The organism is Alphaproteobacteria bacterium (assembly GCA_024244705.1).
Lineage (GTDB): Bacteria > Pseudomonadota > Alphaproteobacteria > JAAEOK01 > JAAEOK01 > JAAEOK01.
Map to the genome: position 1 here is coordinate 1 of JAAEOK010000103.1, position 56782 is coordinate 56782.

General features: G+C 24.9%; 64 protein-coding genes, 18 tRNA genes, 1 rRNA gene and 1 pseudogene. 61 read left to right on the plus strand and 23 right to left on the minus strand.

What is annotated here, in order from left to right; translation table 11 throughout:
- Positions 1 to 381, minus strand: a 16S ribosomal RNA gene (locus tag GY791_19065); the annotation flags it as partial.
- 487 nt (positions 382 to 868) lie between these two features.
- Between GY791_19065 and rpmG the strand changes: the two genes are divergently transcribed.
- From rpmG to tatC, 5 genes are all read left to right on the plus strand, one after another.
- Entirely contained in the window at positions 869 to 1063 is a 195-nt protein-coding gene (gene rpmG, locus GY791_19070) for a 50S ribosomal protein L33 (GenBank protein MCP4330528.1), read from the plus strand.
- The gene (gene rpsR / locus GY791_19075) at positions 1063 to 1278 is read left to right on the plus strand and encodes a 30S ribosomal protein S18 (GenBank protein ID MCP4330529.1); all 216 of its coding nucleotides are present in this window, start codon (positions 1063 to 1065) and stop codon (positions 1276 to 1278) included. The genes rpmG and rpsR overlap by 1 nt, the downstream gene beginning before the upstream one ends.
- A gap of 153 nt (positions 1279 to 1431) precedes the next feature.
- Positions 1432 to 2868, plus strand: coding sequence for a F0F1 ATP synthase subunit beta (gene atpD, locus GY791_19080; protein ID MCP4330530.1), 1437 nt, complete (start codon positions 1432 to 1434; stop codon positions 2866 to 2868).
- Between the two features lie 20 nt (positions 2869 to 2888).
- Positions 2889 to 3338, plus strand: coding sequence for a hypothetical protein (locus GY791_19085; protein ID MCP4330531.1), 450 nt, complete (start codon positions 2889 to 2891; stop codon positions 3336 to 3338).
- 147 nt (positions 3339 to 3485) lie between these two features.
- Entirely contained in the window at positions 3486 to 4244 is a 759-nt protein-coding gene (tatC, locus tag GY791_19090) for a twin-arginine translocase subunit TatC (GenBank protein ID MCP4330532.1), read from the plus strand.
- 85 nt (positions 4245 to 4329) lie between these two features.
- Here the strand turns inward: tatC and GY791_19095 are convergent.
- From GY791_19095 to GY791_19115, 5 genes are all read right to left on the minus strand, one after another.
- Positions 4330 to 4402: transfer RNA gene (locus GY791_19095), tRNA-Phe, on the minus strand.
- 47 nt (positions 4403 to 4449) lie between these two features.
- Positions 4450 to 4522 (minus strand) — tRNA-Arg (locus GY791_19100).
- Positions 4523 to 4591: 69 nt separating this feature from the next.
- A tRNA-Val gene (locus GY791_19105) sits at positions 4592 to 4663 on the minus strand.
- Positions 4664 to 4859: 196 nt separating this feature from the next.
- Positions 4860 to 4931, minus strand: a tRNA-Gln gene (locus tag GY791_19110).
- 65 nt (positions 4932 to 4996) lie between these two features.
- Positions 4997 to 5070: transfer RNA gene (locus GY791_19115), tRNA-Arg, on the minus strand.
- A gap of 92 nt (positions 5071 to 5162) precedes the next feature.
- On the opposite strand from GY791_19115, the gene rpsD reads away from it, so the two are divergent.
- The gene (rpsD, locus tag GY791_19120; GenBank protein MCP4330533.1) at positions 5163 to 5783 is read left to right on the plus strand and encodes a 30S ribosomal protein S4; all 621 of its coding nucleotides are present in this window, start codon (positions 5163 to 5165) and stop codon (positions 5781 to 5783) included.
- Between the two features lie 27 nt (positions 5784 to 5810).
- Here the strand turns inward: rpsD and dnaK are convergent, their stop codons facing one another.
- The gene (gene dnaK, locus GY791_19125; GenBank protein MCP4330534.1) at positions 5811 to 7649 is read right to left on the minus strand and encodes a molecular chaperone DnaK; all 1839 of its coding nucleotides are present in this window, start codon (positions 7647 to 7649) and stop codon (positions 5811 to 5813) included.
- A gap of 250 nt (positions 7650 to 7899) precedes the next feature.
- Between dnaK and rplC the strand changes: the two are divergent.
- From rplC to rpsJ, 29 genes and pseudogenes are all read left to right on the plus strand, one after another.
- Positions 7900 to 8505: pseudogene (gene rplC / locus GY791_19130) on the plus strand (50S ribosomal protein L3).
- Positions 8506 to 8552: 47 nt separating this feature from the next.
- Complete coding sequence (gene rplD, locus GY791_19135; GenBank protein ID MCP4330535.1) at positions 8553 to 9197, plus strand: 50S ribosomal protein L4; 645 nt, start codon at positions 8553 to 8555, stop codon at positions 9195 to 9197.
- A 26-nt stretch (positions 9198 to 9223) separates the two neighbouring features.
- Complete coding sequence (rplW, locus tag GY791_19140; GenBank protein MCP4330536.1) at positions 9224 to 9514, plus strand: 50S ribosomal protein L23; 291 nt, start codon at positions 9224 to 9226, stop codon at positions 9512 to 9514.
- A gap of 51 nt (positions 9515 to 9565) precedes the next feature.
- Positions 9566 to 10393 (plus strand): 50S ribosomal protein L2, encoded by an 828-nt coding sequence (gene rplB, locus GY791_19145; protein ID MCP4330537.1) that lies wholly within the window; start codon positions 9566 to 9568, stop codon positions 10391 to 10393.
- A gap of 42 nt (positions 10394 to 10435) precedes the next feature.
- On the plus strand, positions 10436 to 10714 hold the full coding sequence (rpsS, locus tag GY791_19150; GenBank protein MCP4330538.1) for a 30S ribosomal protein S19: 279 nt from the start codon (positions 10436 to 10438) through the stop codon (positions 10712 to 10714).
- 26 nt (positions 10715 to 10740) lie between these two features.
- Complete coding sequence (gene rplV, locus GY791_19155; protein MCP4330539.1) at positions 10741 to 11091, plus strand: 50S ribosomal protein L22; 351 nt, start codon at positions 10741 to 10743, stop codon at positions 11089 to 11091.
- Positions 11092 to 11137: 46 nt separating this feature from the next.
- Positions 11138 to 11815, plus strand: a complete 678-nt coding sequence (gene rpsC, locus GY791_19160; GenBank protein MCP4330540.1) for a 30S ribosomal protein S3 — start codon at positions 11138 to 11140, stop codon at positions 11813 to 11815.
- Between the two features lie 41 nt (positions 11816 to 11856).
- A complete protein-coding gene (rplP, locus tag GY791_19165) occupies positions 11857 to 12261 on the plus strand; it encodes a 50S ribosomal protein L16 (GenBank protein MCP4330541.1) in 405 nt (134 codons plus the stop codon).
- 20 nt (positions 12262 to 12281) lie between these two features.
- Positions 12282 to 12485 carry a 50S ribosomal protein L29 gene (rpmC, locus tag GY791_19170; protein MCP4330542.1) on the plus strand — a complete coding sequence of 68 codons (204 nt, stop codon included), beginning with the start codon at positions 12282 to 12284 and terminating at the stop codon, positions 12483 to 12485.
- A 40-nt stretch (positions 12486 to 12525) separates the two neighbouring features.
- Positions 12526 to 12768, plus strand: coding sequence for a 30S ribosomal protein S17 (gene rpsQ, locus GY791_19175; protein ID MCP4330543.1), 243 nt, complete (start codon positions 12526 to 12528; stop codon positions 12766 to 12768).
- A gap of 22 nt (positions 12769 to 12790) precedes the next feature.
- Positions 12791 to 13156 (plus strand): 50S ribosomal protein L14, encoded by a 366-nt coding sequence (rplN, locus tag GY791_19180; protein MCP4330544.1) that lies wholly within the window; start codon positions 12791 to 12793, stop codon positions 13154 to 13156.
- 48 nt (positions 13157 to 13204) lie between these two features.
- Positions 13205 to 13453 carry a 50S ribosomal protein L24 gene (gene rplX, locus GY791_19185; GenBank protein ID MCP4330545.1) on the plus strand — a complete coding sequence of 83 codons (249 nt, stop codon included), beginning with the start codon at positions 13205 to 13207 and terminating at the stop codon, positions 13451 to 13453.
- A gap of 15 nt (positions 13454 to 13468) precedes the next feature.
- Positions 13469 to 14017 (plus strand): 50S ribosomal protein L5, encoded by a 549-nt coding sequence (gene rplE / locus GY791_19190; protein MCP4330546.1) that lies wholly within the window; start codon positions 13469 to 13471, stop codon positions 14015 to 14017.
- Positions 14018 to 14029: 12 nt separating this feature from the next.
- Positions 14030 to 14422: a 30S ribosomal protein S8 gene (gene rpsH, locus GY791_19195; GenBank protein MCP4330547.1), complete on the plus strand. Its 393-nt coding sequence runs from the start codon at positions 14030 to 14032 to the stop codon at positions 14420 to 14422.
- A gap of 19 nt (positions 14423 to 14441) precedes the next feature.
- The gene (gene rplF / locus GY791_19200; protein ID MCP4330548.1) at positions 14442 to 14978 is read left to right on the plus strand and encodes a 50S ribosomal protein L6; all 537 of its coding nucleotides are present in this window, start codon (positions 14442 to 14444) and stop codon (positions 14976 to 14978) included.
- 12 nt (positions 14979 to 14990) lie between these two features.
- On the plus strand, positions 14991 to 15317 hold the full coding sequence (locus GY791_19205; protein ID MCP4330549.1) for a 50S ribosomal protein L18: 327 nt from the start codon (positions 14991 to 14993) through the stop codon (positions 15315 to 15317).
- Between the two features lie 18 nt (positions 15318 to 15335).
- On the plus strand, positions 15336 to 15884 hold the full coding sequence (gene rpsE, locus GY791_19210; protein ID MCP4330550.1) for a 30S ribosomal protein S5: 549 nt from the start codon (positions 15336 to 15338) through the stop codon (positions 15882 to 15884).
- Between the two features lie 48 nt (positions 15885 to 15932).
- Positions 15933 to 17201, plus strand: coding sequence for a preprotein translocase subunit SecY (gene secY / locus GY791_19215; GenBank protein MCP4330551.1), 1269 nt, complete (start codon positions 15933 to 15935; stop codon positions 17199 to 17201).
- Positions 17202 to 17332: 131 nt separating this feature from the next.
- Positions 17333 to 17446: a 50S ribosomal protein L36 gene (rpmJ, locus tag GY791_19220; GenBank protein ID MCP4330552.1), complete on the plus strand. Its 114-nt coding sequence runs from the start codon at positions 17333 to 17335 to the stop codon at positions 17444 to 17446.
- Between the two features lie 49 nt (positions 17447 to 17495).
- On the plus strand, positions 17496 to 17879 hold the full coding sequence (gene rpsM, locus GY791_19225) for a 30S ribosomal protein S13 (protein MCP4330553.1): 384 nt from the start codon (positions 17496 to 17498) through the stop codon (positions 17877 to 17879).
- Between the two features lie 32 nt (positions 17880 to 17911).
- A complete protein-coding gene (gene rpsK / locus GY791_19230) occupies positions 17912 to 18292 on the plus strand; it encodes a 30S ribosomal protein S11 (protein MCP4330554.1) in 381 nt (126 codons plus the stop codon).
- Between the two features lie 57 nt (positions 18293 to 18349).
- Positions 18350 to 19060, plus strand: a complete 711-nt coding sequence (locus GY791_19235; GenBank protein MCP4330555.1) for a DNA-directed RNA polymerase subunit alpha — start codon at positions 18350 to 18352, stop codon at positions 19058 to 19060.
- A gap of 41 nt (positions 19061 to 19101) precedes the next feature.
- On the plus strand, positions 19102 to 19533 hold the full coding sequence (gene rplM / locus GY791_19240) for a 50S ribosomal protein L13 (GenBank protein MCP4330556.1): 432 nt from the start codon (positions 19102 to 19104) through the stop codon (positions 19531 to 19533).
- Positions 19534 to 19555: 22 nt separating this feature from the next.
- Positions 19556 to 19972: a 30S ribosomal protein S9 gene (rpsI, locus tag GY791_19245; GenBank protein MCP4330557.1), complete on the plus strand. Its 417-nt coding sequence runs from the start codon at positions 19556 to 19558 to the stop codon at positions 19970 to 19972.
- Between the two features lie 15 nt (positions 19973 to 19987).
- Positions 19988 to 20206, plus strand: coding sequence for a 50S ribosomal protein L31 (rpmE, locus tag GY791_19250; protein ID MCP4330558.1), 219 nt, complete (start codon positions 19988 to 19990; stop codon positions 20204 to 20206).
- A 33-nt stretch (positions 20207 to 20239) separates the two neighbouring features.
- Positions 20240 to 20614, plus strand: a complete 375-nt coding sequence (locus GY791_19255; protein ID MCP4330559.1) for a 30S ribosomal protein S12 — start codon at positions 20240 to 20242, stop codon at positions 20612 to 20614.
- A 35-nt stretch (positions 20615 to 20649) separates the two neighbouring features.
- Complete coding sequence (rpsG, locus tag GY791_19260) at positions 20650 to 21132, plus strand: 30S ribosomal protein S7 (protein MCP4330560.1); 483 nt, start codon at positions 20650 to 20652, stop codon at positions 21130 to 21132.
- 77 nt (positions 21133 to 21209) lie between these two features.
- Entirely contained in the window at positions 21210 to 22442 is a 1233-nt protein-coding gene (gene tuf / locus GY791_19265; protein MCP4330561.1) for an elongation factor Tu, read from the plus strand.
- 32 nt (positions 22443 to 22474) lie between these two features.
- Positions 22475 to 22792, plus strand: a complete 318-nt coding sequence (gene rpsJ / locus GY791_19270) for a 30S ribosomal protein S10 (GenBank protein MCP4330562.1) — start codon at positions 22475 to 22477, stop codon at positions 22790 to 22792.
- A 21-nt stretch (positions 22793 to 22813) separates the two neighbouring features.
- Here rpsJ and GY791_19275 read toward each other — a convergent pair whose 3' ends face one another.
- Complete coding sequence (locus GY791_19275; protein ID MCP4330563.1) at positions 22814 to 23113, minus strand: 2Fe-2S iron-sulfur cluster binding domain-containing protein; 300 nt, start codon at positions 23111 to 23113, stop codon at positions 22814 to 22816.
- Between the two features lie 293 nt (positions 23114 to 23406).
- Here GY791_19275 and dnaB point away from each other — a divergent pair, with 293 nt between their 5' ends.
- From dnaB to rplL, 5 genes are all read left to right on the plus strand, one after another.
- The gene (gene dnaB, locus GY791_19280) at positions 23407 to 24741 is read left to right on the plus strand and encodes a replicative DNA helicase (protein ID MCP4330564.1); all 1335 of its coding nucleotides are present in this window, start codon (positions 23407 to 23409) and stop codon (positions 24739 to 24741) included.
- 79 nt (positions 24742 to 24820) lie between these two features.
- Positions 24821 to 24893: transfer RNA gene (locus GY791_19285), tRNA-Trp, on the plus strand.
- Positions 24894 to 25024: 131 nt separating this feature from the next.
- Complete coding sequence (gene rplK / locus GY791_19290; GenBank protein ID MCP4330565.1) at positions 25025 to 25453, plus strand: 50S ribosomal protein L11; 429 nt, start codon at positions 25025 to 25027, stop codon at positions 25451 to 25453.
- 45 nt (positions 25454 to 25498) lie between these two features.
- Positions 25499 to 26200 (plus strand): 50S ribosomal protein L1, encoded by a 702-nt coding sequence (rplA, locus tag GY791_19295; GenBank protein MCP4330566.1) that lies wholly within the window; start codon positions 25499 to 25501, stop codon positions 26198 to 26200.
- Between the two features lie 126 nt (positions 26201 to 26326).
- Entirely contained in the window at positions 26327 to 26719 is a 393-nt protein-coding gene (gene rplL, locus GY791_19300; GenBank protein MCP4330567.1) for a 50S ribosomal protein L7/L12, read from the plus strand.
- Positions 26720 to 26737: 18 nt separating this feature from the next.
- Here rplL and GY791_19305 read toward each other — a convergent pair whose 3' ends face one another.
- A complete protein-coding gene (locus GY791_19305; protein MCP4330568.1) occupies positions 26738 to 28633 on the minus strand; it encodes a hypothetical protein in 1896 nt (631 codons plus the stop codon).
- A gap of 216 nt (positions 28634 to 28849) precedes the next feature.
- Between GY791_19305 and rpsT the strand changes: the two genes are divergently transcribed.
- The 6 genes from rpsT (at position 28850) to GY791_19335 (ending at position 40213) form a co-directional block, all read left to right on the plus strand.
- Positions 28850 to 29137, plus strand: a complete 288-nt coding sequence (gene rpsT, locus GY791_19310) for a 30S ribosomal protein S20 (GenBank protein MCP4330569.1) — start codon at positions 28850 to 28852, stop codon at positions 29135 to 29137.
- Positions 29138 to 29290: 153 nt separating this feature from the next.
- Positions 29291 to 32563 carry a DNA-directed RNA polymerase subunit beta gene (locus tag GY791_19315; GenBank protein ID MCP4330570.1) on the plus strand — a complete coding sequence of 1091 codons (3273 nt, stop codon included), beginning with the start codon at positions 29291 to 29293 and terminating at the stop codon, positions 32561 to 32563.
- 60 nt (positions 32564 to 32623) lie between these two features.
- Complete coding sequence (locus tag GY791_19320) at positions 32624 to 34579, plus strand: DNA-directed RNA polymerase subunit beta' (GenBank protein ID MCP4330571.1); 1956 nt, start codon at positions 32624 to 32626, stop codon at positions 34577 to 34579.
- A gap of 1 nt (position 34580) precedes the next feature.
- Positions 34581 to 38387 carry a DNA-directed RNA polymerase subunit beta'' gene (locus GY791_19325; protein MCP4330572.1) on the plus strand — a complete coding sequence of 1269 codons (3807 nt, stop codon included), beginning with the start codon at positions 34581 to 34583 and terminating at the stop codon, positions 38385 to 38387.
- Between the two features lie 95 nt (positions 38388 to 38482).
- Positions 38483 to 39172, plus strand: coding sequence for a 30S ribosomal protein S2 (gene rpsB / locus GY791_19330; GenBank protein ID MCP4330573.1), 690 nt, complete (start codon positions 38483 to 38485; stop codon positions 39170 to 39172).
- A gap of 968 nt (positions 39173 to 40140) precedes the next feature.
- Positions 40141 to 40213, plus strand: a tRNA-His gene (locus GY791_19335).
- 42 nt (positions 40214 to 40255) lie between these two features.
- On the opposite strand, the gene GY791_19340 is transcribed toward GY791_19335, so the two are convergent.
- Positions 40256 to 42286: an acetolactate synthase large subunit gene (locus tag GY791_19340; GenBank protein MCP4330574.1), complete on the minus strand. Its 2031-nt coding sequence runs from the start codon at positions 42284 to 42286 to the stop codon at positions 40256 to 40258.
- 762 nt (positions 42287 to 43048) lie between these two features.
- On the opposite strand from GY791_19340, the gene hflB reads away from it, so the two are divergent.
- The 8 genes from hflB to atpA all read left to right on the plus strand — a co-directional run bounded on the left by hflB (position 43049) and on the right by atpA (position 50027).
- Positions 43049 to 44758, plus strand: coding sequence for an ATP-dependent zinc metalloprotease FtsH (gene hflB, locus GY791_19345; protein MCP4330575.1), 1710 nt, complete (start codon positions 43049 to 43051; stop codon positions 44756 to 44758).
- Between the two features lie 93 nt (positions 44759 to 44851).
- Positions 44852 to 45478: an elongation factor Ts gene (locus GY791_19350; GenBank protein MCP4330576.1), complete on the plus strand. Its 627-nt coding sequence runs from the start codon at positions 44852 to 44854 to the stop codon at positions 45476 to 45478.
- A gap of 101 nt (positions 45479 to 45579) precedes the next feature.
- The gene (locus tag GY791_19355; GenBank protein MCP4330577.1) at positions 45580 to 46296 is read left to right on the plus strand and encodes a F0F1 ATP synthase subunit A; all 717 of its coding nucleotides are present in this window, start codon (positions 45580 to 45582) and stop codon (positions 46294 to 46296) included.
- Positions 46297 to 46395: 99 nt separating this feature from the next.
- Positions 46396 to 46644 carry an ATP synthase F0 subunit C gene (atpE, locus tag GY791_19360; protein ID MCP4330578.1) on the plus strand — a complete coding sequence of 83 codons (249 nt, stop codon included), beginning with the start codon at positions 46396 to 46398 and terminating at the stop codon, positions 46642 to 46644.
- A gap of 101 nt (positions 46645 to 46745) precedes the next feature.
- Positions 46746 to 47213: a hypothetical protein gene (locus GY791_19365; protein ID MCP4330579.1), complete on the plus strand. Its 468-nt coding sequence runs from the start codon at positions 46746 to 46748 to the stop codon at positions 47211 to 47213.
- A 36-nt stretch (positions 47214 to 47249) separates the two neighbouring features.
- Complete coding sequence (locus GY791_19370) at positions 47250 to 47777, plus strand: hypothetical protein (protein MCP4330580.1); 528 nt, start codon at positions 47250 to 47252, stop codon at positions 47775 to 47777.
- A complete protein-coding gene (locus GY791_19375; protein MCP4330581.1) occupies positions 47774 to 48457 on the plus strand; it encodes a hypothetical protein in 684 nt (227 codons plus the stop codon). Before GY791_19370 ends, GY791_19375 begins: the two co-directional genes overlap by 4 nt.
- A gap of 49 nt (positions 48458 to 48506) precedes the next feature.
- Positions 48507 to 50027: a F0F1 ATP synthase subunit alpha gene (atpA, locus tag GY791_19380; GenBank protein MCP4330582.1), complete on the plus strand. Its 1521-nt coding sequence runs from the start codon at positions 48507 to 48509 to the stop codon at positions 50025 to 50027.
- Between the two features lie 58 nt (positions 50028 to 50085).
- Here atpA and GY791_19385 read toward each other — a convergent pair.
- Positions 50086 to 50157 (minus strand) — tRNA-Thr (locus GY791_19385).
- A 42-nt stretch (positions 50158 to 50199) separates the two neighbouring features.
- Here GY791_19385 and rpsP point away from each other — a divergent pair.
- The 3 genes from rpsP (at position 50200) to GY791_19400 (ending at position 50886) form a co-directional block, all read left to right on the plus strand.
- Positions 50200 to 50436: a 30S ribosomal protein S16 gene (gene rpsP / locus GY791_19390; protein MCP4330583.1), complete on the plus strand. Its 237-nt coding sequence runs from the start codon at positions 50200 to 50202 to the stop codon at positions 50434 to 50436.
- 83 nt (positions 50437 to 50519) lie between these two features.
- Positions 50520 to 50591 (plus strand) — tRNA-Asn (locus tag GY791_19395).
- A gap of 213 nt (positions 50592 to 50804) precedes the next feature.
- Positions 50805 to 50886, plus strand: a tRNA-Tyr gene (locus GY791_19400).
- Between the two features lie 152 nt (positions 50887 to 51038).
- On the opposite strand, the gene acpP is transcribed toward GY791_19400, so the two are convergent.
- Positions 51039 to 51290: an acyl carrier protein gene (gene acpP / locus GY791_19405; protein MCP4330584.1), complete on the minus strand. Its 252-nt coding sequence runs from the start codon at positions 51288 to 51290 to the stop codon at positions 51039 to 51041.
- 236 nt (positions 51291 to 51526) lie between these two features.
- Between acpP and rplS the strand changes: the two genes are divergently transcribed.
- On the plus strand, positions 51527 to 51892 hold the full coding sequence (rplS, locus tag GY791_19410; GenBank protein MCP4330585.1) for a 50S ribosomal protein L19: 366 nt from the start codon (positions 51527 to 51529) through the stop codon (positions 51890 to 51892).
- A gap of 31 nt (positions 51893 to 51923) precedes the next feature.
- Here rplS and GY791_19415 read toward each other — a convergent pair.
- Together GY791_19415 and rpmF are read right to left on the minus strand one after the other, a co-directional pair.
- Positions 51924 to 52008: transfer RNA gene (locus tag GY791_19415), tRNA-Met, on the minus strand.
- Between the two features lie 193 nt (positions 52009 to 52201).
- A complete protein-coding gene (rpmF, locus tag GY791_19420) occupies positions 52202 to 52330 on the minus strand; it encodes a 50S ribosomal protein L32 (GenBank protein ID MCP4330586.1) in 129 nt (42 codons plus the stop codon).
- A gap of 86 nt (positions 52331 to 52416) precedes the next feature.
- On the opposite strand from rpmF, the gene GY791_19425 reads away from it, so the two are divergent.
- Positions 52417 to 52491, plus strand: a tRNA-Cys gene (locus GY791_19425).
- A 381-nt stretch (positions 52492 to 52872) separates the two neighbouring features.
- Here GY791_19425 and ilvN read toward each other — a convergent pair.
- From ilvN to GY791_19450, 5 genes are all read right to left on the minus strand, one after another.
- Positions 52873 to 53619, minus strand: coding sequence for an acetolactate synthase small subunit (ilvN, locus tag GY791_19430; GenBank protein MCP4330587.1), 747 nt, complete (start codon positions 53617 to 53619; stop codon positions 52873 to 52875).
- A 45-nt stretch (positions 53620 to 53664) separates the two neighbouring features.
- Positions 53665 to 54018: a 50S ribosomal protein L20 gene (rplT, locus tag GY791_19435; protein MCP4330588.1), complete on the minus strand. Its 354-nt coding sequence runs from the start codon at positions 54016 to 54018 to the stop codon at positions 53665 to 53667.
- A 61-nt stretch (positions 54019 to 54079) separates the two neighbouring features.
- Complete coding sequence (gene rpmI, locus GY791_19440; protein ID MCP4330589.1) at positions 54080 to 54280, minus strand: 50S ribosomal protein L35; 201 nt, start codon at positions 54278 to 54280, stop codon at positions 54080 to 54082.
- A gap of 128 nt (positions 54281 to 54408) precedes the next feature.
- A tRNA-Ser gene (locus GY791_19445) sits at positions 54409 to 54495 on the minus strand.
- Positions 54496 to 54617: 122 nt separating this feature from the next.
- Positions 54618 to 54690: transfer RNA gene (locus tag GY791_19450), tRNA-Met, on the minus strand.
- Between the two features lie 152 nt (positions 54691 to 54842).
- On the opposite strand from GY791_19450, the gene rpsN reads away from it, so the two are divergent.
- Positions 54843 to 55145: a 30S ribosomal protein S14 gene (rpsN, locus tag GY791_19455; protein ID MCP4330590.1), complete on the plus strand. Its 303-nt coding sequence runs from the start codon at positions 54843 to 54845 to the stop codon at positions 55143 to 55145.
- 140 nt (positions 55146 to 55285) lie between these two features.
- Positions 55286 to 55358, plus strand: a tRNA-Glu gene (locus GY791_19460).
- A 123-nt stretch (positions 55359 to 55481) separates the two neighbouring features.
- On the opposite strand, the gene GY791_19465 is transcribed toward GY791_19460, so the two are convergent.
- From GY791_19465 to GY791_19480, 4 genes are all read right to left on the minus strand, one after another.
- Positions 55482 to 56300 (minus strand): thiazole synthase, encoded by an 819-nt coding sequence (locus GY791_19465; protein MCP4330591.1) that lies wholly within the window; start codon positions 56298 to 56300, stop codon positions 55482 to 55484.
- Between the two features lie 76 nt (positions 56301 to 56376).
- Positions 56377 to 56448: transfer RNA gene (locus GY791_19470), tRNA-Gly, on the minus strand.
- Positions 56449 to 56532: 84 nt separating this feature from the next.
- Positions 56533 to 56604 (minus strand) — tRNA-Lys (locus GY791_19475).
- 80 nt (positions 56605 to 56684) lie between these two features.
- Positions 56685 to 56755 (minus strand) — tRNA-Gly (locus GY791_19480).
- Positions 56756 to 56782 lie beyond the last annotated feature (27 nt).

The following is a 56782-nucleotide window of genomic DNA, read 5'->3' on the forward strand; positions in this document are numbered from 1 at the left end:
CACGCGGTATTGCTCCGTCAGGCTTGCGCCCATTGCGGAAAATTCCCCACTGCTGCCTCCCGTAGGAGTCTGGACCGTATCTCAGTTCCAGTGTGACTGATCATTCTCTCAAACCAGTTACTGATCATCGCCTTGGTAAGCTTTTACCTTACCAACTAGCTAATCAGGCGCAAGCTTTTCTTCAGGCGATTTCTCTTTTCACTCAATTTGTAAAAATTGAGCATATGAATTATTAGCAATCGTTTCCAATTGTTTTTATTCTCCTAAAGGTAAATTCTTACGTGTTACTCACCCGTCCGCCACTTAAGTTTTAAACTTACGTACGACTTGCATGTGTTAAGCATACCGCCAGCGTTCATCCTGAGCCAGGATCAAACTCTCAAAAATCTCCCGAATTTTTTTTTTATTTATCCAATAAATTCAGTTTTTTTTTTCATACCTTGTTTGTTAATATCTACTTTTTTATAAAACATGTCAACCCCTATTATTATATAATTAATGTGTATATAGATAACTAAACTTTGATTATTTACCGTAAAATTTTATTACTCGAATTGTATTACAAAAATATAAAGTTAAAAAAGCAAATATATATATCTAATATTTCATTTATCTTTTTTTAACTTTTTTGAAATAAAATATTCGAATTATAAGATTATATTTTTATAGAATAAAAAAATATTTGACTAGTAAATCTAAGAATATTAAGATAGAATATTATCAAACTTTAATTTTTTTTTAATATCATATTTTTAAAATGATATTTTTTCAAATTTTCGGAATATTATTAAATTTACTTACTTTTTTTAATAGATTTAATAATTTTTGTAATATATATATTTTTTTATTTTGAAACTAAATTCTATTTATGACAAAAAAAAAAGGATCTCGTATAATTTTAACAATAGAGTGTTTAAATTGTCGTAAAAAAGAAAATAAGCGCTCAAATGGATTATCACGTTATACTACGACAAAAAATCGTCAAAATACACCCAATCGTTTAGAATTGAAAAAATTTTGTACATATTGTAATTATCACACTCTTCATAAAGAAATAAAATAATGTCTAATAAAAAATATAAAAAATCTCAACTTAAATTAATACAAAATTTTGATTATAAAAATATTAATTTTTTTAAGTCTTTTTTAACTAAGCAAGGAAAAATAAAACCTCGTTATGAAACTCGACTTACTGCGAAAAAACAACGAAAACTTTCCAAATCAATTAAACGTGCTCGAGACCTTAATTTATTACCATCTTCTAATAAAAATTATTAAAAAAATCGCAATACAAAATAAATAAAAAAATTTTAAAATATATAATGTTTTAATTTTTATATATTCGAATTTTTATATAATATAACTTTTTTTAAACTCTATTAAATAAGAATAAAATGAAGTTTTTTTTATTTATTTTTAAAATAAATAAATATGTCTATAAAAAATCGTGAAAAACCTACAATTGGTTATATTAATCAAATTATTGGACCAATAATTGATATTACTTTTCCTTCTGGTCAATTACCAAAAATTTATAATGCTTTAGTAATTAAAACAACAGATATTAAAATAATTTGTGAAGTTCAACAATTATTAGGAGACAATAAAGTACGGGCTGTTTCAATGAGTGCTACTGATGGTTTAAAGCGAGGTACAAAAGTAATGGATACTGGAAAACCTATTTGTGTTCCTGTGGGTGAGGAAACACTTGGGCGTATTTTTAATGTTTTAGGTGAACCAGTAGATAATAAAGGTAATATTAAAAATAGTTCTTATCTTCCAATTCATAGGCCAGCTCCTTTATTTACTGAATTAAATACTAAACCTGCTATATTTGAAACTGGTATAAAAGTTATTGATTTATTGGCTCCTTATTGTCGAGGTGGAAAAATTGGGCTTTTTGGTGGTGCAGGAGTAGGTAAAACTGTTTTAATAATGGAATTAATTAATAATATTGCCAAAGCTCATGGTGGTGTTTCTGTTTTTGGGGGTGTTGGTGAAAGAACACGAGAAGGTAATGATTTATATATGGAAATGAAAGAATCAGGTGTTATTAAAGAAGATAATTTAAAAGACTCTAAAGTTACATTAGTTTATGGCCAAATGAATGAGCCTCCTGGTGCAAGAATGCGAGTAGGTCTTTCTGCATTAACAATGGCTGAATATTTTCGAGATGTTAATAAACAAGATGTTTTATTATTTATTGATAATATTTTTAGATTTGTACAAGCAGGTTCAGAAGTTTCTGCTCTACTAGGTCGAATGCCTTCAGCAGTAGGATATCAACCAACATTAGCAACAGAAATGGGTGCTTTACAAGAACGTATTACGTCTACAACTCGCGGTTCAATTACTTCTATACAAGCAGTTTATGTTCCAGCAGATGATTTAACAGATCCAGCACCTGCTATAACATTTGCTCATTTAGATGCTACAACTGTATTATCAAGAAGTATAGCCGCAAAAGGAATTTATCCAGCGGTAGAACCACTGGAGTCTACTTCAACTATGCTTCAAGAAGAAATTGTTGGAACAGAACATTATAAAATTGCGCAATCTGTTAAAGAAATTTTACAACGCTATAAAGAATTACAAGATATTATAGCTATTTTAGGAATTGATGAATTATCTAATGAAGATCGATTAATTGTTATACGAGCACGTAAAATTGAAAAATTTTTATCACAACCATTTTTTGCAGCTGAAATTTTTACAGGTTCTCCTGGGAAATATGTTTCTTTAAAAGAAAATATAAAAGGTTTTAAAATGATTTTAGAAGGTAAAGTAGATAATATACCAGAGTATGCATTTTATCTTGTAGGTGATATTTCTGAGGTAATGAATAAAGCACTAAATTTAGACGACTAATTTTAATTTTTTTTATTTAAATGCAAACTAATACTAAACTTTATTTTGAATTAACAACAGTTTCTCAAGGAACAATATGGAAAAGTACAATCTTAGAAGCCATATTACCGACAACAACTGGTACAATAGGAATATTACCTGGTCATACCAATTTAATAACAACAGTTGAGGCTGGTTTACTTCAAATTAGAAAAGATAAATTGTGGATTCCTTTTTTAGTTTTTGGTGGAAGTGCAATGGTAAAAAAAAATAGTATTTATATGACTGTGAGTGAAGTTGAAAAAATTGAAAAAAATTATAAAGATTTAGAAAAAGTTAAAATTTTATATGAAAAAACTAAAAAAAAAGCTATTAAAATTCTTGAAAATAAAAATTCTAATAAAATAGAGCGACTAAAAGCAATAAATCTTATGAAACTTGAAGTATCACGAATAGCGGCATATAATATTTTACAAAGTCAAAATTTATAAAAAAATTAAATTTAATAAAAAAAACCTAATATTTTTAAATTTAAGAGAATCCATAAAAATTTATATACATAAAATTTTAAAAAAATAAATTTTATGATTATTATTTAACTTAACCTTTTTTAAATTTATTTTTTATTCATAAATAATATGAATATTTTATTTAATTTTAATTTTTTAAAAAAAAATTATATAAATAATAAAAATTTAACTAAAATATACTATAGTGAACACTATAAAGAAATAAGACAAAGACTCTATTTAACTTTAACTATTTTTTTATTGATAAGTTTTTTAGCTTTTATTTATGTAAAACCGATAACACAAATACTCCAAATACCAGCTTATGATATTAAATTTGTTCAATTAGCTCCTAGTGAATATTTTTCCATAACATTAAAAATTGCTATTTACACTAGTTTAATTTTTTGCTTACCCTTATTTTCTATTCAAAGTTTACTTTTTTTAATTCCCGATGTAGAAAAAAAAAGAAAAAATTTAATTTTATACTTAATGTTTAGTGCATTAATTTTATTTAGTTTAAGTTTACTTTTTTCTTTTTATATTTTAATACCGGCTGTTTTACAATTTTTTATTATTTATAATAAGAATATTATTGAACCTTTTTGGTCTTTTGATAAATATTATAATTTTATAATACCCCTTTTTTATACTACAGGGATTGCTTTTCAATTCCCAATATTACAAGTTTTTTTTGCTCTTAGAAAATTTATTTCTGGAAAATCTATGTTTCATTTTTGGAAATATATTTTAATTGGTATAACTATAATAGCAGCTATTTTAACTCCATCTACTGATCCAATTACTCAACTTTTATTAACTAGTGCTTTATTTTGTCTCTATTTAGGTGGAAGTTTAGTAGCTTCACTGGTTATAAAAGATTTTTAAAAAATAATTTATAAAAAAAATTATTATAATTTATTTATACAGTCATAACATAAATATATATTTATATTATTTATTTTTTATATATTGCCAGAAACCAGATTTGAACTGGTGACACGAGGATCTTCAATCCACTGCTCTACCTACTGAGCTATCCCGGCAAAAAATCATTATAGAATATAGATATAGTAATATAGATAGAATATAATAGATCTAGTAGGATTCGAACCTACATTAAAAGCTTAGAAGGCTTTGGTCCTTTTCCTTTAGACGATAGACCCTTTATTTTAAAATATATTATAAAATATTTTTTATAATATGCAAACTAAAATAATAATTGTTTTTATCATTAGATAGTACTAGATTCGAACTAGTGACCCTCTGTTTGTAAGACAGACGCTCTTCCACTGAGCTAACCATCCGTAAAAAAATTTAATTTTTTTTATTAAGTTGCAATATCGAGTAGTTTAAAAATTTTAACTTATAAATTTATATATCGTCAGTATTATATAAAATATTTTTTTAATTAAATTTTAGTTAATTAAATAAATTCTCATCTATTCCTAAATTTTTTTTAGTATTTTATTTTTATAAATCAAAATTTTATTAATTAAAAAACTGGGGCGGAAGGATTCGAACCTTCGAATAACGGAGTCAAAGTCCGATGCCTTACCACTTGGCTACACCCCATTCAATACTATGTATTCCGTCTAATTTTTATTTACTTTTCAAAATCTATTTTGAAAAATTTATTATGAGCTAGGAGGGATTCGAACCCCCGACACCGTAGTTCGTAGCCACGTGCTCTAATCCACTGAGCTACAAGCTCTTTTAAAAATAAAATAGGAGTTTTAACGAAAAAATACAAGTTAAATTAAAATTTAACCTATAAATAAAATTTTATTTTTTATTGTACATTTTATGTCAAAATACAGAGGACCTCGTGTACGAATTATACGTCGACTTGGTGATTTACCAGGTTTTACGAGAAAAATTTTTTTAGAGTTTAATTCTTATCCACCTGGACAGCATGGTTCTAAGAAAAAAAAACAAAAAATATCTGATTATAATATTCGATTAATGGAGAAACAAAAATTACGTTATAATTATGGTTTAACAGAAAAACAATTGGTAAATTATATTAGAAAAGCTCGTAAAAAGAAAGGTTCTACCGGATTTTATTTAATGCGATTATTAGAAATGCGTTTAGATTGTATTGCTTTTAGATTTGGTTTGGGGCCAACAATACCTGCTTCACGCCAAATAATAAATCATGGTCACATTTATGTTAATGATATATGTGTAAATATACCAAGTTTCCAATGTAAACCAGGTGATATCATTACTATTCGTAAAAAATTATCAACAAAAAAATTGATTAAAAATAATATGGAAGATAGTAGTTTTTCTACTTTACCTTCACATCTTAAATACTACAAAAAAAATTCGCAAATGGAAATACTTGATTATATTAAAAAAGAAAATTTAAGTTTTAAAATTAATGAATTATTAATTGTTGAATTCTATTCTCGTATTTTTTAAAATTTTTATAATATTAAAGCATACTTTTTAGTTTATTTTATCTATATCAATAACATTATTTTCTTTATTTTCTAATTCAATATTATTAATCTCTTCTAAAAGTTTAGTTAAATTGTTTACTTTTTCTTTTAATTCCTCAAAATTTTCTTTTGTTATTAATAAGCGGATTTCTTTTATTAAGTTTGTTATATTTTCTTTTTTATCTAAATTTTTTTTGTTTTCTATTTCTTTTTCACCTTTATAGCAAATTGATTCTGCATTATTTTTTAAATCTATTTGCTCTCGTTTTTCCTTGTCTACTTGTGCCATTTTTTCAGCATTTTTTAACATTTCTTCTACTTCATTCTTTTCTAATGTTGAAGAATTTTGTATTGTAATTTTTCGTGTTACATCAGTTCCTTGATCTCTTGCACTTACTTTTAAAATTCCATCTACACTAATCTCAAAAGTTACTTCAATTTTAGGTGTACCTCTAGGAGCTAATGGAATACCTTCTAATCGAAAATTTCCTAAACTTTTATTATCTTGTGAAAGTTGTCGTTCACCCTGTAAAACATGAATTTCAACATTATCTTGATTATCTATTGCTGTTGAAAAAATTTCAGATTTTTGAGTTGGAATTGTTGAATTTCGTTTTATAATTGTTGTCATAACACCACCTAATGTTTCTACACCAAGTGATAAAGGAGTAACATCTAATAAAACTACATCTTTTACGTCTCCAGCTAATACTCCTCCTTGTATAGCAGCTCCAATAGCCACAACCTCATCTGGATTTACAGTTTGATTAGGTATTTTACCAGTTAAGTTTTGTATTAATTCTTTAATAGCTGGTATACGTGTTGATCCACCAACTAAAACAACTTCATCAATTTGTTTTGTTTCTAAGCGAGCATCATTAATAGCATTTTTTAGAGGAGTATGACATTTTTGAATTAGATTTTCACACATTTTCTCAAATTGAGTACGTGTAAGTGATTTTTCAATATGTTTTGGTCCTTCATGTGTTGCTGTAATAAAAGGTAAGTGAATATTTGTTTCAGTTAAATTTGATAATTCCATTTTTGCTTTTTCAGCTGCTTCACTAATACGTTGAAGAGCTTGAGGATCTTTTCTTAAATCAACATTTTCATTTTTTTTTAAATCATCTAATAAAAATTGAACAATTTTTTGATCAAAGTCATCCCCACCTAAATGAGTATCTCCAGAAGTAGATAAAACCTCAAAAACTCCTTCTCCAACTTCTAAAATAGAAACATCAAAAGTACCTCCACCTAAATCGAATACTAAAATAGTTTCATTATTTTTTCTATCTAATCCATAAGCAAGAGATGCAGCTGTAGGTTCATTAATTATTCTTTCTACATCAATTCCAGCTATTTTTCCGGCATCTTTAGTAGCTTGTCTTTGTGAATCATTAAAGTAAGCAGGAACAGTTATTATAGCTTTTTTAACAGTTTGTCCTAAAAATTTACTAGCGTCATTTATTAATTTTCTTAAAACTTGAGCAGAAATTTCTTCAGGACTATATTCTTTATTTAAAGCTGGACTAATTATTTTTATATTCCCTTTTGAATCTTCTTTAATTTTATAAGGCATCTGATCACGATCTTTTTTTAATTCCGAAATTTTTGATCCGATGAATCGTTTTATAGAAAAAAATGTATTTCCAGCATTAATAACCGCTTGACGCTTAGCAATTTGTCCAACTAACAATTCTCCTTTTTTTGTATAAGCAACTACAGAAGGTGTTGTTCGTAATCCTTCACTATTTGGAATAACTGTTGGTTTTCCACTTTCAACTACAGCAACAACTGAATTAGTAGTTCCTAAATCAATTCCGACAATTTTCTCTTTTTCAACCATAATTTATTATTATTTTTTATTAAATTTATTTTATAAATAAAATATAATACTTAATAAAAATTTAATTAGTCGGTTTTTTTTATTATTGTAACTAAAACTTATAATAAAAAAAACCAATCAGCCAGTAGACAAATAATAACAAATTAGTTTACGCTTAAACTAGGTGAGCTCAATTATAATCATTATAAAAAATTTAATAAAATTAAAATAAAAAATGGTATCTATTGGAATAATAGGAAAAAAAATAGGAATGACTCAAATTTTTAATAATAAAGGTTTTGCTATTCCTGTCACTATAATTAAAGCAGGACCTTGCATTGTTACACAAATAAAAAAAAAATCTAAATATAATCGTGAATCTATTCAAATAGGTTTCTTTTTATGTAAAGATAATAAATTAACACAGCCCCAATTAGGTCATTTAAAAAAAAATAATTTACCTACAGTAAAATTTTTAAAGGAATTTCATGTGAGTAATATAAATAAATTTTTTATAAATCAATGTTTTACCGTTAATATATTTTCGACTGGAGATTTTGTTGATATCACAGCTAAAAGTATTGGAAAAGGTTTTACTGGAAATCAAAAAAGACATAATTTTAAAAGAGGTCCTATGAGTCATGGTTCAAAAGATCATCGTGCACCAGGTTCTATTGGAGCTTGAACTACACCAGGAAGGGTTTTTCCAGGTAAAAAAATGTCGGGTCGACACGGTTTCAAACAAGTTACAAAAAAAAACCTAGAAATAATGGCAATTAATGAAAAAAATAATTTATTAATTTTAAAAGGATCATTACCTGGAAAACAAGGAAATTTAGTTAATATTATTGAATCGAAAAAAAAAGTTAGAAAATAAAAAATTCTTTAATACTGTAAATTATAATAAAGGATAAAAGATAAAAAATGATAATTAATAAAAGGATTGTATCAACTATAGTAAAAGAAAAAACAAATTTTTTATCACATTCTCTTAATGACAAAAATTTTCAGATTTATAATCCAAAAATAAATTATTTAATTTATCGTTGTTTTCAAAATCAACAAATAAAGAATCATCAAAGAAGCGCTAATTCGAAAACACGTGCAGAAGTTCGTGGTGGAGGAAAAAAACCTTGGAAACAAAAAGGAACGGGTCGTGCTCGTACAGGATCTATTAGATCTCCTTTATGGAAAGGTGGTGGAGTTATTTTTGGTCCTAAACCTAAAACTTATAAAAATAAAATTAATAAAAAAGAACGACGATTAGGAATACAGTCTATTTTAAAAATAAAGTCTAAACAAATTAAATTAATTAATAATTTTACATTATATTCTTATAAAACAAAAGATTTTTTAAAAAATCTCAAAAATCTTAAAATTGAATTACAACCTAGAACATTAATTATTTTATCAAAAATAGATCCTTTGTTAAAATACAGTACTAAAAATTTAAAATTTATAAGTTTAATGGAAGCTAAACATTTAAATCTTAATAAAATATTAACAAGCCATTTAATTTTATTCGATTTAAATGGATTAAAAGAAATAAAACGAAATTATAAAATTTAAATATATTCTTTTTTATTAAAAAAAAAATGATAAATCAACATATTTACTCATTAATTGATCAGATAAAATATCCATATATTACTAAAAAAACTGTTCATTTGTTAGAATCTAATCAATATACATTTATTGTAGATAGAAAAATAAAAAAACCTCAAATTAAAAAAATTATAGAATTTTTATTTGGAGTCACTGTAATAAAAATTAATACATGTAATTTAAAACAAAAACATCCGCGATTTATTACAAATAAAATGGGGGGTTATAAAAAAGTAGTAGTAAAATTATCACAAAAAAATAAAATTAATTTATTTGTATAAAAAAACTCTTTCTTGTGATATTTATTAATTTAATTAAAAGCAAAGAAAAAAATGCCCATTCGTGTATGTAAATGTTCAACTCCTGGAACGCGTAATACAATTTTATCTTCATTTGACGATATAACAAAAAAAAAACCTACAAAAAATTTATTAAAATATAATTATCGTAGAAAAGGTCGTAATCATAATGGAAAAATTACAATACGACATCGTGGAGGGGGACATAAACGATTATATCGAATAATTGATTTTAAAAAAAATAAATATAAAATTTCAGGAATTATTTCTTCAATAGAATATGATCCAAATCGTAATGCTCGTATAGCTCTAGTTCAATATTCTGATGGAGATAAACGATATATAATAAAGCCAGAAAATATAAGTATAGGATCAGAAATAAATTCAGGACCCAATGCACCTTTAAAAATTGGGAATTCTTTACAACTAAAAAACATACCATTAGGATCATTTATTCATAATATTGAATTATTTCCAAAAAAAGGCGGTCAAATTGCTCGTGCAGCTGGTACTTGTGCACGTCTAATAGCAAAAGAAGGTAATTATGTAACAGTAAAATTACCTTCAAAAGAAATACGACTAATACGTAATGAATGTTATGCTACAATTGGTGTTGTAAGTAATCAAGAGAATGTTAATCTTATTTTAGGTAAAGCTGGACGCCGAAGATGGTTAGGATATAGACCTGTTGTTCGTGGTTCAGCAATGAATCCGTGTGATCATCCACATGGTGGTGGTGAAGGTCGAGCTCCAATTGGTCGAAAAAAACCTGTAACACCCTGGGGTAAAGGTACATTAGGAGTTAAAACTAGACGAAAGATTAAATATAGTGATATTTTTATTCTTTGTAGACGAAAATAAAAATTTTAAATAAAAATAAGTAAAATTTTAATAATATTTTTTATGTCACGATCACTTTCTAAAGGTCCATTTGTTGCCTATCAATTGTTGAAAAAACTTAAAAAGATGAATTCAAATGGAGAAAAAAAAATAATTAAAACTTGGTCACGAGCTTCTACAATAATACCAATGATGATTGGACACACAATTGCAGTTTATAATGGTAAACAACATATTCCCGTTTTTATTACTGAAAATATTATAGGATATAAATTAGGTGAATTTGCTTTAACAAGAAATTTTCGAGGACATGCTAAAAGCGATCGAAAATTTAAACGATAATTTTATTTCAAAATTAAAAAATTGACATGGACAAATCTATTTTAGTACAAGCAAAAGCAGTTGGAAAAAAAATTAATATGTCACCATTAAAAGTTCGTCGAGTATTAAAACAAATTAATGGCCGCGTATACCGAGAAGCTTTAATGATACTAAAATTTATGCCTTATCGCGCTTGTGGTCCAATTTGGACAGTATTAAATTCAGCGGCTGCAAATGCAGAGCATAATTTAGAATTAAAAAAGGAGACTTTATTTATTAAAACAGCTTTTGTTAATAAGACTCAAATAAGACGTCGTTTTCGAGCACGTGCTCGTGGCAAAGCTTTTTCTATTTGTAAGCCCACTTGTCAGATAACGATTATATTAGAGTCAAAGTAAAGATTTTGATAAATAAATCAAATAAATAAAAACAAAATCAAAAATTATGGGGTATAAAACACATCCTATAGGATTTCGACTTGGAATAACAGCGGAAGATAAATCTATTTGGCATATTAATATGAAAAATTATATAAATTATGTCCAAGAAGATTATACTTTAAGAAAAACATTAATCAATTTTTTAGATGAAATTGGATTTAAATTTAAGGGAATTGTTGCTATCTATATTTATAGAATAAAAACACATAATGTTTCTACAATTATAAAAATAAAAACAGCTCGTCCAGGAATAATAATAGGGAAAAATGCTTTAATTTTAAAAGATTTGGATCGCAAATTATCAGCTAAAACTGTAAATAAAAAAATAAAAATCCAAATTGATCATATAAAAACACCAACTAAATATGCAGATTTATTGGCAGAAATTATAGTGGAAGAATTAGAACAACGAGTACCTTTTCGACGTACTATGAAAAAAGTTATAGATCTTGCCATTCATGATGATGAGATTAAAGGTATAAAAGTACAAATAAGTGGTCGTTTAAATGGTGCTGATATTGCTCGAACTGAATGGTTAAGAAATGGACGTGTACCATTACAAACAATTAGAGCTAATATTGATTTTTCTTATAAAACAGCACAAATAACTTATGGTACTTTAGGAATAAAAATTTGGCTTTTTAAAGGTGAAATTTTAAATTCTATAATTCCTAAAAATTAATAATGTTAATATTGTTAATTAAATAAAAAAAAATTATTACTATGCTAAGCCCTAAACGGACAAAATATCGAAAACAACATCGAGGTCGACTAAAAGGTAAAGCAAATCGAGGAAATAAAATTAATTTTGGAAATTATGCCTTACAAGCTTTAGAACCTACTTGGATTACATCACGTCAAATTGAAGCCGCACGTCGTACTATAACACGATACACGAAACGTGATGGAAAATTATGGATTATGATCTTTCCAGATAAACCAATTACGGCACGGTCAGCAGAAACAAGAATGGGCTCTGGAAAAGGGTCTGTAAGTTATTGGGTTTCTAGTGTAAGACCAAATACTATTTTATTTGAATTAGCTGGAGTTAACTATAATATAGCAAAAGAAGCAATGCGAATTGCTTCTTTTAAATTACCTATTAAAACTAAATTTATTTCTAAGTAAAATTATTAAAAATCATAAAAATGAGTTTTTCAAATTTCAATGATTTACAAAAATTAACAGATGAAGAGTTAGAACAAGAAATATTTAAATTAAAAAAAAATCTATTTGAATTAAGATTTAAAAAAGCAACAAATCAGGTATTTTTACCCCATTTTTTTAAACATATTCGTCATAAAATTAAACAAATTTTTTTGATAAAACAACAACGAAAAAATTTTAAATGATTAAATAAAGTTAAAAAATGAGAACTTTATATTTTTAAATATGAAAAAAATCGAAAAAATTGGAATTATTTTAAGTAATAAAATGGATAAAACTGTTGTAGTTTCTATAGAATATCGTTATCTTCATAAAGTTTATGGTAAAACAGTTATTCGAACAAAGCGTTATATGGCACATGATGAATTAAACACTTGTAATATTGGTGATCAAGTAGTTTTACAACAAAGCCGTCCAATTAGTAAAAAAAAACGTTGGATAGTTAAGTGTATTTTAAAAAATCATTAATTACGAATTTAATAAAGGAAAAATGATTCAACCACAAACTTTTTTAACAGTAGCTGATAATTCTGGTGCACAACAAATCATGTGTATTCGTGTACTTGGAGGTCGAAGAAAATTTGCTAAAATTGGTGACATTATTATAGGAGTAGTAAAAAAAGCAAGTCCAAATATGGAAGTAAAACGATCAGATATTATTAGAGCTGTTATTGTTAGAACAAAAAAAGCAATTCGGCGTATAGATGGTAGTACAATTCGATTTGATGATAATGCTGCTGTTATTATAAATATGGTAAAAGCTCCTAGGGGAACACGAATTTTTGGACCAATCGCACGTGAAATTCGTGAAAAAGATTTTACAAAAATTATATCATTAGCTTCTGAGGTTTTATAATTATAATAAAAATATATAGATCTATAATATTTTTTTTTAATAATTAATATGATTATCGAAAAAAGGAAAAGAAAAAAAATCCGTTTAAAAATAGGTGATAAAGTTAGAATTATTAGTGGTAAAGAAAAAGGTCAAATTGGTTTAATCTCTTTAATCATAATAAAAAAACAAAAAGTTATAATAAAAGGATTAAATATGAAAATAAAACATAAAAAATCAAAACATTTAAATGAAAAATCGGGACAAATAATTAAAATAGAAGCTCCAATTCATATTTCAAATGTTGTATTAATATAATTTTAAAAATAGTCTATGAATGAAATAGAAAATCTTCAAACTGTTTATAAAAAAACAATAATACCAAACTTATACAAAAAATTTTTATATAAAAATATTCATCAAGTTCCAAAATTAATTAAAATCAAAATTAATCAAGGTCTTGGTAGTGATGCACAAACAAAAGGTGTAATAGACCAATCCATTAAAGAAATTCGTGCAATTACTGGACAACAGCCAATTATAACACAAGCAAAAAAATCTATTGCAAATTTTAAAATTCGTGAAAAAATGAATATTGGACTTACTGTAACATTACGTAAAAAAAAAATGTATTGTTTTCTAGAAAAATTTATTCATTTAACCTTACCTCAACTTCGGGATTTTCGTGGACTTAGTACAAAAGGTTTTGATCAAACTGGAAATTATAATTTAGGTCTTAGTGAACAATCAATCTTTCCTGAAATTGCTCATGAAAATATTGATAAAATTAGAGGTTTCAATATTACAATTGTAACAAGTGCAACAACAAAAGAAGAAGGTAAAGCACTTTTATTGGAATTTGGTTTTCCATTAACTAATTAAAAAAAAATTCCTATGGATACTATTTCAGATATGTTAACTAGAATAAGAAATGCTAATCTTGTACGTCATAAGCTTGTACAAGTACCAAATACAAAAATAACTCGTGGAATAGCTAATATTTTAAAAAATGAAGGTTATATAAAAAATTTTGAAAAAATTATATATACTAAAAAAACAAGTTTATTACTTTATTTAAAATATAAAGGACCATTATATAAACCAGTAATTACAATGATTAAAATGGTTAGTCGACCAGGTTTACGAGTATATGTTGGACAAAAAAATATCCCAAATATTCTAGGAAATTTAGGAATTACAATTTTATCAACATCAAAAGGGATAATGAGTAATCATCAAGCTAAAAATTTAGGGATTGGTGGTGAAGTTCTTTGTTATATTTGGTAAAATTAAAATATTAAAATTTATGTCTAGAATAGGTAAACTTCCAATCCTAATACCTGATAATGTTAAAATTAAACTTACAGGTTTAGTAATAAAAGTTTTAGGACCATATGGTGAATTATCTAGAGAAATTTCTCCATTAATTACAATTAAAATTAAAAAAAATTATATTTTATTGATAGCAAAAAACAATTCTCGGTTAGTACGACAATTTCACGGGTTATCAAGAATATTAATAAATAATATGATTTTAGGAGTTTCTCAAAAATTTGAAAAAGTACTTGAATTAAAAGGTATAGGATATCGAGTACAAATTTCTGATAAAGAATTGATATTATATTTAGGATATAGTCATCCGATTATTATGCTATTACCAAAAACTATTGAAATTTTACTTGAAGGAAATAATACAATTATTATTAGAGGAATTGATAAGGAAAAAGTTGGTCAATTTGCAAGTAGTATTAAAAGTAAAAGATTACCAGAACCTTATAAAGGTAAAGGGATCTTTTACAAAGGTGAAAGTATTAAATTAAAAGTAGGAAAATCAGGAAGATAATAAAATATATTTATGATTAAAAAAAAAAATTGTATTAAAAGTACAAAACAACGACCCCGTTTATGTGTCTTTCGATCAAATAAACACATATATGCTCAATTAATTGATGATGAATCCTCACATGTTTTTATTTCATGTTCTACTTTGGATACTGAAATAAAATCTCAAATTAAATCGGGAGCCACAATTAAAGCATCTTTTTTAGTTGGTAAGACTATCGGACAACGAATACTTAAAAAAAGAATTAAATCCATAATTTTTGATCGAAATGATAAACCTTATCATGGTCGAATAAAAGCTATTGCTGACGGAGCAAGAAGTATAGGTTTGAAATTTTAAGTTTTAAATAAAAATATTATGTACAAAAAAGTACAACAAATTTCTAATAAAAAACAAAAAAAGACTAAAAAACAAGTTTCAGAGTGGCGACAAAGTATAGTTGAAATTCAACGAGTTTCAAAAGTTGTTAAGGGTGGTAAAAAATTAAGTTTTCGTACGACTCTAATTTTAGGAAACCAAAAAGGTCAAGTTGGTGTTGGCGTTGGTAAAGCCGATGAAATAAGTCTTTCTATTAAAAAAGCTTTGAATGAAGCTAAAAAATGTCTTATAAATGTTCCAATTACTAAAATATTGACTATAACACATATTTCAACTGGAGTTTGTGGATCTGCTAAAGTTTTAATAAAACCAGTCGGTCCCGGTACTGGTGTTATTGCTGGTAGTTCCATTCGTATTGTTCTTGAATTAGCGGGTATTCAAAATATTGTAGCAAAACAAATGGGAAGTAGTAATTTATTAAATAATGCAAGAGCTACGATTAATGCTTTATCTTTTCTACGAACTATTAAGGATGTAGCTAATGCACGAGATATTTCAATAGAAAAAGTATATAGTTATAAAAATTAATTGATTTTTATTGATAAAGCTTTAATTAGAATGGATATCTTTTATCAAATGAATAGTGAACAATCTTTAAAAGAAAGAGTTCTTTTAACAATAACTCTTTTAACTATAGTTAAAATTGGAAATTTTATTCCAATACCTTTTATTAATCAAAATTTTTTTTTAAATACACCACAAATTATAAATACGAATTTATACCAAAATTCAATTATTGAAATTTTAAATATTTTCTCTGGTGGGAACAATAAAATTTTTGGTTTATTTAGTCTAGGTATTTTTCCTTATATTAATGCCTCTATAATTATCCAATTATTAATAGTTTCTATTTCATCTTTAAAACAATTAAAACAAGAAGAAGGAGAATTTGGGAAAAGAAAATTAGTAAATTATACTAGAATTTTAACCTTTTTCTTAGCAATTATACAAAGTTTTGGTTTAACCTATAGTTTAAAAAAAAATATTTTAAATTGGAGTTTTATAAGTATATTTTTAATTATAAGTATATTAGTTGGTGGATCCTTTATTTTAGTATGGTTTAGTGAATTAATAACAAAAAATGGAATAGGTAATGGTTCCTCTTTATTAATATGTTTTAATATTGTTTCACATTTACCCGATCAATTTAAAAAATTTTTAATTTTAATTAATAAACATAATAATATTGATTATCTAAAATTAATTATTATTTTAATTTTATTTTTATTTTCTATATTTAGTTGTGTAAGTTTGAATGAAACTATTATAAAAATTCCAATTATTACAGCTCGGCAATTTTCTTTTGGAAAAAGTTCTTTTATACGTCAAATTAATAGTTTTTTACCTTTACGTATAAATCAAACAGGGGTAATGCCATTAGTTTTTGCTTCATCTATAATGATTGTTTTATCTTATATTTGGTTTATATTTAAAATACAATTTTTTTCTGTTTTAAATATAGAAAAAATTTTTCAATCTAAAATTGGATTTTGGAGTGAACATCTTCTTTTTCTAGGTCTTTACAGTGGATTAATTTTTTTCTTTACATATTTTTATTCAACTTTATTTTTTGAACCAAAAGAAATTGCGGAAGAATTAAGAAAAAATTCAGTGGTTATTCCAAAAATTACACCTGGTTTGGAAACTGAAAAATATTTAACAAAAACATTAAATAAAATTGCAAGTTTTAATGCCATTTTTTTAGTAGGTATAATTGCTATAATTCAATTTTTTGAATTATTATTAAATATTTCTAATTTAAATTCTTTTGGATTTACTTCACAAATTATTTTAGTTAATGTTTTAATTGATATTATCAAACGAATTAATAGTTTTTTATATTAAATTTATTAGATTTGACTTTAATATATTTTATATTTTATTATATAAAAAATATTTATTTTAACTTAAAATCTAATAAATTTTATAAAAATATACAATTTTAAATACAAAAATTTTTAAATTTATAATTAAAAATGAAAGTACGCCCTTCTATAAAAAAGATGTGTGACCGTTGTCAAATTATTAAGCGTTACCGTAAAGTCCGTGTTATATGCTCTAATGCTAAACATAAGCAACGACAAGGTTAATTATTAAAGTTAATAATTAAACAAAGATTTTAAAAATAAGGAGATAAATATGGTTCGTTTTTTAGGTGTTGATTTACCGCAAAATAAAAAAATAAATTATGCTTTAACTTCTATTTATGGAATTGGTTTATCACGTGCAACTGAAATTTTACAAAAAATTGATATTGATTTTAAGCAACACAAGAAAGGATTTAAAATAGAAGACTTAAGTGATTCAGATATTATTAAGTTAAGAAAGATTTTGGAAAAAGATTATCAACTGGAAGGAGATTTAAAACGTATTATTAAAGCTAATATTAATCGTCTTATTAAAATAGGTTCTGTTAGAGGGCGACGACATCGAATTCTATTACCCGTTCGAGGACAACGAACACGTACTAATGCTCGAACAAGACGTAATATGAGGAAAAGATTATTGGTAAGAAAAAAATAAGGAGAATTATTAAAAAAATTTTGTTATGAATTATGATAAAAAAACAAAAAAAAAAGTATAAAAATATTAATACTGGAATAATACATATTAAATCTACAACTAATAATACCCTTATAACTATTACAGATATAAAAGGTAATACTATTTCTTGGGCATCAGCCGGTACAAGTGGATTTAAAGGAGCTAGAAAAAGTACACCTTTTGCCGCTCAAACTGCATCAAAAATTGCTGTACAAAAAGCAATGGATATAGTAAATTTACAAAAAGTTGAAATTATTATAAAAGGATATGGTCCTGGTAGAGATACAGCTATTCGTGCATTACAAACAATAAATCTTAAAATTAGTTCAATAAAAGATATGAGTCCAATCCCATATAATGGTTGTCGTCCACCAAAACATCGTCGAATATAAATTGATAATTTTCCTAAGTTTAAAGTTATATAACTATAAAGAATATTTAAAATAAAGATGGTAAAATTAGAAAATAATTGTTTGGAATTAGATTTTCAAAAACCAACGCTATTTTTTGGTCAATTTACTTTTCACTCATTAAATCATAGTGAAAGTCTTACTTTAGGTACAGCACTTAGACGTATTTTATTAACAAATATTCCTGGGTTAGCTATTGTTGCAGTAAGAATTGCAACAGTAAATCATGAATTTTCTACAATACCTGGAGTTCGAGAAGATGTTTTGGATATCTTATTAAATCTTAAGGAAATTATTTTTAAAAGTAAAATGAAATTTTCTTCGCCTATAATAGGTCGATTCAAAGTTAGCGGTCCAGCGATTATAACTGCAAATAGTTTAAAATTACCTTCTACAATTACTATTTGCAATCCTACACAATATATTGCAACTATTACAGATAATTCAATTTTAGAATTAGAAATTAAAATTGATTCTGGTATAGGTTATTTATTAACAGATTCGATAAATCAAAACGATTATTCAACAGATTTTTTAAAAATAGATGCTCCCTTCACACCAATACAAAATGTTATTTTTGAACAAAATGAAAAAAATAAAGAATTAGTTGTAAAAATTTGGACAAATGGTAGTATTACACCAACAAAAGCTCTTAGTTTAGCAATTAAAAATTTTGTAACATGGTTATATCCAATACAACCGATATATACAAAACAACCTAGAAAAGAATTTAAAAATTTAACTTTATAAGTAAATCCATTAAATTAATAACATAATATTATTAGTTGTTTATGAAATATACAATTGTTCAATCATCTAATAAACTTAAATCAAAATGGTTTTTAATTGATGCTACAAATCAACGTTTGGGGCGACTAGCCACACGTATTGCTACACTACTACAAGGTAAAAATAAGACCTTTTATACACCTTATCAAAATTTTAATATTTTTATTATTGTTATAAATGTTGACAAAATTTATCTAACTGGTAATAAAATGAGACAAAAAGTATATTTCACTCATTCAGGACGACCTGGTGGAAAAAAAATAGAAACATTTCAACATTTACAAATACGAATACCTAAACGAATTTTGGAATATGCTGTTAAAGGTATGTTACCAAAAAATAGAATGGGACGAAAATTGCTTAAAAAACTTAAAATTTATAATACAGCTCAATATCAACATTTTGCTCAAACTCCGCAATTAATTAAAATTTAATCAAAATTTTTTATATTTTTTTATGAAAATTAAAGCTAAAAATTTTGGGATGGGTCGTAGAAAATCCGCTTCAGCTATTGTATACCTAATAAAGACTCTTAATTTAAAAAATGAAATTTCTTTTAACATTAATGGAAGAACTTTAGAAAAATATTTCCAGAATAATTTGATCTATTTAAAAAAAATTCTATTACCATTTACATTCATTAGTAAATTAGAAAATTATACTATTCTAATAAATGTTAAAGGTGGTGGCTTAAATGCACAAGCAGATGCTATTAAGTTAGGATTAGCTCGTGCTTTAGTCTTAAAAAATCCAAATGAATTTCAATCAATTTTAAAACTTAATAAGGTTCTAAGCCAGGATACAAGAATAAAGGAAAGACGTAAATACGGTTTAAAAAAAGCACGAAAAGCTTCACAATATTCAAAACGATAAAAATTTATAAATTTTATGAAAAAAAAAATTCATCCGAAATGGTTCCAAAAAGTAAATGTTTATTGTGATGGTCAATTAATAATGAAGACAGGGTCGACAAAACAAAAATTAAATGTTGATATATGGTCAAAAAATCATCCATTTTATACAGGTTCACAACGTTTAATTGATGCAGAAGGTCGAATAGAACGTTTTTTTAAAAAGTATACTTTGAAAAAAACTGAGTTAATTTAATTTATATTAAATAAAGAAAAATTTTGTTAAATTATGCCAACAATTCAACAATTAATTAGAAAAGGACGTTATAAAAGTTTTGACCGAACAAAATCACCAGCTCTAAAAGGTTGTCCACAACGTCGGGGAGTTTGCACACGAGTATATACAGCAGCACCTAAAAAACCAAATTCTGCAATTCGCAAAGTTGCTCGAGTTCGTTTAACATCAGGCTTTGAAGTTACTACCTATATCCCAGGTATAGGTCATAACCTTCAAGAACATTCTGTTGTTTTAATTAGAGGGGGAAGGGTAAAAGATTTACCTGGTGTAAGATATCATATTATTCGTGGTACTTTAGATAGTGATGGAGTGAAAAATCGTATGCAAAGTCGCTCCAAATATGGAACTAAAAAAATTAAAAATTAATTTTACAATTAAAAAAATTAATTAAAAATATTATTATGTCACGTCGAATTAGATTAAAAAGAAAATTTCCATTAGCGGATCCTTTTTATAATAGTTTTTTAGTAAGTTTATTGACAGTTCGATTACTTAAAAAAGGTAAAAAAATGTTAGCTCAAAAAATTGTCAATGAAACATTGAATATTATAGAAAATCATACAAAAGAGATTCCTATATTAATATTAGAAAAAGCTGTTAAAAATTGTAGTCCAAAGATTGAAGTAAAAACAAAAAGGATTGGTGGGTCTAGTTTTCAAATTCCTACTGAGGTAACTACTTTTCGTGGAATTAATCTATCACTAAGTTGGTTAGTAAAATCAGCAAAAAAAAGATCTGGTCGTAAAATATCTATTAAATTAGCAAATGAAATTTTAGATGCTTCTAATGGTATTGGTACTAGTTTACGAAAAAAAGAAGAAACTCATCGTATGGCTGAAGCTAATAAAGTTTTTTCACACTTTTATAAAAAAAAAAATAATTAAAAATCATAATTTTTTTAGTTATAATTAAACATTCGCCAAAAGTAAATCTACTATATAAAAAATTTAGAAAATTTTAAATGGCACGAGAAAAATTTGATCGTTCAAAACCACACATTAATATAGGTACTATTGGACATGTAGATCATGGAAAAACAACATTAACAGCAGCTATAACTGCAGTGCTTTCTCTTGGTGGGAGACCTGTAATTGCTAAAAAATATGAAGAAATAGATGCTGCTCCAGAAGAACAAGCACGAGGTATTACTATCAATACTGCACATGTAGAATATGAAACTAACGAACGTCATTATGCCCATGTTGATTGTCCTGGGCATGCTGATTATATTAAAAATATGATTACAGGTGCTGCTCAAATAGATGGAGCTATTTTAGTTGTTTCTGCAGCAGATGGTCCTATGCCTCAAACTCGTGAACATATTTTGTTAGCAAAACAGGTAGGTGTACCAAGTATTGTTGTTTTTCTAAATAAAGAAGATCAAGTTGATGATCCTGAATTACTTGAACTTGTTGAATTAGAAGTTCAAGAATTATTAGAAAATTATAATTTTCCAATAGATGATATTCCAATTTGTTCTGGATCAGCTTTACAAGCATTAGAAGCAATTTCTGCAAATCCAGATTTAAAATATGGTGAAAATAAATGGGTTGATAAAATATACAAACTAATGGAGAATGTAGATTCATCAATTCCAACTCCAAAAAGAGATATAGAAAAACCATTTTTAATGGCAATTGAAGATGTTTTTTCTATAACAGGGCGTGGTACTGTAGCGACAGGTAAAATAGAGCGTGGTATTATTAAAGTTGGTCAAAATGTTGAAATAGTTGGAATTCATAAGACAAGATCAACTATAGTTACTGGAGTTGAAATGTTTCAGAAAATTCTTGATCAAGGATTAGCTGGAGATAATGTTGGTATTTTATTACGAGGTGTACAAAAAGAAGAAATAGAACGTGGTATGGTATTAGCTAAACCTAATTCCATTACACCGCATAAAAAATTTGAAGGAGAAGTTTATATTTTAACTAAAGAAGAAGGTGGTCGTCATACACCTTTTTTTGCAGGTTATCGTCCGCAATTTTATGTGAGAACTACTGATGTAACAGGTCAAATTTTAAATTTTACAGCAGATGATGGTTCTGATGTTGAAATGGCATTACCTGGTGATCGTATTAAAATGACTGTTGAATTAATTTCACCCATTGCTGTTGAAGCTGGTATGCGTTTTGCTATTAGGGAAGGAGGTAAAACAATTGGTGCTGGAGTAGTTTCTAATATTGTAGAATAATTTTTAAAAATATTTCTTAATTTGATTCTTTTATGATAACAAAAAAAATTCGTATATATTTAAAATCTTTTAATCATAAAATCATAGAGCAAGCATGTAATCTTATTAAAATTTCTTTAAATTCAAAAAAATCTTTAAATAAAATATGTGGTCCTGTTTCTTTTCCAACTAAAAAAAAAATTTATTGTGTTCTTCGTTCACCACATGTTGATAAAGATTCAAGAGAACATTTTGAGATTCGACAATATAAAAAATTAATAGATATTCATACAGATTCCTCTGAAATTTTCGATATTTTGTTTTTTCTAAATTTTCCTGCTGGTGTTTCGGTTAATTTTTTTAAAGATTAGTTTAAGTTTATAAAAATAAATTTAATATAAATCTTCTTCAACACGGGGTTTTATTTTACAATCAGAAATAGGGTAAGATCTACAAATTAGAACAAACCCAGCTTTTATTTGGTCATTATCTAAAAAAGATTGCTCTGATTGATCTACCTCCCCCTCTAATAATTTACCAACACAAGTAGAACAAGCACCAGCTCTACATGAGTAAGGTAATTCCAATCCTTGTTCTTCTGCCGCATCTAAAAGAAATTGGTCATCTCTACATTCAATTGTTGAATTTAAATCATCCGATTGATTTACAAAATTAATTTTAAACGTATTCATTTATATATATTTTTTTTTGTTAAAATGTATTTTTTAAATAACAAAAAGATTTTAAAAATAAAATATAAAAAAAACAAGTCATTTTTAAACTTGTTTTTTACATTATATATAATCTATATAATCTATATAATATATAAAATAATATTTTTTAATTTTAAAATATAAATATGAATCTTATTAAATTTTAAGTTGAGTATAATATATTAAAAATCTATAAATAAAAATAATTAAGAAAACTATATTTCCTAAAATAATATAAAAAAAAAACTTTTTTTTTATATTTTAATACTATAATGAATAAAAAAATTTTTAAATTAAAAAGTAAAAAAAAGATTTTACCTTACAGTTTGCTAGGTGAGCGAATGGTTTTGGGTATTATTTTAACTGATCCAAACGCAATTAATATTGTTTATAAACAACTAAATATTGATGCTTTCTATTTAGAAACTCATCAGATTATTTATGAAGGAGCTTTATTTCTTCATGAACAAGGTAAACCTGTCAATTATACTACAATAATAACCTGGATTGAAGATCAAAAATTAGTTAACAAATTTAATGATAGTAGATTAATTATAAATTTAATAAATCAAACAGTTTATACTTCTTTTTTAAACGATTATATTGCAATTGTTTATGAAAAATATTTAAGGCGTTCAATAATTCAATTAGGACAAGAAATTAAACAATATGGATATTTTACAGAAGTTTCGTTGGAAGATCTTTTTTTTAATATCGAAGATAAAATCTTAACTTTAACTCAGACATATCAAAAAAAAAATTTAGGTAGTACAGCAGATGTTTTTTCTGAAATTTTAACAGAAATTAGATCACAACTTATATCACCTCAAATTACTGGCTTATTTTCTGGTTTTTTAGAAATCGATAATATAATACAAGGTTTTCAAAAATCTGATTTAGTAATTTTAGCTGGTCGACCTTCAATGGGTAAAACAGCTTTAATTCTAAATATAACAAAAAATATGAGTACTCAATTTTCTATTGATAGTGTTTTTTTTAGTTTGGAACTTACAAGACAGCAATTAATGTATCGACTTTTGTCAACAGAAACAAAAATAACATCAAATCGATTAAAGACCGGAAAAATTTCAAAAAGTGAATGGGTTCAAATAAATAAAAGTGTTAATAAACTTTCTCGATTATCCATTTTTATAGATGATAGCCCTGATCTTTCAATTTTAGATATTCAAGCAAAACTTAAACATTTAAAACGTACACAAGGTAGAAATCTTGGGTTAGTTGTTATTGATTATTTACAACTTTTGGAAAGTAATAAAGATGAAAGTCGAGTACAAGAATTATCAAAAATAACTCGAGCACTAAAAAAATTAGCTAGAACAATGAATATAACAATTGTGGTACTTTCACAATTAAGTAGAAATGTAGAAATACGTCAAAATAAACGTCCTGTTTTATCAGATTTACGAGATAGTGGATCTATTGAACAAGATGCAGATGTTGTTTTAATGCTTTATCGTGATGAATATTATAATTCGAATACAACAAATAAAAATATAATGGAAATTATTATAGCAAAACAAAGAAATGGTCCTATTGGGACAGCTTTTTTAAAATATATACCAAAATATTTTCTATTTGAAAATTAAAATTTTTAAAATATTAAAATATTCCATTATTTTTTATTCAAGATATTATTAAATAGAAAACATCTTGATAATATCCTAAGCACCTTTAATTCAATTGGTAGAATATAGGTTTCCAAAACCTAATGTCGAGGGTTCAAATCCTTCAAGGTGTGTAGTTTAAAAATTTAAATTTTTAAACTTTTTTATGAAAATAAGTTGTCAGGATCTTGTAGTTTTATTAAAAAAGTGATATACTTACACTGAGTTCTTTATTATAAATCAGTATAAAGAGTAATATAAAATTATGCCTAAAATAGTTTCATCTATAACTAAACTTGCATTAAAAGCAGGTAAAGCAACCCCGGCACCACCTGTTGGTCCAGTTTTGAGTCAATATGGAATTAATATTGCTACATTTTGTAAAGAATATAATGATCAAACAAAAGATCAGATTGGTACTATTATACCAGTTGAAATTTTTGTATATGAAGACAAATCTTATTCATTTATATTAAAAACACCTCCTACTTCTATTTTATTATTACAAATAATAAAAAAGAAAAAAGGAGCTTCTGAACCAAATCATTTTTGTATTGGTCAAATTACTCATGATGAAATAAAAAAAATTGCAAAAATTAAATTACCAGATCTTAATACAAAAAATATAGAATGTGCAATAAAAATTGTTGAGGGTACAGCTAAAAATATGGGTATTAAGATTATTTCTCCGTAATTAAACTTTTTGAATATTCTACTTATTTTTTGGTAAAATTTATTAATGAAACAATCTTCAAAACGGAAAAAACAACTAGACTATTTAATTCAACATAATAAATATTCCATAGATCAAGCTATTAGTTTACTAAAACAAACCGCAACAGCAAAATTTATTGAATCAGTGGAAGCACATATAAATCTCAATATTGAACCAAAATATAGCGATCAGCAATTACGTGCAAGCTTGATATTACCAAATAAAATTATTAAAAAAAAAAAAATAGCAATCATTGTTTCTAATGAAAAAATTTTACCAGAATATTATGAGCTTGCTGATATTGTCGGTTCAGAAAATTTAATTGAATTAATAAAAAAAAAAGATTTAAATTTAGATTTATTACTAACAACACCAGATATGATGATTAAGTTAATAAAATTTAATAAAATTCTTAGCCTTAAAGGATTAATGCCATCAATAAAAACTGGTACGATTACAAACGACCTTTTAACTAGTTTACATGAATTTAGAAAAGGTAAAATCTTATATCGTGCTGATAAATTTGGGGTAGTACATTTATTATTTGGTAAAATAAATTTTACAAATGAAGAATTGTCTCAAAATTTACAAGTAATTTATCAATCTATCCAACAGAATAGGCCTTCTAGTGTAAAAGGTCAGTATTTAAAGAGTCTCCATTTATGTACTACAATGGGGCCAGCTATTAATATAGATTTATCCACTTTCAAAAATAATAAAGTTTAAGAGTATAAAAATAGATCAAAATAGTTTCTATATATTTATTTTTAAAAATTCTTAAAACTTAAAAAAAATTTTATATTAACAATAATAACAAACAACTTTATAATTAATATCAAAAAATTTTAAAAAATGAACAAAAAAATTAATCTAATTGTTAATCAATTAAAAGAATTAACTTTATTAGAGGCATCTGAATTAGTAAAAGAAATTGAGAAAAATTTTAATATAGATACTTCTATTTCTACAAATACTAATATAACATCTAGTATGAATATGGAAAAAAAAAATGAAAAACCATTAGAACAAAAAACAACTTTTGATATTATTCTAGAAGATGTACCTACAGACAAAAAAATAGCTATACTTAAAGTAGTTCGTTCCATCACCGGCTTAGGCTTAAAGGAAGTCAAAAATTTAGTAGAAAGTTCACCTCAAATTATTAAAAAAAATATTTCTCAAATTGAAGTTGATAGTATTAAAGAACAACTAGTAGTTGTCGGAGCGGGTATTTCAATAAAATAAAAAAAGTTTCATAAAATTTTAATTATAAAAAAGACTAAAAAAATCATGAATTAATGATGGTTTTAAACTCATTTTATTTTTTTTATCTAAAAGATTCAAATCTTTTTGTTTAATTTTTTTCAAGCTACTAAAAATATTTAATTTATTAAATTTTTCAAGTTTATGAGTTTTTTTACTAGGAAAAAGTAAAAATTCAATATTATTAGAGTTTTTTATTAAAATTTTATAATAATTTAAAAACTCACTTAATGTAATTGAATTTAACTTAGTTTTTTCAAATCTAGAAAACAAATTTTCTCTTATTTTTTTTACTTGTTTTAAATTAGGACCCTGTTTTTTTCCTTTTTTACTTAGGATAGCTCGGTTGAAAATTCCATCTTTTTTAATATAACGCTTATATGAATTAGCAATTTGTTCAAGCCACTCCGTTTTTGAATTAATAAAATCATTAGCCATTTCATAATCTAAAAATACAGGACAAATTGGTTTAAAATTTTCAAAATCTTTATTTGAATAAATATCTAAACTCCATCTATGGCTTAATAGCCATAACGGATTTTGTATTATTTCTTGTAATAAAGTATCTGTATAATAATTAAAATTTAAAGAACTTTCTTTTAAATGTAAATCTTTAAGTTTTAAAAGATTATAATCTTTAATTCCATAAATTCCTGTATTTCGGGCTAAAAAACCTCCTTGTTTTAATTTTTTTAATTGATTATCATACCCCCAAAATTTATCTTGAATCATAGTGATTTGAGATGAATTTATACGAGGTGTATTATCACCATAATATAAATCAATTGTTTCCGAATCTGGATGTTCTTGAGTATATTCTTGAAAACTATTAGTTTCAGCAATATATTTATCTTCAGAATCATTATAAGTAAAATCATAAAAAGAACAACCTGATTGAGTCTCTATTTTATCTTGTAAAATAAGTGGTTTATTAAAAAAACTTACAATATTATTTCGATATGTTTGTAATAAAGATTCTTTATCATCATGGAAGAAATATACTTTATTAAAAGTATCTAAATTTTTATATTCTTCATTATAATTTTGTTTCTTTTTTGTTTTATAAGTATTTATTGTATGTTGAGAACGGAAAAAAGTAGAATCATATGTTGAATATTTTGTTTTTTTAGCTCGTTGAAGCCATTTCTGAAGGAAAGGTGAATATTTTGATGAATGAATTTTCATTGTTTTAAAAAAACCTTCTCTTATAAGTAATATTTTTTCATAATAGTTAGGAAAAAAAGTTGCAGCTAATTTTTTAAATAATAAAATTTGTTTTTCTTGTATCTTATATATTTTTTCTATTAAAAAATTTTCATATTTATTAAAAATTTGGAATAGTTTAATTTTTTCTATTATATTTAACTGATTTTTTTTTGGTGAAGTTCTTAAATTTGTTTTATATTCATGCTGAAGAGCTTGAATTTGTTTAAAAAAAAGATGTGAATTTTGATTATCATTTTGTAATCGGCGTAAATCAAGAGTTTCAAGTGTTAATAATGTGTTTATAGAAGGTACTTTTTCAGAAAATTTCTTTTTCATATCGTTACTTTTTAATTGTAATTTTAATAATGAAAAAAAATTTAAAACACGTGTATCACTCATATCCGTTTCTTGTATTGGAAGAATAATCTTGAATTTACTATAAGTATTATCTTTAGAATCTTTAGAAGTACAAATCGACCTTTTATCGTATACTGCTTCAATTTTATTTTTATTTGGCTTAAATTTTTTTATATTATTTATCAAACAGCTATTAATTGAACGAAATTTATTTAAAAATAAACTTGAATCGTTTTTTTTATTATAATTATTCTTTAATTCATACTTTTTCATTTCTAAACTTAAAGTATTTGGGTTATTTTCATCCAATAAAATTGATTTTATCTCTATCATAATATTTGGTTATTAATTTATTATAAAGTTTATATATATGTTTAATTGTAATAAATATAAAAAATATTTATACTATAATATATAATACTATAAATAATTTTATACTAGGCTATTTAGAATTTTTTATATTTCAATTATATAAAATTTAAAACTTGAATATACAAATCTATAACAAACTTATTTAATTTTAATTAAAAATTTATAAAATAAGATTAAATGACTAATAATAAATCAGCAAAAAAACGAGTAAAAATTAATAATCGAAATCGAATTCATAATAATAATTATAAAGGGTTAATTAAAAACTTTACAAAAAAAATTTTACAATCATTAAAAGTATATTTGCTCAAACCAACGGATGAAAAAAAAAAAAGAATATTAAATCTTTTAAATATTACTTATAGTCAAATAGATAAAGCAAAAAATAAAAATATTATATCAAAGAATGCAGCTGCCCATAAAAAATCTCGCTTAATAAAAAAGTTAAATAAAACAATTTATTAAAATTAATTAAAAAAATTATGGACATTTATAGTATAAATATAGTATAAGTATAAATATAGTATAAAAAAAGTACTATTATGATTATCAAACCTATATTAATATTGGTTTAAATTTAATCTAATAAAATCCCAATAAATTTACTTCATCATTTTTATGGATCAAAAATTTTATACAACAAGTTTACCAGAATTATTAGAAATTCAAAAAAATAGTTTTTGTTGGTTTTTATCAAAGGGTTTATTAGAAGAACTTATACAATTTTCTTCTATTTTTGATATTACAGAAAGTTTAGAAATAAAAGTTTATTCCCATGAATATAAATTAAGAAAACCAAAATTAACACCACAAAGTACAAAAATTAATAATACAAACTATACATTAAAAATTTATGTACCAATTAAGCTTCTAAAGATCAAAAATAATTTAAAACAAACAAATTATATCGAAAAAATTTTTGATAAACAACAAGTATTTCTTGGTGAAATCCCCCTTATGACAGATAAAGGGACGTTTATTGTAAATGGGTGTGAAAGAGTTATAATTAATCAACTTATTCGTAGTCCAGGGATTTTATACAAAAAAGATAAAAAAAAAAATCAGTCATTAGATTATATATACTCAGGAACAGTAATTACACGAAAAGGTTCCTGGTTAACCTTTGAACTTGATTCCACTAATATTATATGGGTGAAATTAGATAAACGTTATAAAATACCTATTTATAAATTTTTATCCTCTTTAAATTTAACAGATGAAGAAATTTATACTAATATTAACAATAGTTCTTTTTTATCTCAGAGTATTAAAAAATTTAAAAAGAAATTTCGCAAAACAACTACTGTTAGTCATGAGAATTTAACTAAACATAATGTTATATTATCTCAGGAGCGAATAAAAGAAATAATTGATTCACAAATCATGAATAATAAATATTATGATTTGGGTGAAGTTGGCCGGATGAAAATTAATAAAAAATTTGGATTAAATATAACAACTAAAACTAGACTTTTAACTTCGATAGATATTCTTAAAATAATTGATTATTTAATTGATTTAAAATTACAAAATAATGAAGGAGATGATATTGATAGTCTAGAAAACCGTCAAATACGATGTGTAGGAGATTTATTACAATTGCAAGTACGTATTGGTTTTACAAGATTAAAACGAATTGTTAGTGAAAAACTTACTTTATCAGATTTAAATACCTTAAAACCTTATACTTTATTTAGTTCAAAACCTTTAATAAGGGTTATGAGAGAATTTTTTGGTTCAAGTCAATTATCACAATTTATGGATGAAATCAATCCATTATCAGAATTAACTCATAAAAGAAGAATTAGTGCATTAGGACCTGGTGGTTTAAGTACTGAACACGTAACATTTGCTGCTAGAGATATACATCCAACGCAATATGGTCGTTTATGCCCAATTGAAACACCTGAAGGTCAAAATGCTGGACTAATTAGTTCTTTAGCTTGTTATGCTAAACTTAATAAATTTGGTTTTATTGAAACTCCTTTTTTAAAAGTAACTAATGGTAAAATTGAATGGGATAGACCTTTCATTTTTTTAACGGCTGAACAGGAACGATTCTTTAAAATAGCATCGGCTGATATTCCAGTAACATCTAATAATGGTTTTATAGTAAATGATTTAATACCTATAAGATATAATCATAAATTTCATTTAGTTTCTGTAGATCAAGTGGATTTAGTAACTATTTCACCTATTCAATTATTTTCTATAGCTACAGCATTAATTCCTTTTTTAGAACATAATGATGCTAATCGAGCTTTAATGGGTTCAAATATGCAACGTCAGGCAGTACCACTTATCTATTCACAAAAACCAATTGTAGGAACTGGATTAGAGTTATTTGTAGCATGGAACTCAGGTAAAGGAGTTATAAGTAGAACGGATGGAAAAGTAAATACTGTAACTGGAGATGAAATAATAATTAAAAATATTACTAAAAAATCATTATTACCAACTTATACAAAATATAAGCTAGAAAAATATCAAAGATCAAATCAAGATACTTGTATCAATCAAAAACCAATTGTTTGGCCAGGACAAGAAGTAAAATCAGGCCAAATTCTTGCAGATAGTCCCGGAATACTTAATGGTGAATTAGCACTTGGTCAAAATTTATTAATAGCTTATATGCCTTGGGAAGGTTATAATTATGAAGATGCTATATTGGTAAGTCATCGTGTTTTATCTGATAATCTTTTTACTTCCATTCATATTGAACGTTATGAATTAGAGATAAAACAAACAAGAACAGGTCGTGAACAATTAACAAAGAACATTCCAAATGTAAATGAACAAGAGTTAACTCATTTAGATGAAAATGGTATTGTAAAAGAAGGTACATTTGTTCAACCATATGACATATTAATTGGAAAAATAACACCTAAAGAAAACTCTGATCAATTACCTGAAGGAAAATTATTAAAAGCTATTTTTGGTGAAAAAATTCCAAATGTTCGAGATACTTCTCTTCGAATGCCGAAAGGTATTTCTGGAAGAGTTCTAAAAATTTTAAAATTTTCGAAAGAAATCGAAAATGAAAAGAATATCCCAGTTGAAAAAATAATATTAATTCAAGTTTTAATTGCACAAATTCGTAAAATCCAAATTGGCGATAAAATTGCTGGGAGGCATGGAAATAAAGGAGTTATTTCTAAAATAATGGCTATCGAAGATATGCCTTATCTCCCAGATGGAACACCTATAGATTTAATTCTTAATCCATTAGGAGTACCATCTCGAATGAATGTAGGTCAAATTTTTGAATGTTTACTTGGATTAGCTGGTGATAATTTGAATTATCATTTTAGAATTTTACCATTTGATGAAATGTATGGATATGAATCTTCTCGAATATTAATTAATAATAAATTAAAGGAAGCATCTTTAGTTTCGAAAAAACCTTGGTTATTTAATTCTAATTGTCCAGGAAAAATTTTTTTAACAGATGGTAGAACAGGAGAAAAATTTGATAATGCTATTTTAATTGGTAAAAGTTATATATTAAAACTTGTTCATCTTGTTGATGATAAAATTCATGCAAGGGCGACAGGACCTTATTCTTTAATAACACAACAACCTATTGGTGGTAAATCTTTACAAGGAGGTCAAAGATTTGGTGAGATGGAAGTTTGGGCTTTAGAAGCTTTTGGTGCAGCATATACTTTGCAAGAATTATTAACTTTAAAATCAGATGATATAAAAGGTAGAAATCAGGTTATTAATTCTATTATACGTGGCCAACCTATTCCAAAACCCGGAATTCCTGAATCTTTTAAAGTTTTATTACGAGAATTACAAGGTTTAGGTTTAGATATTAATAGTTATAAATTAAAAAGGTTAGAAAATGGATATATTGAAGATAATGAAATAAATTTTTTTTCTAATTAATTTAAAATAATCGGAAATATAAAAAGGTTTTATTAAATTTTAATTTTTTTATAATTTTTTATGAAACATAAAAATCAAGATTTTGATTATATCAAAATCAATCTTGCATCACCTACTCGAATTCGAGGTTGGGCAGAACGAATTCTTTCGAATGGTCATATAGTTGGTGAAGTTCTAAAATCTGAAACTATAAATTATCGGACTTTTAAACCTGAGATAGATGGTTTATTTTGTGAAAAAATTTTTGGTCCAATTAAAAGTTGGGAATGTAGTTGTGGTAAATATAAACAAACTCATGATCAAGGCCGTGTTTGTGAATTATGTGGAGTTGAACTTACTGAATCTAAAGTGCGACGACACCGAATGGGATATGTTAAATTATTAACACCTATAGCTCATATTTGGTATCTAAAAAGTAGACCTAGTTATATAGCAAAAGTTTTAAATAAACCAATTGAATTTATAGAATCCATTATTTATTCTAATGAAATAAAAAAAAATAAAACAAAAACATTTTCCGAAACAAAACTAAATACAAACAAATTTTTAAATTTATTTAATAAAGAAGATGAAAAAAAAGATATTGTTAATTTAGAAATGAATACACAATCGGAAACTGTATGGCTTCATAAATTACTTCAAAATATTGATATAATAAAAGAAATTAAAGATAGTCGTAATGAGTTATTAAAGGTAATTGAAATAAAAAATCAATTTAAAGGGATTAAAAATAATGATGATCAATCAAGTCAAAAAAATGGAATAAAAATAAAAAAAATAACAACACGTATAAGAATTTTAGAAAGTTTTATTGCAACAAATTCAAAACCAGAATGGATGATATTAGAAATTTTACCCATTATTCCTCCTGGTTTACGACCTATGGTACGACTTGATAGTGGTAGATTTGCAACGTCCGATATAAATGAATTATATCGGCGTGTAATTACCAGAAATAATAGATTAAAACGGCTAATATCTATTTATGCTCCTGATATAGTTTTACGCAGTGAAAAACGTATGCTTCAAGAAGCTGTAGATAGTTTAATAGATAATGGAAAACGTGATTTAAAATACAAAGATATGCATAACCGTGTTTTAAGATCATTAAGTAAAACAATTGAAGGTAAGCAAGGTCGTTTTCGCCAAAATTTACTTGGGAAACGTGTGGATTATTCTGGACGATCAGTTATAATTGTAGGACCACAATTAGAATTACATGAATGTGGATTACCTTATGAATTAGCGATAGAGCTTTATCAATCTTTTCTTATACATGAGCTGATTAATCAAAATCTTGCTGGAACAATTCGTATGGCAAAAAAACTTATTAGGCAAAATAATACTTTTATTTGGAATTTATTAAAAGAAATTATAAAAGGTCACCCTGTTCTACTTAATAGAGCTCCTACTCTGCATCGATTAGGAATCCAAGCTTTTGAACCTATTTTAGTGAATGATCATGCTATATTATTACATCCATTAGTCTGTTCAGCTTTTAATGCTGATTTTGATGGTGATCAAATGGCAGTTCATTTACCATTATCTTTAGAAGCTCAAATCGAATCGAGAATTTTGTTATTTAGTACAAATAATATTTTATCACCAGCAACGGGCCAGCCTCTTATTCAACCTACACAAGATATGTTATTAGGATGTTATTATTTAACTATAACCAATCAAGTAAACGCTATAGGAAAAAATCATTATTTTTCTAGTTTTAATGATGTATTACTTGCTTATAAACAAAATTCAATCAATTTACATTCATTTATTTGGGTACGATGCTCCAATTCTTTTAATTTTTCTAAAACTGAAATTAATAAAAATAATCGTTTAAAAGTTCTTTATATAAATAAAGAAGAAAAAATTGAATTTTATAAAAATTTACAGAGAAAAATACTAATAAATGAAAATAAAATAATACAACAATATATTCGCACAACTCCAGGACGAATTATTTTTAATAATAGCTTAAATAAAATTTTATCTTCTAAAAAATTGAAAAAGAATTAAAATGAAAGATAATTCAATATTATTTAATAATAACATTATTGATAAAAAAAAATTAAAAGAAATTATTGCTTGGGCTTTTTCAAATTTTGGATCTGTTAAAACAGCACATTTAATTGAAAAATTTAAAAATCTTGGTTTTAAATATGCAACTCAATCAGGCTTTTCTATAAGTATTGAAGATTTAACTGTACCACCATCTAAAGATTCTCTGATTAAAATAGCAGATATAAAGGTATTTCAAACTGAATTGAAAGCTAATCAAGGTAAAATAACAGAGAATGAACGGTTTCAACAAATTTTAAATACATGGGCTAATACGAGTGAAAAATTGAAAGATGCTGTAGTAGATTTTTTTAATAAAACAGATCCATTTAATCCTGTTTATATAATGGCTTTTTCCGGTGCAAGAGGTAATATTTCTCAAGTAAGACAACTAGTGGGTATGAGAGGTCTAATGTCTGATCCAAACGGTCAAATTATAGCCTTTCCTATAAAAAAAAATTTTAGAGAAGGATTAACTTTAACTGATTATATTATTTCAACATACGGAGCTAGAAAGGGATTAGTAGATACTGCTTTACGTACTGCAGATTCAGGCTATTTAACAAGACGATTAATTGATGTTGCTCAAGATATTATTATAAGAGAAAAAGATTGTGGAAGTAAATCCGGTATTTTAATAACAAATAATACTAATAATAAAAATTCCAAATCATTGTGGATAAATCAAATTTTTGGTCGAGTAACAGCACGAAAAATTATAAATCCACAAACAAAAAAATGTATAATATTTCCTAATAAACTTATAACAAAAGATTTAACTAAAAAAATTACTCAAAATAATATTAAACAAATTATTTTACGTTCACCATTAACATGTTTATCAAGACGCTCTATTTGCCAATATTGTTATGGATGGAACTTAGCTTCAGAGTTAATGATTAATCTAGGAGAAGCAGTTGGAATTATAGCTGCTCAGTCTATAGGTGAACCTGGAACACAATTAACAATGCGGACATTTCACACAGGAGGAGTTTTTACTAGCGAAAATATTCGTCAATTTTTTGCAAAAGACTCGGGTCAAATAAAGTTCTCAAAAGATATTAAAACAAATTTTTATCGTACTGAGTATGGGGAATGTATTTTAATTTGCGAAAATGAATCTAGTATTAATTTATATAATTATAAAAATAAAGTCTCTATCATAAAGGTATACCCAAAAACCAAAATTTTTGTTCAAAATGAAACATTTGTTAAACAACAAGATTTAATTCTTGAATATAATTTTCAATCACAGGAAAAGAATGAAGAAAATTCTATAACAAATGTTTATGTTAAAGAATCTGGAGAAATTAAAAATCAAACTCTCTTTTTATCAAATGATAAAAATAAAAATTTAACAAATAATTTAGTATGGGTATTGTCCGGTCATGTTTACACTATTCCTTTGAATAGTAGTCTTATTAATAAATCTTCTTCCATTTTTAAACAATCACAAAATTTTGCACATACTAAATTGGTAAATAAAATCGGAGGGATATTTAATTTATCACATTTATCTGACAATAATACTTTTAAAAACTTTTATATCTTTTATAACCATTTTGTATTAGATAAAAATCAAATTTACTTAATAAAAAATGTTAAAAAAATATCTAAAAAATTTAAGTGTACTTACTTTTTACATAATGAATATAAAATTCATTTGCAAATTCCAAAATTAGAACAACCAGTGAATCAAAAATTTAAAAAAATTGGTATTCTAGTTCAAAGAAAGTATAAAGTTAAAACTGGAGGAATTTTTTCAAATCCTACAAAATTTTATCAAAAAAAAAGAAATAATTCTCAACCTTCTAAAATAGGAGGAAGTATTTTATATATACCACAATATATTTATCCAGCAAACTGTGATTTTAATGAACTCACAGTAAAAAAGGGACAACAAATAAATGGAAAAACAAAATTATACAAAAATACTTATACAAATGCTTCTGGTTTAATTGATTATATTTTAATTGGAAATTTAATTCAAAAAATTTTGGTAAAACCTGGATTATTTATACAGGTAAAGGAAATAAAAAAAATAAAACAATATAATAATCAAATATTTTATCCAGGTGAAATAATTTTAAATAAAATTCAAATTAAACGTTTATGTTATAGTGAAATTAAGAATATTAATAAAAAAATACTTCTTTGTTTTTATCCAATAATTCGTTATGAAATAACAGAAAAATCTTTAAAATATAATTTATTCTCTAAAAATACAACTATTAAAATTGAAAAAATTAATTTAAATTGTATTTCAAATAATCGTTTATCTAAGAATCAACCTTTTTATTTAGTTCAACAAAGTCTTTATATAAAAAACCAAAATTCAGGGAATAATTTACTTAATAAAATAAGTTTAATTCCGAAATATAAAATAGAAAAACAAAAACATTTAAATTTACGTTTAAATTCATTAGAACAATTAATTATTCAAAAATACCAGTTTAATAATAGAATATTTAATAAAACAAAATTTTTAATAAATATTTTACAAAAACAATATGTGGAACCTTATTCTCAATTAGCAAATTATGGTATTTTAACAGAATCTCCTATTAACATTTTGAAAATTAAAGAACAATATAATCAAAACGAAAGAAAAGTTCTTTTTTTAAGTGATAATAATTTTAAAAATCTTTATTTAGAAAATAAGCAAATAGGATTTAAAAAAAGAAATTTTATAATATCTCAAGAACCATTTACTAATGCATTTATAAGTAAAAAATCGGGATTAATTGATAAGATTTCTGGAAATCAAATTTCTTTACGTTTTGGAACTCCTTATTTATTTTCACAATTTGCTGTAATTAAAAAATATAAAGGTGATTTAATAAAAAAAGGTGAATTATTAGGTCAAATTTATTATAAAAGTCTAAAAACAGCTGATATTGTTCAGGGATTACCAAAAGTAGAAGAAATTTTAGAAGCACGACGAACAAAATCAAGGACTACATTAATAAGAAAACCAGGAATAATTAGAAAAATTAAATCATTAAAAAATAATATTCAAGTTTTTGTTAGTGATAAAGATACATTTCATGTTTATTATTTATCAAAATCACAACGTTTATTAGTAAAAGAATCAGAGTTTGTCACAGTTGGTCAATCTTTAGTCGATACTACAACAAATTATCATAATATTTTATACATATTTTTTATTTATTATAAGAACTTAAATTTCTTAAACTTATACCAATCTGCTTATCGTAGCTTACGGAAAATTCAATCTCTTATTATAAAAGGTATTCAATCTGTATATTGGTCACAAGGAGTAAATATTGCCAATAAACATGTTGAAATTATTGTAAAACAAATGACAAGTAAAGTTAAAATAATTGATGCGGGTAGTTCCGCTTTTTTACCTGAAGAATTAATTGATTTAGAATATGTTAATTATATAAATAAATGTTTAAAAAAAAAGAATTATATAAAATTTGAGCCTATTTTATTAGGAATTACACGAGCATCGTTAAAAACAAATAGTTTTATTTCAGCTGCGAGTTTTCAATATACAACAAATATTTTAGCTGAAGCAGCAATTCGAGGTAAAATTGATTGGCTTCGTGGATTAAAGGAAAATATTATAGTGGGTCGTTTAATACCTAGTGGTACAGGTTTTAATCTGCATAGTGATATTTCATATATTGCAACAAGAATCCCTATGGATAAACAAAAAAATAATTTATTTATTCAAAACAAAAGACAAAAAAAGTATAATCGTATGCGGAATCGTATAAAATTTTTTAAAAAGACCTAGTCTTTTTTATTGTTAATAGGTAAAATGGTGTAAATTTAATATTAGTTTTATTGTAAAATTTATAGAATTATGTTATTAATTTATTAATAGTTTATATGTCTGAAATAAAATTATCAGAACTTATGGATGCTAGTGTACATTTTGGGCATAAGGTTAATCGTTGGAATCCAAAAATGCTACCTTATATTTATGGTGAAAATGGTGGTATTCATATTATAGATTTAATAAAAACAAAAAGCCTACTTCAACAAGCTTGTGATTTTCTTAAAAAAAGAACTAAACAAGATAAAAAGATCTTGTTTATTGGAACAAAAAGACAAACTGCATCAATTATTAAAAAAGAAGCACAACATTGTAATGCATTTTATATAAACAATCGGTGGTTAGGAGGAACACTAACAAATTGGGTAACAATAAAAAAATGTATTAAACGCTTAAATATTTTGGAAGAAGTTGAAAAAAATACTCAATTTAAAAATTTTCCGAAAAAAGAATCTTACAAATTAAAAAAAGAATTGAATCGCTTACGTAAATATTTTTCTGGAATAAAAAATATGGAAAAAAAACCAGATATTATAATAATTGCAAATCAGAAAGCTGATTTAACAGCAATTAAAGAAGCACGTAAGTTAGGAATATCTATTATTTCACTCCTTGATACAAATTGTAATCCTGAATTAGCTGATATTCCAATTCCGGCAAATGATGATGCAACAAAATCTATTCAATATATAATTGGAAAATTAGCGGATAGTATTTACTATGAAACTACTTTGAAAGAATAAGTTAACAATAATTTATTTTTAATTTAATTTATTCAATATTAATTGAAAATTAATTAAAAAAATATAAAAAGGAGTATTCAAGTAACAAAGCTAAGAAATTTATTATAAATATTAAGGACAAAATAAGATTTATTGGTTACTAATTTTTTATTAAAATTTATTGTTAATTATTTATAAATTATGTTACTAGCATTTAATTTTTTTCAGTTAATTTATAAAATATGTGATTTTATTTTTTGGCATTTTTATTTAACTACTCTTTTTATAGCATATATTATTGAAGCTATTAGTAGTTATTTTATTTTTCCAATTGTTTGGTTTACTGGTTATTTTCCAACTCTTATACCTCTTATTAATGAAAGTTTCTTAATAATGTTTTTTTTTATGCGTTTTATAATATTTCTTCTTAATATGCGTTATATTTTATTTTTATTTCCTAATCTTAATCCATATATTCAACCATGGTTTTTTATTGAACTTGCAACTAGGCCTTTAATTCGATTTAGTGAAATTCTTTTTCCAAAAATTTTTGGATTTGATGCTTCACTTTTTATTTTATTCTCAGTTTGTGAATCACTTTGTGAATTTTTATTGTATACACGGTTTATACCTCCAACATTATGATTATTTTAAATAATATTGTTTAAAAAAATTTTATATTATTTTTTATAATATAACAAATTTTATCCACCTCCCACAATAGTAATTATATTAATATGAAATTTGTTAGATAATAAAATATTATTCCATTCTTGTTGTAAACAAATTTTACCATTACATTCAACTATAATAAATTTATTTGAAAAATTAAAAAATTTAAGAATATCATTTAGAATTGGAATTTTATAAGTATAAAAACAATAAATTTTAGTATTTATTTTAAGAATAAAAGAATATAATTTTTGTTGTTTATGCATAAAAATTTTTCGTTTTTTTAATAGTATAAAAATTCTTTCATTTTAATTATGGTGAGCGTAGCCAAGTGGTTAAGGCATCGGGTTGTGATTCCGATATACGAGGGTTCAAATCCCTTCGTTCACCCTTTTAAAAATTTAAAAAAATTATTTAAAGTTTTATACAAATTTATTTATTTTTTAATCCTTCTAGAAAACCTAAAGACATTTCATAGATATAAGATAATAATGTCTCATGACTAACATCTTTTAAAAGATCTCCAAATTGGGTTCTTAATAAAATAGCTGATTTTTCTAAAATATCTGAAGAGATCATCCTAAAAATATCATCTTTTTCAATCATTGAAATATTAGATTCTCCTGGTTTTACCATAGGATAACAATTAGTTGTTTCCTCCACAATAATATCAACTAATATAGGTCCTTCTATTGCAATTAATTCTGCTATAGTTTGAGTTAAATTTATTGTTGAATTTATGCGAAATCCTGAAATTCCATATGTTTCAGCTAATTTTATTAGATCAGGTGCACCAGATTTCATTCTAGAATTAGAAAATCGTTTATCATAAAAAGATTCTTGCCATTGTCTAACCATTCCTTGCCAATAATTATTAATTACAAATATTTTTATAGGTAATTTATATTGCATAATTGTTCCTAATTCTTGTAAATTCATTTGAAAACTTGAGTCACCACTAATACAAACAACTATTTTTTCTGGGTGAGCTATTTGCATACCAATAGCAGCAGGTAAACCATAACCCATTGTTCCTAATCCAGAACTTGAAGCCCAATGATACGGAAGACAACTTATATATTGTGCAGCCCACATTTGATGTTGACCAACATCTGTACTAAAAAAAGCATTTGGTACTAATCTACCAATTTTATTAATTATCAGAGGACCAGTTAAGTCTCTTTTAAGATAATTTTCTTTTATATTATTTGTTATTCTCAACCTAATTTTAGAACTTTTTTCTTTTTGTTGTTGTATATAATTTAAATTAAATTTTTCTTTTTTTAAAACATTAGACCATTGATTATTTAAAGTATTTTTTTTTTGATCTTTTAATTCATAAAATTTTGAGATTAATGGTAAATGATATGCTTTTTTCCAGTTAAGAATTTTTTTTTGCCAACTTCCAATTTGTTTCGAATATACCCGATAATTAGCCTGTTCTAAACTTAAAATTATAAGATTTTGCAATATAGGTTTTATATGACCAAGAAGACCTAAATGTATTATTTTATTTTTATTAATTTCTGAAGAATCTACGTCAATATGTATAATTTTAGCTTTTTCAGCAAAACTACTTAATTTTCCAGTTACTCGATCATCAAATCTTGCTCCCATTGCAATAAGTAAGTCGCAATTATTTACTGTATAATTTGCATATGCTGTACCATGCATTCCTAACATACCAAGAGAAAGAGCATTGTTTTGATTAAAAATACCTTTTCCCATAAGAGTATAAGTAGTAGGAATATTAAAAAGTTGTTGAAAATAATTAACTTCATTTGTGGCCTTTATAGCACCACCACCAATATATAATAGTGGTCGTTTTGAACAACTTAATAAGAATAATATTGCATAAAATTGTTTTGAAAATAAAGGAAATCGAAATCTTATCTCTAAGATTCGAGCTATACTACTAGGCATTATTGGATTATAAGTTGAAACAAAATCTGCTCCCATATTTTTAGGTAAATCTATTAGAACTGGACCTGGACGACCATGTTGTGCTATATAAAAACCTTCAGCAATACAACGATTTATATCATTAATATCTTTGATAATATATGAATGTTTTATAATTGGTAATGTAATACCAAAAATATCAACTTCTTGAAAAGCATTACTTCCTAATAAATGTGTTGGGATTTGGCCTGTTATAACTAACAAAGGAATAGAATCCATATAAGCTGTTCCTATACCTGTTACAAGATTAGTAGCTCCTGGACCAGAAGTTGCAAAACAAACTCCAATAGAACCTGTAGCTCTTGAATATGCATCTGCTGCATGAACAGCAGATTGTTCATGACGTACTAAATAATGATTTACTAAATTATTAGATTGCCAATAGTATAGTTCATCATAAAGAGGTAAAATTGCTCCTCCTGGATAACCAAAAATAACTTTTACACCATGAGTTATTAATGTATCCATTAAAACATAAGCTCCAGTAATATTATTCTTCATATTAAAATTAAAAATTAAAAGTTTATTATTATTTTTTAGTATTTTGCCTCATATTATCAAACAACACAATAACAAGAACTAAGCTCATTAAATTATTATAATCTTTTTTTAATAAAATAATATATTAAAATAAAAAATCAATGAAATGAATATAATCCTTTGATAAATTTTAAAGACCAGATTTATTGAATATTCTAAAATATATTACTATTTTATTAATTTATTACTTTAATAATTTTTTCATATATTTTATACTATGGATTGTTCTTAATATTTATGGTTTTACATAAAAATATTTATCAGAATATTTTTCTCATTTTTTATACTAATTATAAATTATAATTACCAATAATTTAGTTTAAAAATCTTTTGATAATTTTTATTTTTTACAATTATTAAAAAATTTATTCTATAATCTTTTTTATTTGAATTAAATTTTTTATTTTAGTAACAATATTAAAATCAAGATTATAAGAAAAAATTATTTTATATTTTAATATTAATAACATAACAAAATTAAATATTATGAATAACAATTATTCGGTTAAAATCAAATTTATTATTATTAGTATATTTACAATTTTTTTAGCCTTTCTTTTAAATTCTCAAATAGTTGGGGAAAATTTATATTTAAATTCTAAAAATTCAAAAATAAATAATTTTGATATACAAAAATCACCAATTATTTTAAAAAATGATATTATAACTAAGGTAGAAAATAAAGCTAATTCTGATATTAATTATGGTAATTTTCTTAATTTTATGAAAAATGGAGATATTACGAAAATGCATTCTTATAAAAAAGGTCAAATAACTATTGTTGAAAATAAAAAATTAGATGATAAGATTCAAAAAGTAAAATTCAAAAGATTCGATAAGATATCTTCTTTAAATATTCTATTAAATGATGAAAAAGTAAATTTTATAACTCATCTTATAAAAGATGATCAATCTTTTTTTCTAAAATTAACAAATTATCTTATTCCAGTAATATTTTTATTAGGATTTATTTTTTTACTTCAACGAACTAGTAATAATATTTTTATAGGACCAAATCAATTAATGAATATTAGAAAGTCACAAGCTAAAATAAAAAAGTCAGCACAAACTGGTGTCTTTTTTGATATGGTAGCGGGAATTGATGAAGCAAAAGAAGAATTACAAGAAATTGTAACATTTTTAAAAACTCCAAAACGTTTTATAGAAGTTGGTGCTGTAATTCCTAAAGGAGTTCTTTTGGTAGGGCCACCAGGAACTGGGAAAACTTTATTAGCTAAAGCAGTTGCTGGTGAAGCAGGGGTCCCTTTTATTAGCATTTCTGGATCTGAATTTATAGAAATGTTTGTTGGTGTGGGTGCTTCAAGAGTAAGGGATTTATTTAAAACAGCAAAAAAAAATGCCCCTTGTCTTTTATTTATTGATGAAATTGATGCAATAGGTCGACAACGTGGTACTGGTATTGGTGGAAATAACGATGAACGTGAGCAAGCATTGAATCAACTTTTAACTGAAATGGATGGTTTTCGAAATAATACAGGAATAATTGTTATTGGTGCAACAAATAGAGTTGATTTTTTAGATGTTGCTTTATTAAGACCTGGACGGTTTAATCGACAAATTACTATATATTTACCTGATGTTAAAGGACGAAAAGAGATTTTAAAAATTCATGCTCGAAATAAAAAATTTGCAACAAATGTTTCTATAGAGGCAATAGCTCAACGTACACCAGGTTTTTCTGGTGCAGATCTTGCAAATTTGCTCAATGAGGCTGCAATAGGAAGTGCTAGACAAAATAATGAAACAATATCCATAATAAACATTAATTTAGCGTTTGACAGAATTATAGCAGGTTTAGAAGGTCAAAATTTAAAAGATGCTAAAAATAAAAGATTAATAGCATATCATGAAGGTGGGCATGCTATTGTTGGAACACTTTTACCTTATCATAATAAAGTAGAGAAAGTTACAATAATTCCACGTGGTCAAGCTCAAGGTTTAACTTGGTTTATACCAAATGAAAATCAAAAATTTATTTCTCAAGGAGAATTAACTGCTCATATTATTGGATTACTTGGTGGTCGTGCAGCCGAAGAAATTGTTTTTGGTGAGAAAGAAGTAACAACTGGTGCTATGAATGATTTTCAACGAGCAACACAAATAGCTCGACAAATGGTTACGGAATTTGGTATGTCTAAACTTGGTCCCATTTTTATAAAATTTGATAATAATGATACGTTTTTTTTAGGTCGTGAAATTGAATTACGATCAGAAGAATCTCAAAAAATGTTAAATTTAATTGATGATGAAGTAAATTCAATTATAAAATATTGTTATAATCAAGCTAGAAAAATAATTTTGAATAATCGTATTGTTCTTGATAATTTAGTAGAATATCTTATAAATAATGAGACTATAAATATGGATGAATTGGAAAATAATATAAAAGCTTATAGTTTAATACCAAAATAAGATTTTGGATTGTATAAATTGTTTTTTAAAAATATAAAATAATACTTACAATTCTTTTTTGTATTTAAAAAGAATAGTAAAATAAGAAAAAAAATGGAAAAAAAAGATAATAAAGAAAATACTATAGGGGTGAAAACTGAAATGGTTAGATTTTTACGTAAACAAACAGGAGTTAGTATAATAGCTTGTAAAAAAGCATTACAAATAGCAAAAGGAGATTATAATAAAGCAGTAAAAGAGTTAAAAATTCAAGGTTTTCTTTCTGCTGCAAAAAAAATAAAACGCCAAACTAACGCTGGATATATTTTTTCTTATGTACATCGTGGAAAAATAGGAGTTTTAGTTGAAATAAATTGTGAAACTGATTTTGTTGCAAAACATAAAATTTTTCAAAATTTAGGGAAAGATATAGCAATGCAAATAGCTTCATCTTCTGATGAAATTCAATATATTTCTGAGGAGGATATTCCTAAAAGTATTATAGAATATGAGCGAAAAATGGACTTAGAACGAGAAGATTTAAAGAATAAAGAACAAAAAATTAAAGATAAAGTAGTAATTGAAAGAATTCAAAAATTAAAAAAAAATAGAACTTTACTTAATCAAGAATTTATTAAAGATAAGAACATTACAATTGATGAACTTATTAAAAATAATATAATGATATTGGATGAAAAGATAAAAATTTCACGATTTTGTCGTTATATACTTAGAAATTAAATTTTTTAAATATAGTATAATAATAAATTATATAATAGTTTATAATTAAAAAAACTATTAACTAAGATTTAAAGTTTGATTATTATAAAAGAAATATTTATATGAATCTTTTGCTACCGTTATTATCGCAAATTGAAGTAGGAAAGCATTTATATTGGGAAATTAAAGGAATTACCATACATGGTCAAGTACTTCTTGTAAGTTGGTTTGTCATTTTTTTAATTATTTTAATATCTTTTTTAGGGACTTTTAGACGATCTCTTATACCTAATTCTTGGCAAAATTTTATGGAATTAGTTATTGAATTTATTGAAGATATTACTAAAAATCAAATTGGTGAAAATGAATACAAAGCATGGGTACCCTTTATTGGAACACTTTTTCTATTTATTCTTGGATGTAATTGGATAGGAACTTTTATTCCTTGGAAAATGATAAAACTTTCTAAAGGAGAGTTAGCAGCGCCAACTAATGATATTAATACAACAATGGCTTTATCTTTGTTAACTTCTATAATGTATTTTTATGCTGGTATTAAAAAAAAAGGTATTGCTTATTTTAAGAAGTATTTAGAACCAACACCAATACTTTTACCTATAAATGTATTGGAGGATTTCACTAAACCTTTATCTTTAAGTTTTCGACTATTTGGAAATATTTTAGCAGATGAATTAATAGTTTCTGTCTTAACAATGCTAGTGCCTTTAATTATACCATTACCAGTTATGATTCTTGGTGTTTTTACGAGTTCAATTCAAGCAATTATTTTTTCTACTTTAGCTGCAGCTTATATAGCTGAAGCATTAGAAGTACATTAAAGTCAATTTAAAATTAAAAGATTTTATTACGAGTTAATAAAATTTGTGAAATTTGTTAATTATCTACTTTTTTTATATTATTTAAATCAAATTTTTATTATGGATTCAATTATAGCTGCAGCATCTGTTATAGCAGCTGGGCTTGCTGTAGGTTTAGCTGCTATTGGACCTGGAATTGGGCAAGGTAATGCGGCAGGTCAAGCTGTTGAAGGAATTGCACGTCAACCTGAGGCAGAAAATAAAATTCGTGGTACTTTATTATTAAGTTTAGCATTTATGGAGGCATTAACTATTTATGGTTTAGTAGTTGCTTTATCTTTACTTTTTGCTAATCCTTTTATTAATTAATAGAAAATAAAAATATAAATGTTTTATTTTTATTTTATTATTAAATTTTATTATTCTTTTATTATTATTTTTAATAAAGTTTCTATCAAACAAACAAAAAAATGATTTATCCATTTATCTTCTTTTTAGTAACTAGTAAAACTGGTGGATTATTTGATTTAGATGGAACATTATTATTAATACTGTTGCAATTTTTAATTTTAATGTTTATTCTAAATCTTATATTATATAATCCTATTACAAATTCGATAATAGAACGGACTAATTATATTACTAATAATATAAAAATGTCTTCTAATATTTTGTTAAAAGCAGATGAATTAACAAAGTTATATAAAAATCAAGTTGCTCATATACAAAAAATAATATACTTAGAAAAGAAAGAATTACAAAAACAATACAAAGAGGTTACCTCAAATAAAAAAGAAATTCTACAAAATACACTTGATAAACACGTAAATAATATAATAAATTTTTTTAATTTAGATAAGGACATTATTTATGTAACTATACATCAAAAAATTTTATTATTAAGTGATGAAATAATTTCAAAAATTTTTACAGATTAAAATACTTTAAAATAAAAAATTTTGTCAACAAAAAAAATGATAATTTTTATAAGTAATATAAATAATTTTTTTAGTCAAATTTCATTCAACACAAATTTATTGGAAACTAATATAGTTAATATTGGGTTTTTAACTTTTTTATTTATATTTATGGTTCGAAAAAATTTATATGAAATTTTAGATCATCGATATCAGAAAATAATAAACACAATTCAAGATGCAGATGAACGTTTAAACAAAGCCAAAATTTGTTTGATAAAAGTAAACACCCAATGGTCTCAAATTCAAAGTATAATAAAAGAAATTAAAAAACAAACTGTTTATGATAAAGAAAATTTGTTACAAACCGAATTGATATTGGGTGAAGAGAATCTTTCAAATCAAATTGAAAAAACTAAAAAAATGTTAAATATACAAAAACAAAAAATATATAAAGAAATAATTCAACATGTTTCAAAAAAAGTTTTTAAATATGTAATCTCAAAATTAGCATACGAAGTTACACCATCTAATCATATTTTAATAATTGATACTAAATTAAAACAGTTAGAAAAACAAATATGATAAATAAAATAATGGAAAAAAGAATAGCAAAACCTTATGCTGAAGCTTTTTTTCAATCCTCTGTATTAACTTTAATTAAACAAAAGAATTTAAAAAAATTTTTTAAAATAATTTTTGATGTAAGGACAATATTAACTTATCTAGTTTGTTTAGATAAAATAAAAATTTCAGAAACTATTAAAATTGAAGAAATAATTTTTAATTCAAATACTTCTTTAACTGAATTAAACTCTTTTATTAAAGACCCTATTAATAATCATGAATTTAAAAAAATTCTTTTAACTAATTGTTTCACATCAGTAATTAGTGAAAATATGATGGATTTTTTAATTTATCTAGTAAATAAAAAAAAAATAGCTTATCTTAGTAATATTATGGAAAAGCTTCTTGAATTATTTTATGATTTTTTAGCTATTAAATTTATTAGAGTAGATACTCAAGTAAAATTTACTTTTTCTCAACAAAAATTTTTAATAAAGTTAATTCAAAAAAATTTTGATTCTATTATAATAAATAATACAAATTTGAAGATAAAACCAAAAATTTTATTATTTGTCAATATAAATAAAACTCTTATCGGTGGATTTACTATCCAAATTGATTCTAAGATCATTGATTTAAGTATAAAAACAGATCTTTACAATTTAGGAAAGCTTTTAAATTTATCTATAAAAATATAATTTTCAGTTAATTTCCGTTTATATTTGTTATTTTAATTTTTTAAAACATATGATAAACGTTTCTAAATCTAATGAAGTTACATCTATTATTCGTCAACAACTAACTAATTTAAATTTAAATCACAATATAAAAATTAGTAATATTGGAACTGTTGCACAGGTAGGAGATGGTATTGTTCGTGTTTATGGACTAAATGATGTTATGGTAGGGGAATTAGTAGAATTTGAAGAAGGGACTGTTGGAATTGCTCTAAATTTAGAAGAAGATAATGTAGGTGTTGTTTTAATGAGTGATGGATTAAATATAATAGAAGGTAGTAAAGTTTATGGCACTAAGCGTGTAGCACAAGTACAAGTAGGCTATAATCTTTTAGGTAGAATAGTTGATCCTTTAGCAAATCCTATTGATGGAAAAGGAGAAATTAATTCAACGGAAACCCGTCTTATTGAATCATTGGCACCAGGAATTATTAATCGAGAATCAATTAATGAACCTCTTCAAACAGGTATTACTGCAATTGATGCTATGATACCGATTGGAAAGGGTCAACGAGAATTAATCATTGGTGATCGACAAACTGGTAAAACTTCAATTGCGTTAGATACTATTATTAATCAAAAAACAGAAAATATTATATGTATTTATGTAGCAATTGGACAAAAAGCATCATCAATTGCTCAAGCTGTTTCTATTTTAGAAGAGAATGAAGCATTAGATTATACGATTATTGTAGCTACGAATGCTAATACTCCAGCAACTTTACAATATATTGCTCCATATACTGGAGCATCATTTGCTGAATATTTTATGTATAAAGGAAAAGACACATTAGTTATATATGATGATTTGTCAAAACAAGCTTCTGCCTATAGACAAATGTCATTATTATTACGAAGACCACCAGGTCGAGAAGCTTTTCCTGGTGATATTTTTTATTTACATTCTCGATTATTAGAACGTGCTGCTAAATTAAGTGAAGAAATGGGAGGAGGTAGTATGACTGTTTTACCGATTGTCGAAACACAAGCTGGGGATGTTTCAGCATATATACCGACAAATGTTATTTCTATTACTGATGGACAAATTTTTTTATCTAGTAATTTATTCAATTCTGGATTACGACCTGCAATTAATGTTGGTATCTCTGTTTCAAGAGTAGGATCTGCTGCACAAATAAAAGCTATGAAAAAAATTGCAGGAACATTAAAGCTTGAATTAGCTCAATTTGATGAATTAGAAGCTTTTTCTCAATTTGCATCAGATTTAGATCGCACAGCACAAAAACAATTAGTGCGAGGTCAACGTTTGCGAGAAATTTTAAAACAAAATAAAAATAAACCTATTCCAGTCGCTGAACAAATAGCAATAATTTTTGCTGGAATAAAGGGTTATTTAGATAGTATTGAATTAAATCAAATTTCGTTATATATTAAAAATTTACGTCAATATTTACGAGAATCTCAACCAGAATTTATTTCATTAATTAATACAAGTAAAATTTTCACTTCAGAAGCCGAAGATTTATTAATTTCAGCTATTCATACAACAAAAGATAATTTTCTTTCTTAATAAATTAAATTATTTAACAAAAATTTTCTTAATTATCCTTTTTTTTATTAAAAAATAAAGCTGGTAAAAGGATTTGAACCTTCAGCCTACTGATTACAAATCAGTTGCTCTACCATTGAGCTATACCAGCAAACAATTTAATCTATATATTATATAAAAATAATATCTTAATATGTTAAAATTACGATTAAAAAGATACGGACGAAAAAAAAAAGTATTTTATAGAATTGTTCTAATAAATAATCGATCACCTCGTGATGGATTAGCAATTGAAGAACTTGGATTTTATGATCCTATAAATAAATTATGCCAAATTAATAAAAGAAAAGCAATCTTTAGATTACAGCAAGGAGCACAACCAACACTTATTGTTAAACGATTATTACAAAAATTAGCAATAATTTATTAAAATAAAAATTTAAATATAATAAATAGTTTTTTTTTTAGTATTTTTATTAAATAAAAAAAAATTACGTAATAAAATTTAACTTCTCCTCAGTAGCTCAGTGGTAGAGCAATCGGCTGTTAACCGATTAGTCGTAGGTTCAAATCCTATCTGGGGAGTTAAATTCCTTTAATTTAATTTTTATTCTTATGTTTATCTATATTGTTTTTAATATTGACGAAAAGAATACAAATTAATAATATTATGAAAATTAACTTAAACTTTTAAAAAAATATTAAAAAATAAAGCAAACAAAAAATAAAATTTTGAGAATTAATTAATAAAGCCTTTTTGATAAATTATAGTAAATAAGTTAGTATAAGAAGTATAAAGGGTCGATGCCCGAGTGGTTAAAGGGAGCGGATTGTAAATCCGTTAGCATTGCTTACATTGGTTCAAATCCAATTCGACCTAATATTTTTTGATAAACAATTCTATAGGAGTTTATGTTATTAAAATATATGATTTGAGAAAAAAAAAGAATAGCATTTATTCATAAATTATAAAAATTTATTGAATAAATACTATTCTTTTTTTTCATTAAGAAATTTATTATAGTTTTTTATTTATAATAATTGAGAAAACCTATTTTCTATAATAAAAACTAATGCATCTTCAAGACAATCTAATTCAGTAACTACTGTTTCTGGAATTTTCATATCAAAAGCTTCTTCAAGTGACATAACCACTTCAACAACATCTAAAGAATCAGCACCTAAATCCTCAGTTAAGCTTGATTTTAATACAACTTTATCTAAATCCACACATAATTGTTCTGAAACAATTGCTTGCATCTTAGTAAAGATATTAATTGGCATTGTTTCTTCGTTTAAATTTTCAAATTGTGTCATAATTAATTTCCTCCTTAATTTTTTTAATTATAAATTTATTATAAAATTTTCGCACAAAAGTAATATACATTATTATAAATTTTTTTACAAACCTAAAATAAATTTAAAAATAACTCTTACAAAATTCTATTAAATAATTTAAACTTATACATTAAAGAAAAAAGTAGAATAAACGAAGTTTATCTAAAAAAATAAAAAATAATATGGATAAATTAAATAAAAAAATTAATTTTAAAAAAATTATTGAATCAACTTATGAAAAAAAATTATTACCAAATATATCCATTGGTAATTTTGTTAAACTTGGATTAATGGTACAAGACGGAAAAAAAAATAGAATACAATTTTTTGAAGGAATTATTATCGCAATAACAAATGAAGGTCTTAATAAAACAATAACTGTTCGCAAAAAAATTCAAGGAATTGGAGTGGAAAAAACATTATTATTACATTCTCCACTTCTTATATCTATAGAAATTAAAAAATATTCCCAAGTTAGAAGAGCAAAACTTTATTTTTTACGAAACTTATCAGACAAAGCTAGTCGTCTTAAAAGAAAAATAATTTAATTAATTGTTACTAATTTAATTAATCTTTTTATGCATCTGACTGGGTTTGAACCAGTGACGTTCCAAAAGAAAACGGATTATGAATCCGGTGCCTTCAACCACTCGGCCACAGATGCAAATACGAATGATATACGATGTTATTTTATGATATAAAAGCGGAACTCATTTATTTCTTTTTTACTCTAAATTAAAATAAATATTTAAAAAAGATTTAATAAAAAAAATTACTTGACTTTTTTATAATAATCATAAATGTTTAAAGTTAAAATCAAGATAGACCTTTTAAAAAAAGTTATTCAATTTTAAAATCTATTTGTTTTTTAATAAGGATTTTGCTAATGATTCAGAAATTTTAGCAGTTTTTTTAGTTTTTGCCATCCAATTTGATTTGCGAGTTTTTGATTTTGTTTTTGATGTACGTTTTTTTGGTACAGCCATAATAGAAATAATGAATAAAGTAAAAGAAAAGAGATATGTATACCTATTTACTTTTTTATAAATATTAATTATATTATCCTTATAAAGGTGACATAGCCAAGCGGTAAGGCAGAAGATTGCAAATCTTTTATTCCTCAGTTCAAATCTGAGTGTCACCTCCAAAATATCGAATAATATTAGGGGGCGTGGCGGAATATGGTAGACGCAACGGACTTAAATTTTGAGCCAACTAGTTAGTTAATACTAGTATGAGTAAGTTCTCAAATTCAGAAAAATCTACGTTAATATTTTTAATTTATGAAAAATTAATACGATAATTCTGAGCCAAATTAATGAGAATCTTAAAAATACTCATTGAAAGGTGCAGAGACTCAACGGGAACTACCCTAAAAAAAGGTAAAGATAGAGTCCAATTTCAATATATTTAAAATTAAATTTTATTTTAAATAAACAATGAAAATTGTAATGGAATGAAAATTCGTTGACTTAATTATAGTCGTGGGGGTTCAAGTCCCCCTGCCCCTATTTTAAAATTTTTTAAATTAATCTTTAACCTTATTAGATGATTCTAAAATTAGAGGTTGAATTATTCCTTTTTCAAAAATATAATTACTATCAAAACCTGAAGCTCGTGAAATAACGGTTTTTCCTGTACGTGTCAAATCCACTAATTGAAACGTAGGTATTTCATTTTTCAATTGATCAAGCATAAGCTCCATCATCTGTATATTTCCAGAATCACCTGAAAATTCAATAATTAAAAAAGATGGATTAATATCAACAATTTTTATTTGAAATGGTTTTAAAATATCAATTAATTGATCTCTATTTTGAATATTTATTTTTACTTTAATTAAAAGAAGTTCTCTTTCAATAATAGGAATATTATTAAAACTATTTATTTGCAAAATACTTGTAATTTTTTTTAATTGGTTACAATAATGTTCTATTTCATAATCATTTGCTAAGATAACTAATATAATTGAACGAATTGTTTTTTTAGCAAAAAATGAAGTTGTGGTCATACTTTCAATAGAAATATTAAGACGATTAAATAAAGAAAAAATTCGAAGAAGCGAACCGATTTCTTCTTCTATTTTAATTTCTATAAAATATTTTCTTTGGGGTGCATTACGAAATTTAGATTCAAGAAATTCTTTTTTTTGTTCAAAATTTATTATAAGGTCTTGATAAGAATTAAGAGATTCTTTTTTTATAATTTGATTTTGATTTTTAATTTCCTCTTGAATACTATTTTTTTTTTTATTTATTTTTTTTCTAGAGGACATTTTTAATTTTTTTAAAATTATATATTTATTTTTATTTAGTAAATTTTAGAAATTATGATAAAGATCTCGTAGTAAACTATTAAATGTTTTTGAATCAACAACAGATAAATTTGCAAGCATTTTTCTATTTAATAAAATATTTGAATCTTTTATTAATTTTATAAAATGACTGTATTTATAACCTTTTTGACGTAAAGCTGCATTAATACGTATAATCCATAATTGTCGAAATTTTCGTTTTTTTTGTTTTCTATGACAATATGAAAAAGATAAACTTTTCATAACTCGTTGATTGGCTACACGAAATAATCGTGATGATGATCCTCTAAAACCTTTAGCCAATTTTAAAATTTTTTGTCGACGTCTCCGAGCAATACTACCTCTTTTAATTCTTACCATAATAATAACAAAATTGTTAATTCTTTTTTATTTTTTAATTTTTGTAAGAAATTCTATTTATTTATTTTTTTATTAAAATCTTTTTCCAAAACATTTTAATATCAAATTTATGTATTAAAGAACTTTTAGAAAGTCGGCGTTTTCGTTTTGGACGCTTTCTTACTAAGATATGACTTTTAAAAGATTTTTTCCGTTTAAATTTTCTTAATCCAATTCTCTTAAATCTCTTCATTGCAGATTTACACGACTTTAACTTAGGCATACCTTATTTTTTAATTAAAACGTATCGATTCAAAAAATTGATTATTTTTTAACTCTCTCTAATTTCTAAGGTATATTAGAATAGACTTTCTTGTCAATATAAGTATTATAAAAAAAAAAGATATGGAAAGGAGAGAGTGGGATTCGAACCCACGGAATGTAAAACATTCGTCTGATTTCAAATCAGATACAATCAACCAACTCTGCCATCTCTCCTCGATAAATTTTTTTAACTAAGTTAAAAAATTTATAAATAGTCTAGATAAATTTATGATTTAGCTTTTTTAATTTTATAATTATTTTGTGAAAAAAAAAATTATAATATAAAAGTAAAGACGTTGCGGAGAATGGATTTGAACCATTGACCTTCGGGTTATGAGCCCAATGAGCTACCAACTGCTCTACTCCGCGTTATTTTAATTATATTTAACTTTAATTAAAATGTCAAAATTAAAAAATAATTTGCATTAAATAATAATATTTATTATAATTCTCTTTTACATAAACAAATAATTTTTTGAGTTAGAATTTAAAAAATTTTATTTTTAAAATACATTTCTATTATGTCTAAACAATCTGTTATTGAGAGAGAATTAAAGCGTCAAAAAATAACTAAAAAATATAAAAATATTAGATTATCATTAAAGAAAAATTTTATTAAAGCTAAAACAATTCAAGAAAAATTTTTTATTCATGAAAAAATTGAAAAGCTTCCACGTAATAGTAGCTCAGTTAGATTAAGAAGAAGATGTTGGATTACAGGACGTGGTAGAGGTGTTTATAGAGATTTTGGCTTATGTCGTCATTCTTTTAGAGAAATGGCTCATAATGGTCTTTTACCAGGAATTAGAAAAGCAAGTTGGTAAATATAAATTGTATTCTTAAAATTTATTTTTTAGTTATTAGAATTCTAATTTTTGTTGTAATTTTTTTGACAGAGAAAATAAACTAATGTAAAATGTATTTTACATAACATCTTTTAAAACTATCTAAAAAAGATTTTGTTGCCCCCATCGTCTAGAGGCCAAGGACATCTCCCTTTCACGGAGGCAACAGGGATTCGAATTCCCTTGGGGGTTTTTTTGGAAACATTTCTAGAAAAATGAGACCATTTTTTTTATTATTTTCAGTAAAGCTTAGTAATTTTTTTTATATGATTTCTTTTTAATTATAAAGATTTAAAATTAATCTATTTAATAAAATTATACTAAAAAATTGGTCCCGGAAAATGGAGAACTTGCAGAAGCTAGATATTGCCTTTTTTCTATATTATCTTTAGTAGATATGAAGCTTAATCTTCCTGCTTCGACTGCTAGTTTCATTGCTAAAGCCATTATTTCTGGATTTTTTGATTGTGCAACTGCAGTATTTAATAATACTGCATCTGCTCCTAATTCCATAGCTAATGCTGCTTCATGTGGATTACCTATACCAGCATCAATAATAACAGGGATCTTAGCATTTTCAATAATTATTTGAATATTTTGAAGATTTTGAATACCTTGTTTTGAACCTATAGGTGAACCTAATGGCATTATAGTACTACAACCCAAATCTTCTAAATGCTTAGCTAACATAGGATCTGCATTGATATAAGGTAAGACTGAAAAACCTTTTTTTACTAAAAACTTTGCTGCTTTTATTGTACCAATTGGATCTGGTAAAAGATATTTTGAATCAGAAATAACTTCTAATTTAACAAAATTATTTGTAGGTTGTTTTATTTTTTTTGCAAATTCACGTCCTAAATATGCTAAACGAATAGCCTCCTCTGCAGTCCTAGCACCAGCAGTATTTGGTAACAACCATAATTTTTTCCAATTAAGTCCAGTTGTTATAGAATCTTCTGAAATTTTTCCAATTGTGAAATGTCGAAGAGCTACAGTTACAATGGAACAACTACTTTTTTGAATAGCGGTTTGTGTTTGTATTAAATTTTTATATTTACCTGTACCTAATAAAAGACGTGAATCAAAACTTTTTCCACTAATAACTAGTGGATCTTTTAATAAATTATTCATAATATAGTTTTATCTTATTTAATATAATATTATTTTACAAAAATAATTATATTTTTTAATTTTTTTATTATAAACTAGCGGGTGACGCGATTTGAACGCGTGGCATCAACCTTGGCAAGGTTACACTCTACCACTGAGTTACATCCGCTTTTTTTTTATTTTAAATTATTCTAAAAGAATAAAACTAAAATGTCAAATTTACTTTATTTTTTTAATTGCAATATTTTAAAATTAGGTTGCCTGGGATTTGAACCCAGAACTTTTCGGTTAAAAGCCGAGTACTCTACCATTGAGTTAGCAACCCAAAATATTATATATATATGATATTATTAAATTTTTTAGTGTTTCTATTCATAATTTCGTAATATATTTAAGGTTTTAGAAAGCGAGTAACGGGAATCGAACCCGTATCTTAAGCGTGGAAGGCTAATATTTTACCATTAAACTATACTCGCTCATTAAGGTTAATCTTTTAAATATAT

Excerpts from the sequence above, each read along its gene's own strand:
- rpmG (MCP4330528.1), top strand. The coding sequence starts at position 869 with ATGACAAAAAAAAAAGGATCTCGTATAATTTTAACAATAGAGTGTTTA.
- rpsR (MCP4330529.1), top strand. The coding sequence starts at position 1,063 with ATGTCTAATAAAAAATATAAAAAATCTCAACTTAAATTAATACAAAAT.
- atpD (MCP4330530.1), top strand. The coding sequence starts at position 1,432 with ATGTCTATAAAAAATCGTGAAAAACCTACAATTGGTTATATTAATCAA.
- GY791_19085 (MCP4330531.1), top strand. The coding sequence starts at position 2,889 with ATGCAAACTAATACTAAACTTTATTTTGAATTAACAACAGTTTCTCAA.
- tatC (MCP4330532.1), top strand. The coding sequence starts at position 3,486 with ATGAATATTTTATTTAATTTTAATTTTTTAAAAAAAAATTATATAAAT.
- rpsD (MCP4330533.1), top strand. The coding sequence starts at position 5,163 with ATGTCAAAATACAGAGGACCTCGTGTACGAATTATACGTCGACTTGGT.
- dnaK (MCP4330534.1), bottom strand. The coding sequence starts at position 7,649 with ATGGTTGAAAAAGAGAAAATTGTCGGAATTGATTTAGGAACTACTAAT.
- rplD (MCP4330535.1), top strand. The coding sequence starts at position 8,553 with ATGATAATTAATAAAAGGATTGTATCAACTATAGTAAAAGAAAAAACA.
- rplW (MCP4330536.1), top strand. The coding sequence starts at position 9,224 with ATGATAAATCAACATATTTACTCATTAATTGATCAGATAAAATATCCA.
- rplB (MCP4330537.1), top strand. The coding sequence starts at position 9,566 with ATGCCCATTCGTGTATGTAAATGTTCAACTCCTGGAACGCGTAATACA.
- rpsS (MCP4330538.1), top strand. The coding sequence starts at position 10,436 with ATGTCACGATCACTTTCTAAAGGTCCATTTGTTGCCTATCAATTGTTG.
- rplV (MCP4330539.1), top strand. The coding sequence starts at position 10,741 with ATGGACAAATCTATTTTAGTACAAGCAAAAGCAGTTGGAAAAAAAATT.
- rpsC (MCP4330540.1), top strand. The coding sequence starts at position 11,138 with ATGGGGTATAAAACACATCCTATAGGATTTCGACTTGGAATAACAGCG.
- rplP (MCP4330541.1), top strand. The coding sequence starts at position 11,857 with ATGCTAAGCCCTAAACGGACAAAATATCGAAAACAACATCGAGGTCGA.
- rpmC (MCP4330542.1), top strand. The coding sequence starts at position 12,282 with ATGAGTTTTTCAAATTTCAATGATTTACAAAAATTAACAGATGAAGAG.
- rpsQ (MCP4330543.1), top strand. The coding sequence starts at position 12,526 with ATGAAAAAAATCGAAAAAATTGGAATTATTTTAAGTAATAAAATGGAT.
- rplN (MCP4330544.1), top strand. The coding sequence starts at position 12,791 with ATGATTCAACCACAAACTTTTTTAACAGTAGCTGATAATTCTGGTGCA.
- rplX (MCP4330545.1), top strand. The coding sequence starts at position 13,205 with ATGATTATCGAAAAAAGGAAAAGAAAAAAAATCCGTTTAAAAATAGGT.
- rplE (MCP4330546.1), top strand. The coding sequence starts at position 13,469 with ATGAATGAAATAGAAAATCTTCAAACTGTTTATAAAAAAACAATAATA.
- rpsH (MCP4330547.1), top strand. The coding sequence starts at position 14,030 with ATGGATACTATTTCAGATATGTTAACTAGAATAAGAAATGCTAATCTT.
- rplF (MCP4330548.1), top strand. The coding sequence starts at position 14,442 with ATGTCTAGAATAGGTAAACTTCCAATCCTAATACCTGATAATGTTAAA.
- GY791_19205 (MCP4330549.1), top strand. The coding sequence starts at position 14,991 with ATGATTAAAAAAAAAAATTGTATTAAAAGTACAAAACAACGACCCCGT.
- rpsE (MCP4330550.1), top strand. The coding sequence starts at position 15,336 with ATGTACAAAAAAGTACAACAAATTTCTAATAAAAAACAAAAAAAGACT.
- secY (MCP4330551.1), top strand. The coding sequence starts at position 15,933 with ATGAATAGTGAACAATCTTTAAAAGAAAGAGTTCTTTTAACAATAACT.
- rpmJ (MCP4330552.1), top strand. The coding sequence starts at position 17,333 with ATGAAAGTACGCCCTTCTATAAAAAAGATGTGTGACCGTTGTCAAATT.
- rpsM (MCP4330553.1), top strand. The coding sequence starts at position 17,496 with ATGGTTCGTTTTTTAGGTGTTGATTTACCGCAAAATAAAAAAATAAAT.
- rpsK (MCP4330554.1), top strand. The coding sequence starts at position 17,912 with ATGATAAAAAAACAAAAAAAAAAGTATAAAAATATTAATACTGGAATA.
- GY791_19235 (MCP4330555.1), top strand. The coding sequence starts at position 18,350 with ATGGTAAAATTAGAAAATAATTGTTTGGAATTAGATTTTCAAAAACCA.
- rplM (MCP4330556.1), top strand. The coding sequence starts at position 19,102 with ATGAAATATACAATTGTTCAATCATCTAATAAACTTAAATCAAAATGG.
- rpsI (MCP4330557.1), top strand. The coding sequence starts at position 19,556 with ATGAAAATTAAAGCTAAAAATTTTGGGATGGGTCGTAGAAAATCCGCT.
- rpmE (MCP4330558.1), top strand. The coding sequence starts at position 19,988 with ATGAAAAAAAAAATTCATCCGAAATGGTTCCAAAAAGTAAATGTTTAT.
- GY791_19255 (MCP4330559.1), top strand. The coding sequence starts at position 20,240 with ATGCCAACAATTCAACAATTAATTAGAAAAGGACGTTATAAAAGTTTT.
- rpsG (MCP4330560.1), top strand. The coding sequence starts at position 20,650 with ATGTCACGTCGAATTAGATTAAAAAGAAAATTTCCATTAGCGGATCCT.
- tuf (MCP4330561.1), top strand. The coding sequence starts at position 21,210 with ATGGCACGAGAAAAATTTGATCGTTCAAAACCACACATTAATATAGGT.
- rpsJ (MCP4330562.1), top strand. The coding sequence starts at position 22,475 with ATGATAACAAAAAAAATTCGTATATATTTAAAATCTTTTAATCATAAA.
- GY791_19275 (MCP4330563.1), bottom strand. The coding sequence starts at position 23,113 with ATGAATACGTTTAAAATTAATTTTGTAAATCAATCGGATGATTTAAAT.
- dnaB (MCP4330564.1), top strand. The coding sequence starts at position 23,407 with ATGAATAAAAAAATTTTTAAATTAAAAAGTAAAAAAAAGATTTTACCT.
- rplK (MCP4330565.1), top strand. The coding sequence starts at position 25,025 with ATGCCTAAAATAGTTTCATCTATAACTAAACTTGCATTAAAAGCAGGT.
- rplA (MCP4330566.1), top strand. The coding sequence starts at position 25,499 with ATGAAACAATCTTCAAAACGGAAAAAACAACTAGACTATTTAATTCAA.
- rplL (MCP4330567.1), top strand. The coding sequence starts at position 26,327 with ATGAACAAAAAAATTAATCTAATTGTTAATCAATTAAAAGAATTAACT.
- GY791_19305 (MCP4330568.1), bottom strand. The coding sequence starts at position 28,633 with ATGATAGAGATAAAATCAATTTTATTGGATGAAAATAACCCAAATACT.
- rpsT (MCP4330569.1), top strand. The coding sequence starts at position 28,850 with ATGACTAATAATAAATCAGCAAAAAAACGAGTAAAAATTAATAATCGA.
- GY791_19315 (MCP4330570.1), top strand. The coding sequence starts at position 29,291 with ATGGATCAAAAATTTTATACAACAAGTTTACCAGAATTATTAGAAATT.
- GY791_19320 (MCP4330571.1), top strand. The coding sequence starts at position 32,624 with ATGAAACATAAAAATCAAGATTTTGATTATATCAAAATCAATCTTGCA.
- GY791_19325 (MCP4330572.1), top strand. The coding sequence starts at position 34,581 with ATGAAAGATAATTCAATATTATTTAATAATAACATTATTGATAAAAAA.
- rpsB (MCP4330573.1), top strand. The coding sequence starts at position 38,483 with ATGTCTGAAATAAAATTATCAGAACTTATGGATGCTAGTGTACATTTT.
- GY791_19340 (MCP4330574.1), bottom strand. The coding sequence starts at position 42,286 with ATGAAGAATAATATTACTGGAGCTTATGTTTTAATGGATACATTAATA.
- hflB (MCP4330575.1), top strand. The coding sequence starts at position 43,049 with ATGAAAAATGGAGATATTACGAAAATGCATTCTTATAAAAAAGGTCAA.
- GY791_19350 (MCP4330576.1), top strand. The coding sequence starts at position 44,852 with ATGGAAAAAAAAGATAATAAAGAAAATACTATAGGGGTGAAAACTGAA.
- GY791_19355 (MCP4330577.1), top strand. The coding sequence starts at position 45,580 with ATGAATCTTTTGCTACCGTTATTATCGCAAATTGAAGTAGGAAAGCAT.
- atpE (MCP4330578.1), top strand. The coding sequence starts at position 46,396 with ATGGATTCAATTATAGCTGCAGCATCTGTTATAGCAGCTGGGCTTGCT.
- GY791_19365 (MCP4330579.1), top strand. The coding sequence starts at position 46,746 with ATGATTTATCCATTTATCTTCTTTTTAGTAACTAGTAAAACTGGTGGA.
- GY791_19370 (MCP4330580.1), top strand. The coding sequence starts at position 47,250 with ATGATAATTTTTATAAGTAATATAAATAATTTTTTTAGTCAAATTTCA.
- GY791_19375 (MCP4330581.1), top strand. The coding sequence starts at position 47,774 with ATGATAAATAAAATAATGGAAAAAAGAATAGCAAAACCTTATGCTGAA.
- atpA (MCP4330582.1), top strand. The coding sequence starts at position 48,507 with ATGATAAACGTTTCTAAATCTAATGAAGTTACATCTATTATTCGTCAA.
- rpsP (MCP4330583.1), top strand. The coding sequence starts at position 50,200 with ATGTTAAAATTACGATTAAAAAGATACGGACGAAAAAAAAAAGTATTT.
- acpP (MCP4330584.1), bottom strand. The coding sequence starts at position 51,290 with ATGCCAATTAATATCTTTACTAAGATGCAAGCAATTGTTTCAGAACAA.
- rplS (MCP4330585.1), top strand. The coding sequence starts at position 51,527 with ATGGATAAATTAAATAAAAAAATTAATTTTAAAAAAATTATTGAATCA.
- rpmF (MCP4330586.1), bottom strand. The coding sequence starts at position 52,330 with ATGGCTGTACCAAAAAAACGTACATCAAAAACAAAATCAAAAACTCGC.
- ilvN (MCP4330587.1), bottom strand. The coding sequence starts at position 53,619 with ATGTCCTCTAGAAAAAAAATAAATAAAAAAAAAAATAGTATTCAAGAG.
- rplT (MCP4330588.1), bottom strand. The coding sequence starts at position 54,018 with ATGGTAAGAATTAAAAGAGGTAGTATTGCTCGGAGACGTCGACAAAAA.
- rpmI (MCP4330589.1), bottom strand. The coding sequence starts at position 54,280 with ATGCCTAAGTTAAAGTCGTGTAAATCTGCAATGAAGAGATTTAAGAGA.
- rpsN (MCP4330590.1), top strand. The coding sequence starts at position 54,843 with ATGTCTAAACAATCTGTTATTGAGAGAGAATTAAAGCGTCAAAAAATA.
- GY791_19465 (MCP4330591.1), bottom strand. The coding sequence starts at position 56,300 with ATGAATAATTTATTAAAAGATCCACTAGTTATTAGTGGAAAAAGTTTT.